The organism is Streptomyces sp. SBT349 (genome assembly GCF_001083795.1).
Taxonomy (GTDB): domain Bacteria; phylum Actinomycetota; class Actinomycetes; order Streptomycetales; family Streptomycetaceae; genus Streptomyces.
This window is the reverse complement of record NZ_LAVK01000002.1, coordinates 1-55,189: the sequence shown is the minus strand read 5'-3', so window position 1 is coordinate 55,189 and position 55,189 is coordinate 1. Positions and strand designations below refer to the sequence as shown.

The 55,189-nt window shown below is 73.0% G+C and carries 51 protein-coding genes, 1 tRNA gene and 2 pseudogenes (1 of these 54 cut by a window edge); 21 read left to right on the top strand and 33 right to left on the bottom strand.

The genetic code is table 11. The features are described 5' to 3' along the window. A protein-coding gene (nagA, locus tag ADY01_RS00590; protein WP_107081592.1) for an N-acetylglucosamine-6-phosphate deacetylase crosses the window boundary here: on the top strand, positions 1–501 show its 3' end. The gene continues 642 nt to the left of window position 1, outside the view; 501 of the gene's 1,143 nt are visible here — the last part of the coding sequence; the start codon falls outside the window, past its left edge; it ends in the stop codon at positions 499–501. After that, entirely contained in the window at positions 498–1,337 is an 840-nt protein-coding gene (locus tag ADY01_RS00585) for a class II fructose-bisphosphate aldolase (RefSeq protein WP_049563970.1), read from the top strand. The genes nagA and ADY01_RS00585 overlap by 4 nt, the downstream gene beginning before the upstream one ends. A 54-nt stretch (positions 1,338–1,391) precedes the next feature. Here ADY01_RS00585 and ADY01_RS00580 read toward each other — a convergent pair whose 3' ends face one another. Then, entirely contained in the window at positions 1,392–2,351 is a 960-nt protein-coding gene (locus ADY01_RS00580; protein ID WP_049563967.1) for a hypothetical protein, read from the bottom strand. A gap of 101 nt (positions 2,352–2,452) precedes the next feature. Continuing rightward, the gene (gene cdgB, locus ADY01_RS00575; protein ID WP_049563965.1) at positions 2,453–4,096 is read right to left on the bottom strand and encodes a diguanylate cyclase CdgB; all 1,644 of its coding nucleotides are present in this window, start codon (positions 4,094–4,096) and stop codon (positions 2,453–2,455) included. A 214-nt stretch (positions 4,097–4,310) separates the two neighbouring features. Between cdgB and ADY01_RS00570 the strand changes: the two genes are divergently transcribed. After that, positions 4,311–4,859: a flavin reductase family protein gene (locus ADY01_RS00570; protein WP_234319970.1), complete on the top strand. Its 549-nt coding sequence runs from the start codon at positions 4,311–4,313 to the stop codon at positions 4,857–4,859. A gap of 8 nt (positions 4,860–4,867) precedes the next feature. On the opposite strand, the gene arfB is transcribed toward ADY01_RS00570, so the two are convergent. After that, entirely contained in the window at positions 4,868–5,299 is a 432-nt protein-coding gene (arfB, locus tag ADY01_RS00565; RefSeq protein WP_199826131.1) for an alternative ribosome rescue aminoacyl-tRNA hydrolase ArfB, read from the bottom strand. A gap of 152 nt (positions 5,300–5,451) precedes the next feature. On the opposite strand from arfB, the gene ADY01_RS00560 reads away from it, so the two are divergent. Next, entirely contained in the window at positions 5,452–6,027 is a 576-nt protein-coding gene (locus tag ADY01_RS00560; protein ID WP_049563961.1) for a TerD family protein, read from the top strand. Between the two features lie 82 nt (positions 6,028–6,109). On the opposite strand, the gene ADY01_RS00555 is transcribed toward ADY01_RS00560, so the two are convergent. Further along, positions 6,110–6,685 (bottom strand): TetR/AcrR family transcriptional regulator, encoded by a 576-nt coding sequence (locus ADY01_RS00555; RefSeq protein ID WP_049563959.1) that lies wholly within the window; start codon positions 6,683–6,685, stop codon positions 6,110–6,112. Between the two features lie 88 nt (positions 6,686–6,773). On the opposite strand from ADY01_RS00555, the gene ADY01_RS00550 reads away from it, so the two are divergent. After that, the gene (locus ADY01_RS00550) at positions 6,774–7,679 is read left to right on the top strand and encodes an SDR family NAD(P)-dependent oxidoreductase (protein WP_049563957.1); all 906 of its coding nucleotides are present in this window, start codon (positions 6,774–6,776) and stop codon (positions 7,677–7,679) included. A 31-nt stretch (positions 7,680–7,710) separates the two neighbouring features. On the opposite strand, the gene ADY01_RS00545 is transcribed toward ADY01_RS00550, so the two are convergent. Together ADY01_RS00545 and ADY01_RS00540 are read right to left on the bottom strand one after the other, a co-directional pair. Continuing rightward, positions 7,711–8,643, bottom strand: coding sequence for an aminoglycoside phosphotransferase family protein (locus tag ADY01_RS00545; protein ID WP_049563955.1), 933 nt, complete (start codon positions 8,641–8,643; stop codon positions 7,711–7,713). 49 nt (positions 8,644–8,692) lie between these two features. Next, positions 8,693–9,358 carry a pentapeptide repeat-containing protein gene (locus tag ADY01_RS00540; protein WP_049563953.1) on the bottom strand — a complete coding sequence of 222 codons (666 nt, stop codon included), beginning with the start codon at positions 9,356–9,358 and terminating at the stop codon, positions 8,693–8,695. A gap of 109 nt (positions 9,359–9,467) precedes the next feature. Between ADY01_RS00540 and ADY01_RS00535 the strand changes: the two genes are divergently transcribed. Continuing rightward, entirely contained in the window at positions 9,468–10,472 is a 1,005-nt protein-coding gene (locus tag ADY01_RS00535; protein WP_049563951.1) for a zinc-binding dehydrogenase, read from the top strand. Positions 10,473–10,514: 42 nt separating this feature from the next. Here ADY01_RS00535 and ADY01_RS00530 read toward each other — a convergent pair whose 3' ends face one another. Together ADY01_RS00530 and ADY01_RS00525 are read right to left on the bottom strand one after the other, a co-directional pair. Next, complete coding sequence (locus tag ADY01_RS00530) at positions 10,515–12,653, bottom strand: alpha-galactosidase (RefSeq protein ID WP_049563949.1); 2,139 nt, start codon at positions 12,651–12,653, stop codon at positions 10,515–10,517. 253 nt (positions 12,654–12,906) lie between these two features. Further along, a tRNA-Thr gene (locus ADY01_RS00525) sits at positions 12,907–12,983 on the bottom strand. A 259-nt stretch (positions 12,984–13,242) separates the two neighbouring features. On the opposite strand from ADY01_RS00525, the gene ADY01_RS00520 reads away from it, so the two are divergent. The 3 genes from ADY01_RS00520 to ADY01_RS00510 all read left to right on the top strand — a co-directional run bounded on the left by ADY01_RS00520 (position 13,243) and on the right by ADY01_RS00510 (position 15,781). Beyond that, complete coding sequence (locus ADY01_RS00520) at positions 13,243–14,385, top strand: ABC transporter ATP-binding protein (protein WP_049563948.1); 1,143 nt, start codon at positions 13,243–13,245, stop codon at positions 14,383–14,385. 202 nt (positions 14,386–14,587) lie between these two features. Next, entirely contained in the window at positions 14,588–14,989 is a 402-nt protein-coding gene (locus tag ADY01_RS00515) for a hypothetical protein (protein WP_049563946.1), read from the top strand. Between the two features lie 42 nt (positions 14,990–15,031). Further along, positions 15,032–15,781, top strand: coding sequence for a nucleotidyltransferase family protein (locus ADY01_RS00510; RefSeq protein WP_049563945.1), 750 nt, complete (start codon positions 15,032–15,034; stop codon positions 15,779–15,781). Here the strand turns inward: ADY01_RS00510 and ADY01_RS00505 are convergent. The 9 genes from ADY01_RS00505 to ADY01_RS00465 all read right to left on the bottom strand — a co-directional run bounded on the left by ADY01_RS00505 (position 15,750) and on the right by ADY01_RS00465 (position 24,396). Next, the gene (locus ADY01_RS00505; protein ID WP_049563944.1) at positions 15,750–16,925 is read right to left on the bottom strand and encodes a CU044_5270 family protein; all 1,176 of its coding nucleotides are present in this window, start codon (positions 16,923–16,925) and stop codon (positions 15,750–15,752) included. The genes ADY01_RS00510 and ADY01_RS00505 overlap by 32 nt on opposite strands. Further along, positions 16,922–17,596, bottom strand: a complete 675-nt coding sequence (locus ADY01_RS00500; protein ID WP_049563943.1) for an RNA polymerase sigma factor — start codon at positions 17,594–17,596, stop codon at positions 16,922–16,924. Before ADY01_RS00500 ends, ADY01_RS00505 begins: the two co-directional genes overlap by 4 nt. 82 nt (positions 17,597–17,678) lie before the next feature. After that, the gene (locus ADY01_RS00495; protein ID WP_049563941.1) at positions 17,679–19,298 is read right to left on the bottom strand and encodes a DoxX family membrane protein; all 1,620 of its coding nucleotides are present in this window, start codon (positions 19,296–19,298) and stop codon (positions 17,679–17,681) included. 83 nt (positions 19,299–19,381) lie between these two features. Continuing rightward, positions 19,382–20,335 (bottom strand): 23S rRNA (guanosine(2251)-2'-O)-methyltransferase RlmB, encoded by a 954-nt coding sequence (gene rlmB / locus ADY01_RS00490; RefSeq protein WP_049563939.1) that lies wholly within the window; start codon positions 20,333–20,335, stop codon positions 19,382–19,384. Positions 20,336–20,354: 19 nt separating this feature from the next. Continuing rightward, positions 20,355–21,746 (bottom strand): cysteine--tRNA ligase, encoded by a 1,392-nt coding sequence (cysS, locus tag ADY01_RS00485; RefSeq protein WP_049563938.1) that lies wholly within the window; start codon positions 21,744–21,746, stop codon positions 20,355–20,357. A 110-nt stretch (positions 21,747–21,856) separates the two neighbouring features. Continuing rightward, positions 21,857–22,267 carry a PPOX class F420-dependent oxidoreductase gene (locus tag ADY01_RS00480; protein ID WP_107081591.1) on the bottom strand — a complete coding sequence of 137 codons (411 nt, stop codon included), beginning with the start codon at positions 22,265–22,267 and terminating at the stop codon, positions 21,857–21,859. Positions 22,268–22,335: 68 nt separating this feature from the next. Further along, positions 22,336–22,830 (bottom strand): 2-C-methyl-D-erythritol 2,4-cyclodiphosphate synthase, encoded by a 495-nt coding sequence (gene ispF, locus ADY01_RS00475; protein ID WP_049563933.1) that lies wholly within the window; start codon positions 22,828–22,830, stop codon positions 22,336–22,338. Continuing rightward, positions 22,820–23,587: a 2-C-methyl-D-erythritol 4-phosphate cytidylyltransferase gene (ispD, locus tag ADY01_RS00470; RefSeq protein WP_049563930.1), complete on the bottom strand. Its 768-nt coding sequence runs from the start codon at positions 23,585–23,587 to the stop codon at positions 22,820–22,822. Before ispD ends, ispF begins: the two co-directional genes overlap by 11 nt. A 326-nt stretch (positions 23,588–23,913) precedes the next feature. Next, positions 23,914–24,396 (bottom strand): CarD family transcriptional regulator, encoded by a 483-nt coding sequence (locus ADY01_RS00465; RefSeq protein ID WP_049563928.1) that lies wholly within the window; start codon positions 24,394–24,396, stop codon positions 23,914–23,916. A 429-nt stretch (positions 24,397–24,825) separates the two neighbouring features. Between ADY01_RS00465 and ADY01_RS00460 the strand changes: the two genes are divergently transcribed. Further along, a complete protein-coding gene (locus tag ADY01_RS00460; protein ID WP_063784074.1) occupies positions 24,826–25,653 on the top strand; it encodes a hypothetical protein in 828 nt (275 codons plus the stop codon). 88 nt (positions 25,654–25,741) lie between these two features. On the opposite strand, the gene ADY01_RS00455 is transcribed toward ADY01_RS00460, so the two are convergent. Together ADY01_RS00455 and ADY01_RS00450 are read right to left on the bottom strand one after the other, a co-directional pair. Beyond that, positions 25,742–26,422, bottom strand: coding sequence for a response regulator transcription factor (locus tag ADY01_RS00455; RefSeq protein ID WP_049563925.1), 681 nt, complete (start codon positions 26,420–26,422; stop codon positions 25,742–25,744). Continuing rightward, positions 26,419–27,729 carry a sensor histidine kinase gene (locus ADY01_RS00450; RefSeq protein ID WP_049563921.1) on the bottom strand — a complete coding sequence of 437 codons (1,311 nt, stop codon included), beginning with the start codon at positions 27,727–27,729 and terminating at the stop codon, positions 26,419–26,421. Before ADY01_RS00450 ends, ADY01_RS00455 begins: the two co-directional genes overlap by 4 nt. 188 nt (positions 27,730–27,917) lie before the next feature. Between ADY01_RS00450 and phoU the strand changes: the two genes are divergently transcribed. Continuing rightward, positions 27,918–28,592 (top strand): phosphate signaling complex protein PhoU, encoded by a 675-nt coding sequence (gene phoU / locus ADY01_RS00445; protein ID WP_049563919.1) that lies wholly within the window; start codon positions 27,918–27,920, stop codon positions 28,590–28,592. A gap of 308 nt (positions 28,593–28,900) precedes the next feature. Here phoU and ADY01_RS00440 read toward each other — a convergent pair whose 3' ends face one another. The 3 genes from ADY01_RS00440 to ADY01_RS00430 all read right to left on the bottom strand — a co-directional run bounded on the left by ADY01_RS00440 (position 28,901) and on the right by ADY01_RS00430 (position 32,932). After that, positions 28,901–30,277: a histidine kinase gene (locus tag ADY01_RS00440; protein ID WP_049563917.1), complete on the bottom strand. Its 1,377-nt coding sequence runs from the start codon at positions 30,275–30,277 to the stop codon at positions 28,901–28,903. Between the two features lie 1,207 nt (positions 30,278–31,484). Then, positions 31,485–32,150, bottom strand: a complete 666-nt coding sequence (locus ADY01_RS00435) for a 2'-5' RNA ligase family protein (RefSeq protein WP_049563915.1) — start codon at positions 32,148–32,150, stop codon at positions 31,485–31,487. After that, a complete protein-coding gene (locus ADY01_RS00430; RefSeq protein ID WP_049563913.1) occupies positions 32,150–32,932 on the bottom strand; it encodes a GntR family transcriptional regulator in 783 nt (260 codons plus the stop codon). Before ADY01_RS00430 ends, ADY01_RS00435 begins: the two co-directional genes overlap by 1 nt. Before the next feature lie 284 nt (positions 32,933–33,216). Here ADY01_RS00430 and ADY01_RS00425 point away from each other — a divergent pair, with 284 nt between their 5' ends. From ADY01_RS00425 to ADY01_RS00400, 6 genes are all read left to right on the top strand, one after another. Then, positions 33,217–33,789, top strand: coding sequence for an RNA polymerase sigma factor (locus tag ADY01_RS00425; RefSeq protein WP_159000873.1), 573 nt, complete (start codon positions 33,217–33,219; stop codon positions 33,787–33,789). After that, on the top strand, positions 33,789–34,010 hold the full coding sequence (locus ADY01_RS00420) for a helix-turn-helix domain-containing protein (RefSeq protein WP_049563909.1): 222 nt from the start codon (positions 33,789–33,791) through the stop codon (positions 34,008–34,010). Before ADY01_RS00425 ends, ADY01_RS00420 begins: the two co-directional genes overlap by 1 nt. After that, complete coding sequence (locus ADY01_RS40130) at positions 34,007–34,405, top strand: HNH endonuclease (protein ID WP_063784073.1); 399 nt, start codon at positions 34,007–34,009, stop codon at positions 34,403–34,405. Before ADY01_RS00420 ends, ADY01_RS40130 begins: the two co-directional genes overlap by 4 nt. Further along, a complete protein-coding gene (locus ADY01_RS41455; protein ID WP_107081590.1) occupies positions 34,405–34,842 on the top strand; it encodes a helix-turn-helix transcriptional regulator in 438 nt (145 codons plus the stop codon). Before ADY01_RS40130 ends, ADY01_RS41455 begins: the two co-directional genes overlap by 1 nt. Next, positions 34,842–36,176, top strand: a complete 1,335-nt coding sequence (locus ADY01_RS00405) for an AAA family ATPase (protein ID WP_053170395.1) — start codon at positions 34,842–34,844, stop codon at positions 36,174–36,176. The genes ADY01_RS41455 and ADY01_RS00405 overlap by 1 nt, the downstream gene beginning before the upstream one ends. Before the next feature lie 188 nt (positions 36,177–36,364). Continuing rightward, entirely contained in the window at positions 36,365–37,603 is a 1,239-nt protein-coding gene (locus ADY01_RS00400) for a tyrosine-type recombinase/integrase (protein ID WP_049563907.1), read from the top strand. An 83-nt stretch (positions 37,604–37,686) separates the two neighbouring features. On the opposite strand, the gene ADY01_RS00395 is transcribed toward ADY01_RS00400, so the two are convergent. Then, positions 37,687–38,445, bottom strand: a complete 759-nt coding sequence (locus ADY01_RS00395; RefSeq protein WP_049563904.1) for a phosphoglyceromutase — start codon at positions 38,443–38,445, stop codon at positions 37,687–37,689. Between the two features lie 73 nt (positions 38,446–38,518). Between ADY01_RS00395 and ADY01_RS00390 the strand changes: the two genes are divergently transcribed. Continuing rightward, positions 38,519–41,182, top strand: a complete 2,664-nt coding sequence (locus tag ADY01_RS00390; RefSeq protein ID WP_053170393.1) for a SpoIIE family protein phosphatase — start codon at positions 38,519–38,521, stop codon at positions 41,180–41,182. Here ADY01_RS00390 and ADY01_RS00385 read toward each other — a convergent pair. Together ADY01_RS00385 and mshA are read right to left on the bottom strand one after the other, a co-directional pair. Next, positions 41,145–41,732, bottom strand: coding sequence for a YbjN domain-containing protein (locus tag ADY01_RS00385; RefSeq protein WP_078899883.1), 588 nt, complete (start codon positions 41,730–41,732; stop codon positions 41,145–41,147). The genes ADY01_RS00390 and ADY01_RS00385 overlap by 38 nt on opposite strands. Beyond that, a pseudogene (gene mshA, locus ADY01_RS00380) lies at positions 41,725–42,999 on the bottom strand (D-inositol-3-phosphate glycosyltransferase); the annotation flags it as partial. The pseudogene mshA and the gene ADY01_RS00385, both read right to left, overlap by 8 nt. A 127-nt stretch (positions 43,000–43,126) precedes the next feature. Here mshA and ADY01_RS00375 point away from each other — a divergent pair. After that, positions 43,127–43,911 (top strand): annotated as a pseudogene (locus ADY01_RS00375) (class I SAM-dependent methyltransferase). Here the strand turns inward: ADY01_RS00375 and ADY01_RS00370 are convergent. The 3 genes from ADY01_RS00370 to mshD all read right to left on the bottom strand — a co-directional run bounded on the left by ADY01_RS00370 (position 43,871) and on the right by mshD (position 47,828). Further along, a complete protein-coding gene (locus ADY01_RS00370; protein WP_234319969.1) occupies positions 43,871–44,374 on the bottom strand; it encodes an NUDIX hydrolase in 504 nt (167 codons plus the stop codon). The pseudogene ADY01_RS00375 and the gene ADY01_RS00370 overlap by 41 nt on opposite strands. Beyond that, complete coding sequence (locus ADY01_RS00365; RefSeq protein WP_078899882.1) at positions 44,358–46,838, bottom strand: RNA degradosome polyphosphate kinase; 2,481 nt, start codon at positions 46,836–46,838, stop codon at positions 44,358–44,360. The genes ADY01_RS00370 and ADY01_RS00365 overlap by 17 nt, the downstream gene beginning before the upstream one ends. Positions 46,839–46,913: 75 nt before the next feature. Continuing rightward, positions 46,914–47,828 (bottom strand): mycothiol synthase, encoded by a 915-nt coding sequence (gene mshD, locus ADY01_RS00360; protein ID WP_049563893.1) that lies wholly within the window; start codon positions 47,826–47,828, stop codon positions 46,914–46,916. A 102-nt stretch (positions 47,829–47,930) separates the two neighbouring features. Here mshD and ADY01_RS00355 point away from each other — a divergent pair, with 102 nt between their 5' ends. Further along, positions 47,931–49,733 carry a bifunctional metallophosphatase/5'-nucleotidase gene (locus ADY01_RS00355; protein ID WP_049563891.1) on the top strand — a complete coding sequence of 601 codons (1,803 nt, stop codon included), beginning with the start codon at positions 47,931–47,933 and terminating at the stop codon, positions 49,731–49,733. A 42-nt stretch (positions 49,734–49,775) separates the two neighbouring features. On the opposite strand, the gene ADY01_RS00350 is transcribed toward ADY01_RS00355, so the two are convergent. Then, positions 49,776–50,534 carry a 4'-phosphopantetheinyl transferase family protein gene (locus tag ADY01_RS00350; protein WP_078899881.1) on the bottom strand — a complete coding sequence of 253 codons (759 nt, stop codon included), beginning with the start codon at positions 50,532–50,534 and terminating at the stop codon, positions 49,776–49,778. After that, positions 50,531–51,379 carry a metallophosphoesterase family protein gene (locus ADY01_RS00345; protein WP_049563889.1) on the bottom strand — a complete coding sequence of 283 codons (849 nt, stop codon included), beginning with the start codon at positions 51,377–51,379 and terminating at the stop codon, positions 50,531–50,533. Before ADY01_RS00345 ends, ADY01_RS00350 begins: the two co-directional genes overlap by 4 nt. Before the next feature lie 87 nt (positions 51,380–51,466). Here ADY01_RS00345 and soxR point away from each other — a divergent pair, with 87 nt between their 5' ends. After that, the gene (gene soxR / locus ADY01_RS00340) at positions 51,467–51,997 is read left to right on the top strand and encodes a redox-sensitive transcriptional activator SoxR (RefSeq protein WP_049563992.1); all 531 of its coding nucleotides are present in this window, start codon (positions 51,467–51,469) and stop codon (positions 51,995–51,997) included. Here soxR and ADY01_RS00335 read toward each other — a convergent pair. Genes ADY01_RS00335 through ADY01_RS00325 form a run of 3 tightly spaced genes read right to left on the bottom strand, consistent with a single transcriptional unit; the run spans position 51,994 to position 55,103 of the window. Further along, positions 51,994–53,472, bottom strand: coding sequence for a sensor histidine kinase (locus tag ADY01_RS00335; protein ID WP_049563887.1), 1,479 nt, complete (start codon positions 53,470–53,472; stop codon positions 51,994–51,996). The genes soxR and ADY01_RS00335 overlap by 4 nt on opposite strands. After that, positions 53,465–54,214: a response regulator transcription factor gene (locus tag ADY01_RS00330; RefSeq protein WP_049563886.1), complete on the bottom strand. Its 750-nt coding sequence runs from the start codon at positions 54,212–54,214 to the stop codon at positions 53,465–53,467. The genes ADY01_RS00335 and ADY01_RS00330 overlap by 8 nt, the downstream gene beginning before the upstream one ends. A gap of 55 nt (positions 54,215–54,269) precedes the next feature. Further along, the gene (locus tag ADY01_RS00325; RefSeq protein ID WP_053170397.1) at positions 54,270–55,103 is read right to left on the bottom strand and encodes a S1C family serine protease; all 834 of its coding nucleotides are present in this window, start codon (positions 55,101–55,103) and stop codon (positions 54,270–54,272) included. Positions 55,104–55,189: the final 86 nt, after the last annotated feature.

Genomic DNA, 55,189 nt, shown 5'->3' with positions numbered 1-55,189 from the left:
AACGCGATGCCGCAGCTCGGCCACCGCGCCCCGGGGCCGGTGGCGGCGCTGCTGGAGGACGAACGGGTCACCGTCGAGCTGGTCAACGACGGCACCCATCTGCACCCGTCCGTGCTGGGGCTCGCGTTCCGGCGGGCGGGCGCGGACCGGGTCGCGTTCATCACGGACGCCATGGGCGCGGCCGGGATGGGCGACGGGCTCTACCCGTTGGGCCCCATGGAGGTCGAGGTGAGGGACGGCGTGGCGCGGCTGACGGAGGGGGGCGCCATCGCGGGCTCGACGCTCACCCTGGACCGGGCGTTCCGGCGGGCGGTCACGGTGGACGGGCTGCGGGTGACCGAGGCGGTGGCGGCGCTGTGCTCGACGCCGGCGCGGCTGCTCGGCCTGGGCGACCGGGTCGGCTCGATCGAGGAGGGCAAGGACGCCGACCTGGTGGTGCTCGACGAGGCGTTCGAGGTGACCGGCGTGCTCCGCAAGGGCGAGTGGCTGGTGCGCCCGTGACGCTTGCGCCCGGCGCGAGGCTGCTGGCCGAGGCGCGCGCCGAGGGGCGCGCGCTGGCGGCGTTCAATGTGATCACCCTCGAACACGCCCAGGCGGTGGCGGCGGGAGCGGCGGCGGCCGGGGCGCCCGCCGTGCTCGCCGTCTCGCAGAACGCGGTGGCCCACCACGGCGGGCGCCTCGCCCCGCTGGCCGCCGCGCTGGTCGCGCTGGCGCGGGAGGCACCCGTTCCGCTGGGGCTGCACCTGGACCATGTGACGGACGAGGCGCTTCTGCACGAGGCTCCGGCGGCGGGCTTCGGCTCGGCCATGTTCGACGGCTCGCGGCTGCCCTACGCGGCCAATGTGGCGGCGACGGCGGAGGCGGCGCGCTTCGGGCACCGCCACGGGCTGCTGGTGGAGGCGGAGCTGGGCCGGATCGGCGGCAAGCCGGGCGACGCGCACGCGCCGGGGGTGCGGACGGATCCGGAGGAGGCGGTGGCGTTCGTCGCCGAGACCGGCGTGGACGCGCTGGCCGTCGCGGTGGGCTCCAGCCACGCGATGACGGAGAGGACCGCGGCGCTCGACCACGCGCTGATAGGCAGGCTGCGGGCGGCCGTCGGGGTCCCGCTGGTGCTGCACGGCTCGTCCGGGGTGCCGGACGGGGAGCTGCGGCGGGGGGTGGCGGCCGGGCTCACCAAGATCAACGTGGGGACGGCGCTCAACGCGGCCATGACCGCCGCCGTCCGCGAACGGCTGGCGGCGGATCCCGGCGGCGCCGACCCCCGGCCGTATCTGGCCGCGGGGCGGGCCGCGATGACGGCCGTGGCCGAGCGTTTCCTGCGGGTGCTCGGCGGCTGACGGCGAGCGCCGACCGGGACCCGGGGGCGGGCCCGAGCAGGGGCCCGGCCGGGGTCACTGGTCGCGGTTCTCGCGGATCTCCAGCTTGTTGATGAGGACGTCGCACTGGGCGGTGCAGGTGAACTGCACCGTGTTCGAACCCTCGGCCAGCTCGACGATGTTGTACGTCTCGAACCAGCTGGACTCCCAGGCGCTCTCGCCGCCGTTGTAGTCCCGCAGCTCGACCGGGTCCTCGCGGGGGGTGTTGTTGACCGAGAACGCCATGGTCTGACCGTCCGCGATCGCGGCGTAGCCGGTGTAGAGGCGGTACTGACCGGGCTCGCCCTCGAAGTCGAACGTCCAGGTGACCGTGGAGTTCTGCGTGCCGCCGACGGCGATGTAGGCGCCGTTCTCCGTCTCGGCGCCGGGGACGTCCGAGGCGAACGTGATGCCGCCGCCCAGTTGCACGTCGGTGATGGTGGCGGCGGGCAGGCCCTCGGGCTCGGTCTGCTCGTCCGTGGGCTCGTCCCCCGGGTCGCCGTTCCCTCCGTCGTCCCCGCTGTCCTCGGTCGCCGACGCCGACGGGTCGCCGCCCGCCTCGGAGCCGTCCTCGCCTCCGCTGCTGAAGATGATCGCCGCGCCGACGCCCACCACCACGGCCAGGACGACGGCGATGGCGCCGATCAGCAGCCCGTTGCGCCGGGGCTCGGAGTCCTGCCGGCGGCGGTCGGGCGGGCCCGAGTACGGCGGGCCGCCCGGCTGGGTCTCGGGCGCCGCGTAGTACGCGTCGGGACTCTGCTGGTGGGGCTGACGGGACGGGTGGCCCTGCTGGGCCTGGTGTGTCTGCGTCTGCGGCTGGCGGTACCCCTGCTGCCCGCCGAACGTCCGCTCCCCCACCGGGCGGACCTGATGGTAGGAGGGCTGCCGCGGGGCCGCTTGCGGCTGCGGCTGCCCGGCCTCCGGTCGATAGAGGTATCCGAACGGGTCGTCGCCCTCGTCGGGCGTGCCCCTGCCGCCGGTGTGCCCCGCGCTCATCGGCTTCCGCTCCTTAGCTACCGCTTCTTTCCCCCACCATGTCTCCGCGCGAGCCTACCCCTTTCGGGGGAAGGCCCCGGACCCTTCGCGCCCCGGCGGTCTCAGCCCACCCGGCGCTTGCCCTGCGACCTGGAGCGCTTCTCGACATACATGCGCTGGTCGGCGGATTCGAGGATCTCCTCGGTCGTCATGCCGCAGGCGGCCCAGCCGATGCCGAAGCTGGCGCCGACCCGGACCGCGCGGCCCTCCACCCTGATGGGGGGGATGATGCCGTTGCGCAGGCGGACCGCCAGGTCGGACGCCTCGGACGGGCCGAGGCCCTCGGCCAGGACGACGAACTCGTCGCCGCCGAGCCGCGCGACGGTGTCGTTGTCCCGGACGCCCTGCTCCAGCCGCCGGGCGACCTCGATGAGGACCGCATCGCCGCAAACATGGCCGAAACGGTCGTTGATTGACTTGAATCCGTCCAGATCGCAGAAGAGAACGGCCAGCCCCTTGCCATCCCCGCCCGGCGCGTCGGGCGCGTGCACGTGCTCGTGGTGATCGTGCAGGCGCCGCCTCGGCGTGCCCAGGCCCTCGAACGCGTCGCCACCCCGCATCCCGTCCCGCATCCCGTGCACGCCCTGCATGCCGTGGACGCCCACGGGTCCCGGCCGGTCGGAGGCCGCGGACCGTTCGCAGATCCGGCCGCCGAGTCTGGCCTTCAGCTCCGCGCTGTTGGGCAGCCCGGTCAGCGAGTCGTGGCTCGCGCGGTGCGCGAGGGCCAGCTCGTGCCGCTTGCGCTCCTCGATGTCCTCGACGTGCGTGAGCTGCACCTGCGGCCCGTCGGCGACGTCGGCGACCACCGAGTTCCGCAGGGAGACCCAGACATAGGAGCCGTCGCGCCTCGCGAGGCGCAGCTCGGCGCGGCCGCCCTCGGCCGAGGTGCGCAGCAGGACGCCGGTGTCCTCCGGGTGGACGAGGTCGGCGAAGCTGTAGCGGCGCAGCACGGCGCCGGGGCGGCCGAGCAGCCGGCACAGCGCGTCGTTGACCTTGATCAGCCGCCCGTTGGTCTCGCCGCCCACCTCGGCGATGGCCATGCCGCTCGGCGCGTACTCGAACGCCTGGCGGAAGCTCTCCTCGCTGGCCCGCAGCGCCTGCTGCTCCCGTTCCAGGCGCACGAGCGCCCGCTGCATGTTGCCGCGCAGGCGGGCGTTGCTGATGGCTATGGCGGCCTGGGAGGCGTAGAGCTGGAGCGCCTCGCATCCCCAGGGCCCGGGGCGGCGGCCGTTGCGCGGGCGGTCCACCTCCAGAACGGCGAGCAGCTCGCCGTCCGAGGCGTGCATCGGCGCGAACAGCCGGTCCATCGGGTGCCACTCGTCGGGGTAACGGGGCGCGGGCCCGGTGATGTGCCACTGCGGCACGTCGTCGTGGTCGAGGACCCAGCCCTCGGTATAGGGGATGAAACGCAGCTCGCCCCAGTGCTCGCCCATGCCCAGGCGCCGCTCCCAGGACTCGCGCGAGCCGGTGCGCCCCGCCAGGGCGGCCTCCGCGTTGTCGTTGCCCGCGACGGCCGCCACCAGCAGATCCCCGTCCGGTCTGACGAGGTTGACGGCGGCGAGCTCGAAGCCGAGCGCGGCGACCGCGCCGTCCGCGATCGTCTGGAGGGTGTCCGCCATGCTGCGAGCGGTGTTCAGCTGAGCGACGACCTGGTGCAGCTCCCGCAGTGAGGCGAGGCGCACATAGGGCTCCGTCTCCGTTTCCATCACTCCCCCGGGCGCGAAATGCACGTGCAGATACACAGGCCACTGAATCACAGGGAGCTGCCCGCTAGGTACACAGGGTCAGCAATTAGTTGCCTTGTGTGATTCATGTCACAGTACGGATGTGCTCGGTCGCGGGATGTAGGACGACCGGGGCCCCCGCTCTGGTTCCCTGGGCCGATGCACCGCACGGGCAACGGGAGTTAGCGTGTGGGCCGTGTCCCTACCTGTGCAGCAGCACCAGCCCGTCCCGCATCCTGAAGGGGTGAGCGAGGAGGAGTTCCGCGGCGCCCTGGCCCGGCTCGCGGCCGGGGTCGTACTGGTGACCGCCCACGACGAGGAGGACGGCCCGCGCGGCGCGGCGGCCGGGATGACGGCGACCGCCTTCCTGTCCGTGTCGCTCGACCCGCCGCTGGTGCTGGTGAGCGTGCGGACCGGCTCGCGGATGGACGAGGTGCTGGAGCGCCAGCCGCTGTGGGCCGCGTCGCTGCTCGGCGAGGAGGGCCGCACGACGGCGGGCCGGTTCGCGATGGCGGGGCGGCTGTCCGACCGGCTCCTGTTCCAGGACCTCCCGCACACCCTCGGCGAGATCACGGGGGCGCCGCTGGTGACCGGCGCGCTGGCGACCGTGGAGTGCAGAACCGAGCAACGGGTCGAGGCCGGGGACCACACGCTGCTGATCGCCCGCGTCCTGGCGGCCACCGTCCCGGCGACCGGCGAGGGACCCCTGCTCTACTACCGCGGCTCCTACCGGCGGCTGGGGTAGCGGGCCCGTCAGTCCCAGCTGTCCCGGCCCGAGCGGCCACGCTTCAGATCGGCGCGGCGGCGCTTGTCGGCGAGGCGGCGCTCCGTGACTCCGCGTGGCGTGCGGCGGGCCTTGCGCGGGCGGGGCGGGGGCGCGGACGCCTCGGCCAGCACCCCGGCCATCCGCCGCGCGGCCGTCTCGCGGTTGCGCCACTGGGAGCGGTGCTCGCTCGCCCGCACCGTCAGCACCCCGTCATGCAGCCGCCCGGCGAGCCGGTCGAGGGCGCGTTCCTTCCACACGTCGGGGAGGGAGCGGGTGGCGGCGAGGTCGAAGCTGACCTCGGCCTGCGTGTCGCTGGTGTTGACGTGCTGGCCGCCGGGGCCGGAGGACCGGGAGAAACGCCAGCGGAGCTCGGCCTCCGGCAGGGAGACCGCGCCGCGAATGACGTAGGGCCCGGACATGCGTTCCATGATCCCCCGCTCGGCCGCATCCCGCACGCTGGTTTTTCGCCCGAACGCGCGTGGAACCCACCTCCCCCCTGACATCGTTGGGGACAGTGAGAGTAACGTCATCGCAAAGGCGACCCTGAGCGACATGGAATAAGGGGATCTACATGGGTGTGAGCCTGTCCAAGGGCGGCAACGTCTCGCTGAGCAAGGAGGCACCGGGCCTGACCGCCGTCACGGTCGGTCTGGGCTGGGACGTTCGCAGCACCACTGGTGCCGACTTCGACCTGGACGCGAGCGCCCTTGGGGTGAACTCGGGTGGCAAGATCGTCTCGGACCAGCACTTCATCTTCTACAACAACCTGAAGACGCCCGACGGCGCCATCGAGCACACCGGGGACAACCTGACGGGTGAGGGCGAGGGCGACGACGAGCAGATCAAGGTCAACCTGGCCGGTCTCCCGGCCGAGGTCGACAAGATCGTCTTCCCGGTCTCGATCCACGACGCCGAGAACCGCGGCCAGAACTTCGGCCAGGTGCGGAACGCGTTCATCCGTGTGCTGAACCAGGCGGGCGGCGCGGAGATCGCCCGCTACGACCTGACCGAGGACGCGTCCACCGAGACGGCGATGGTCTTCGGCGAGCTCTACCGCAGCGGCGCGGAGTGGAAGTTCCGCGCGGTCGGCCAGGGTTACGCCTCGGGTCTGGCCGGCATCGCCCAGGACTTCGGCGTGAACGTCTGACGCGGCCGACTCTCGCCCTCAGGGCCACCCGGGACCTCCCGACGCACGGCGTCGGGGGGTCCCGGCCGTCCTGGGCGGCCGGTCAGCCCGCCTCGGCCACCTCGGCCGCGCCGCGGAGGTGGGCGAGCAGGTCGTCGATGAGGTGCCCCGCGCCGTCCGGCGCGAGGTGCCCGGCGGAGGCGAGGTCGGCGGCCCCGTGCGCGAGCGCGCGCACGAGCGAGGCGAACCGGACCGGGTCGCCCGGGGGCAGCGCGCCGGCGTCCTGGGCGGCGGCGACGACGCCGTTCCACCGGGCCTGCGCCGCCCGCGCGGCGGCGCCCAGCTCCTCCGAGTCGACCGACCACGCGCCGAACACCAGCTTGAAGCGCGCCGGGTGGTGGCGCGCCCAGGCGAGGTAACCGTGCATGGCCGTGCGCAGCTCCTCCTGGGGTGACCGCCGCCTCTCCCCTCTCTCCGTGGGCACCATGACGCGCCGTTCGAGCTCACGCGCGGCCACCGCGGCGAGCAGCGTCTCCTTGCTGGCGAAGTGCCGGTACGGGGCGTTGTGCGACACGCCCACGCGGCGGCCGACCTCGCGCAGCGTCACCGCCTCGACGCCGCCCTCGTCCAGCAGCCCCGCCGCCGCGTCGATCAGCGCCTCTCGCGTGCCCGTTCCCATGCCGCCATCGTAGGTGTGCGGTTGACGTCGTCAACCGCCCCCACCTAGCGTTGACGTCGTCAACCCGGCGCGAGAAGGGCGGCCCTCCATGCACCGGACGAGCACCGCGGTGGTGACGGGAGGGACGGGCGGCATCGGGGAGGCCATCGCGCGCCGCCTGGCGGCGGACGGCAGGACCGTCGTCCTGGTCGGCCGCAGCGACCAGCGGCTCGACGCGGCGCGGCGACGGCTCACCGCGGCGGTCCCGGAGGCGGATCTGCGGTCGGAGCGCGCGGACCTCTCCCTGCTCGCCGACGTCCGCGCCCTGGCCGGGCGCCTGACGGCGCGCCACGCCCCGCCGGACGTCGTGGTCAGCAACGCGGCCGTCATCGCGGAGGTCGGCGACACCACGGCGGAGGGCATCCAGCGGACGCTGGCGACCAACCACCTCGCCCCCTATCTCCTGCTGCGCCTCCTCGCCGGACACCTCGGCGACCGGCCCGCCCGGTTCGTCGTCGTGTGCGGGGCCCCGAGGGCGCTGGCGCGCATGCCGGTCGATCTGGACGACCTGGACTGCGCGACCGGCCGCGGCCTGGGACCCGTCCCGAGCCTCCGGCCGTTCGACTGCTACGGCCGCACCAAGAACATGAACGCGATGTTCGTCAACGGGCTCGCCCGCAGGCTCGACGGCACACGGATCACGGTGAACGGCGTGCACCCCGGCGTCATCAAGGGGACCGGGCTGGTGCGGAGTTCGCGCGGCACGCTGCGGATTCTGGCCGCGGCGCTGAGCCCGTTCCTGCGGGGGCCCGACGCGGGGGCGGACACGCCGGTGTGGCTGGCGTCGTCCCCCGAGGTCGAGGGCGTGACGGGCCGGTTCTTCGTGAGACGCAAGCCGGTCACGATCGCACCGCACCTGACCGATCCCACCCGCTGCGACCGCCTGTGGAACGAGAGCGCCCACCTCGTCGGCCTCTCCCCCTCGATGGCCGCACCCGCCGACGACGAGGGATGAAGGCCGATGCCTCTCGTCGTGTCGGGCGGCGCTACGGGCGCTCCGTGAGCAGCTCCGCCAGGCGGTCCGCGAACGCGGTGAGCCGGTCAAGCCGCGGCCCGTCCCGGGCGACACGGAAGCCATGGCGGCGGCCCCAGAACGCGGCCCGCACGGCGTGGAACTGGGCCCAGCGCAGGGCGCGTTCGCGATCGACCTCCGCGGCCTCGGCGAAGATCTCCACGGCGCGGTGGACGGCCTTGCGCAGGTCGCCCGCTTCGAGGAACGTCAGCGCGCGTGACTTCAGCAGCGTGCCACCGTCGTACGCCGGGTCGCCCGCGTATCCCTTGGGATCGACGGCCAGCCACGGCTCCCGGTCGGCGCGCAGGATGTTCCCCGGGTGGAGGTCGCCGTGGACGAGGGTGTCCGGCTGGGTGCGGCCCAGCTCGCGGACGGTCGCCACGGCGGCCGCCGTCACCCGGCGCGGCAGCGTGTGCGGCAACTCCCCGGCATCCTTGCGGAGCTCCTCCTCCCACACGTCGGCCCGCTCCCGCATCCGGGGCAGACCGGGCGGCGCGGGGACGGCCAGGCGGCGATTGATCCGTCCCGCGACGGCCAGCACCTCGTCGCCGTCCTCGACCTCCGCCAGCGTCGACGTCCGCGCCCGCTCCAGCAGCATCGCGAAGCGCTCGTCGTCGCGCTCGCGCAGCAGGACGGCCCCGCGCCCGCCCCACGCCGCGAACGCGTCCGGCTCGTACACATTGCCCGGGTGCGGGAACGACACCTTCAGCACGGCCGCCTCCTCGTCCCGCCGCCGTACGGGGACGATGATCCCGACACCCCCGTGCATGACCTCCCCGTCAGGCACGCACTGCCAGCGCTCCAGCAACGCGTCCACGATCCCGGGAAGTTCGGCGAGCCACGCCGCCCCAGGCTCTCCTTCACGCCCGACCGTGCTCCGCGCGAACGACTCCGGTACCCCGATCATCCGAGCACCCTACGCGCCGTCGCCCGGCGGAGGCCGGGACGGAAAAGGGTCAATCCTCCACCCGCACCCCCATGCTAGCCGCGAAGTGGGGGGCGAGGTCGAGGAGTTGGGTGGGGGTGATCACCGCGCCCGCCAGGCGGTCGATGCCGCGGGCGAACGACAGGTGCGCGGCGCCGCGGAAGTCGGTGTGCTGGAGGGTCGCCGACGTCAGGTCCGCCTCGCGCAGTTCGCACGCCTCGAACGAGACCCGCTCCAGCCGCGCCCCGCCGAAGTCCGGCTCCACCAGGACGCAGCCGCTGAAGGTGACGTCGGTCAGCCTGGCCTGGCGCAGGTTCAGATAGTCGATCTTGCCGCCCTGGAACCGGACCCGGGTCAGCGCGGCGCCGCCGAGCTGTATGCCGCCCAGGCGGGCGTCCCTGATCTCCACGTCCCGCAGCTGGGCCTCGGACAGCGCCGTCCCGACGCCGCGCACCTCCTCCAGCAGCGTGTCCGCGAGCCTGGCACGTTTCATCCCCGCCTCGTCCAGCACGCACCGCCGCAGCGCGCAGTCCAGGAAGTGCGCCCCCGGCGCCGCCGCGCCGGTCAGGTCGAGCCCGCTGAACTCGACTCCGTCGTAGTCCCCTTCGGGTTCGAGCCGCTCCTCCCCGAAGGGGCTCAGCACCGGCAGCGTGAAGTTCGGTGGTCGCGGCGCCTTCACCGCGTCTCGTTGCGCCATGGCGCCCATCCTGCCGCTCACCACTGACAACGGCGCCTCCCGCTTGACCTCAACCATCCTTGAAGTAACAGGGTGGGCCGCACGCGCCAAACAAGAGAGAGAGACCACCATGCACGCAGTCCGTCTGCACGCGTTCGGCCCGCCGGAGAACCTGCGCTACGAGGAGGCGCCCGACCCCGAGCCCGGCCCCGGGCAGGTGCGGATCGCCGTGGCCGCGGCCGGGGTGCACGTCGTCGACACCGCGTTGCGCGCGGGCCCGCTCGGCGGCCACTTCGGCGTCCCCGAGCTGCCCACCATCCCGGGCCGCGAGGTGGCGGGAACGGTGGACGCCGTCGGCGAGGGCACCGACCCGGCGTGGCTGGGCCGCCGCGTCGTCGCACACCTGGGGATGGTGCCCGGCGGCTACGCCGAGCTGACCGTCACCGGGGCGGAGCGGCTGCACCCGGTGCCGGACGGGCTGCCCGAGGACCGGGCCGTGGCCATGGTCGGCACCGGCCGGATGACGATGGCCGTCCTGCGCTTCGCCGATCCCGCGCCCGGGGACACCGTGCTGGTGCTGGCCGCCGCGGGCGGCATCGGCGCGCTGCTGGTGCAGCACGCCAAGAGCCGCGGCGCGACCGTCATCGGCGCGGCGGGCGGGGCGGCCAAGGTGAGCGCCGTGCGCGACCTCGGCGCGGACCTCGCCGTCGACTACACGCGCGAGGGCTGGGCCGACCGCCTCCGCGCCGCCCACGGGGACCGGCCCGTGACCCTTCTCTACGAGGGCGTCGGCGGCGAGACGGCCCTGACGGCGCTGCGGCTGCTCGCGCCGGGGGGCGTTCACGTCGCGTACGGCTCGTTCTCGGCCGCGCCGGGCGTCGACGCGACGGCCGCGCTGCCCGAACAGGAGGCGGCGGAACGGGAGATCGTCTCGCGGCCGGTGCTCGGGCCGCGCCTGGTCGAGAAGATCGGCGGCTGGGAGAACCTGCGGGTGCTGGAGGTCGAGTCGCTGACCGAGGCGGCGGCGGGCACGCTCGTTCCCCTGGTGCACCACTTCCCGCTCGCCGAGGCGGCCGGGGCCCACCGGGCGATCGAGACCCGGGCCACCATCGGCAAGGTCGTGCTCATTCCCTGAGCGCACTTCCAGCACCGAGAGGCACAGGAAGAAGGGAAACGGTCAGACGCGGACCGCCTCGATCAGTACCAGGCGCTCGGGCCACTGGATCGGGGCGCGCACGCCCACCGTGGCGAGGGCGCGGCCCGGCAGGGTGACGCCCTCGCCCCACCACGGCAGCGTCTCCGCCCGCGACCCCGCGAGCCGGTCGCCGGGCGGGAGCGGCGCCACGCGGTAGGTGGCCTCCGGGTCGAGGCCGGGAAGGGCGACGCGTCCGGGCGGCGAGACGGCGCTCGTCGCCACCTGCACCAGCGCGTAGACGGCGCGCGAGCGGTCCCGCGCCACCACGCCGTGCGTCCAGAGCGCCGTGTCGGGGTGATCGCCGCGGACCACGTCGCCGGTGTGCAGCAGGGGCCGGAGCGTCTTGTACAGCGCGATCCACTCGGCGAGCGCCGCCCGGTCCTCGGCCGTGGCCCGGGTCAGGTCCCACTCGATGCCGAAGTGACCGAAGAGCGCGGTCCCGGCGCGGAAGCCGAGCGCGTGGGTGCGCCCGGTGGTGTGCGCCGTGGGCGCGCCGACGTGCGCCCCCATCAGCTCCGGCGGGAGGAGCAGCCCGGTCCAGCGCTGGATCTGCTGCCGCTCCAGCGCGTCGATGCAGTCGCTGGTCCAGACGCGGTCGGTGCGTTCGAGGATGCCCAGGTCGACGCGGCCGCCGCCGGAGGAGCAGGACTCGATCTCCAGGCGGGGGTGGCGGGAGCGCAGCGTGTCGAGCAGCCGGTAGACGGCCCGCGTCTGGGCGTGCACGCCGGCGCGGCCGGTGGGGCTGTGGCCCGCCTCGACCAGGTCGCGGTTGTGGTCCCACTTGAGATAGGTCAGCTCGTACTCGGTGACGATCGCGTCGAGCCGTTCCAGGATGTAGTCGTACGCGCCCGGGTGGCCGAGGTCGAGGACCTGCTGCTGGCGGGACTCGGGGGGCATCCTGTCGCCGGTCGCCATGATCCACTCGGGGTGGGCGCGCGCCAGGTCGGAGTTGGGGTTGACCATCTCCGGCTCGACCCACAGGCCGAACTCGATGCCGAGGCCCCGCACATGGCGGGTCAGCGGGTGCAGCCCCTCGGGCCAGACGCCCTCGTCCACGTACCAGTCGCCCAGGCCCGCGTGGTCGTCGCGGCGCCCGCGGAACCAGCCGTCGTCCAGCACGAACCGTTCGGCGCCCACCTCGGCGGCGAGATCGGCCAGCTCGGTGAGCTTGCCCAGGTCGTGGTCGAAGTAGACGGCCTCCCAGACGTTGAGCGTGACGGGCCGGGGCGTGCTCGGGTGGCGCTCACGCCCGCGCAGGTGGGTGTGGAAGCGCCCCGCGAGCTCGTCGAGGCCGTTCCGCCCGTAGCTGCCGTACACCCAGGGCGTGGTGTAGGACTCCTCGGCGCCGAGGTCGAGTTCGCCCGCGAGCAGCAGCTCGCCGCCGCCGAGGAGCGAGACGCCCGCGTGGGTGCGTTCGGCCAGGGACCGCTGGTTCCCGCTCCAGGCCACGTGCAGGCCCCAGACCTCGCCCGACCTGAAGCCGAAGCCGCGCTCGCCCGCCACATGGACGGTCGCGGCGTCGGTGCCGGTGCGGCCCTTGCGGTTCTCCCGCAGATGGGTCCCCAGGGTGAACTCGTGGCGCTGCGGGGTGCGTTCACGCAGGTGGCGGCCGGTCATGTCGAGCAGTTCGGTGGCCCGTTCCGGCACGGGCAGGGTGAGCAGCACGCCGGAGAGCGTGAACGGCGCGGCGTCGGCGGCGGCCCTGCTGCTGACCGTGGCGCGCTGGCGCACCAGCCCGGAGTCGGTCAGCTCGACCTCGACGCGCAGTTCGAGCTCGGCGCGCACGTCCTCGGCGATCACGGTGAGGGAGCGGGCGGCGGTCTGGAGGGAGGTGACGGCGAAGGCCGTGGAGAAGTCGGCGCCGGCCCGGTGACCGCTCAGCCCCGGGGTGCCGAGCCACCCGGCCGAGTGCTCGGGCAGCAGGGCGGCGGGAACGACGGTGCCGACGTTGTTCGAGGCTATCTGCGGCACCTCGGCGCGGGCGAGCGCGGCGAGGGCGTCCCGCGACAGCTCGCCCAGGTCCTCCCCCCAGTGCACGACCCAGGGCAGCCCGCTTCCGGTGCAGTCCAGCACGAGGCTGGTGCCCGCGGAACGGAGGTGGACGTAGGTCCCGTCACGCATGTGAGATCCCCTGATCGATCCTGTTGAGACATGTGCGATATTTCTATGGTTGTGCCACCTGACCCGTCAAGGGAGCAGGGGGCGCGTGCGCCGGGCGTGACCAGCCCCGGGCCGGGTGGGCCTGATCAGGGGCTCGGCCCGGCCACCGCCCGGCCCCCGGGCGCCGGTGTGCGAGCCGTGAGCCGCTGAAGGAGGGCCGCCCGGGTGAGCCGTCGTTCCGCGCCCGCCGTACTGGTCACGGGCGGTGAAGGTCTGGAGCCGCCTGTCGGATTCGAACCGACGACCTGCTGTTTACAAGACAGCTGCTCTGGCCAACTGAGCTAAGGCGGCACGCTCGCACGGCCATGACCGGCGGCAACGGCTGATCCAGCCTACACGGACGCGAACAGCCGGTCGGCCCGTGCGCGAGGCCGTCCCCGTCGCCCGCACGCCAGGACCGTTGATCATGCGATGACTATTTTTGCGCACCGGCTACTGACTTTCCCACCCGTTTCGAGTTAGGTTCACTCAGCGTCCATTTACATGGCCGTCACACCTTCCTACTCGGATCGTCCGGCACGTTCCTGCCGGTAGAAGGAGACAAAGAGACATGGCTACGGTCACGTACGAAAAGGCGACCCGGGTCTACCCCGGCTCCGAGGTCCCCGCCGTCGACCAGCTCGACATCCAGATCGAGGACGGCGAGTTCCTCGTCCTCGTCGGCCCCTCCGGCTGCGGCAAGTCCACCTCCCTGCGGATGCTCGCGGGTCTCGAGGACGTCAACGGAGGCTCGATCCACATCGGTGACCGCGACGTCACCCACCTGCCGCCGAAGGACCGGGACATCGCGATGGTGTTCCAGAACTACGCGCTGTACCCGCACATGACCGTGGCGCAGAACATGGGCTTCGCCCTCAAGATCGCCGGCGTGAACAAGACCGACATCCGCACCAAGGTCGAAGAGGCCGCCAAGATCCTCGACCTCACCGAGTACCTGGACCGCAAGCCGAAGGCGCTCTCCGGTGGTCAGCGCCAGCGTGTCGCGATGGGCCGCGCCATCGTGCGTGAGCCGCAGGTGTTCCTCATGGACGAGCCGCTGTCGAACCTGGACGCCAAGCTCCGCGTCCAGACCCGTACCCAGATCGCGGGTCTCCAGCGCCGCCTGGGCGTCACCACCGTCTACGTCACCCACGACCAGGTCGAGGCCATGACCATGGGCGACCGGGTCGCGGTGCTCAAGGACGGCCTGCTCCAGCAGGTCGACACCCCGCGGAACATGTACGACCAGCCCGCCAACCTCTTCGTCGCCGGCTTCATCGGCTCCCCCGCGATGAACCTGGTGGAGGTGCCGATCACCGACGGCGGCGTGAAGTTCGGCAACAGCGTCGTCCCGATCGAGCGCGCCGCCCTCACCGAGGCGCAGGGCAAGGGCGACACCACCGTGGTCGTCGGCTGCCGCCCCGAGCACTTCGCCGTGGTCACCGGCGACGGCGACAACGGCGCCGCCTCCGGCCTCGCCAAGGCGGACGAGAAGAAGGAAGCCGGCCTGGCCGTCACCGTCAACGTGGTGGAGGAGACCGGCGCCGACGCGTACGTGTACGGCACCGCGGAGTTCGGCGGCGAGGTCAGGGACCTGGTCATCCGCGTCGACAGCCGCGACGTGCCCGAGAAGGGCGCCAAGGTCAACGTCGTGCCGCGGCCGGGCGAGACCCACGTCTTCGCCACCGGCTCCGGTGAGCGCCTGAGCGACTGACGCGTTCACCGACGCCGTTCGTCACACCCGTGAAAGGGCCGTGTTTCCGCACACAGTGCGGAAACACGGCCCTTTGCGCGTCAACACCCGCGCCGGAATTCCCGGTCCCTTGTCACTCGTGAGAGTGGCGAAATGTCACCAAATCACTACTCGCCGCTACGATTCACCAAGCCCGTCACCCGTCTTGCGAGGAAGAGCTCCAGTGAATCAGGCACTCCGACACATCGGCAGAAGTCTCGCCATCGCCCTCCCTGTCGTCCTGGTGCTCTCCGGGACACTCGCCGTCACCCGCGTCCCCTGGGTCTCCGCGCCCTCCGAGACCCAGATGCTGACCGCCTCCGCCGAGCGGGAGCAGAAGGCGCCGGAGGACGTGCTCACCGACCGGCTGGTCACCACGCTGCGCCAGGAGGACCCGAGCGCCGCCCTGACCGGCCTCCAGGAGGCCGTCGACGCGGACCCCTCCCTCGCGCCGCACTGCGCGGGCATCGCGCAGGCGCTCGGCGAGGCCGCGGTGGAGAAGTACGGCAGCGCCCAACGGGCCCAGCAGCACGCCCGTCCCGTCTGTGACACCGCCTACGCGGCGGGCGTCGCCGCCGCCGGCTGAGGCCCGCCCACCGGCTGAGGGCCGACCGCATAGGCTGCGGGCATGACACATGCCGCCCTCGACGTCCCGCAGCCCACGCAGGCCGTTGTCCTGGCCGGAGGCCAGGGCTCGCGCCTGCGGCCGTACACGGACGACCGGCCCAAGCCGATGGTGGAGATCCCCGGCACCGGCGTCCCGATCATCGGCCACCAGCTGACGTGGCTCGCCGCCGAGGGCGTCACCGACGCCGTCGTCTCCTGCGGGCACCTCGCCGAGGTGCTCCAGGACTGGCTGGCGACGGCCGAGGTGCCGCTGCGGGTCACCACCGTGGTCGAGAGCGAGCCGCTGGGCCGCGGCGGCGGCCTGAAGTACGCCGCCGCCGCGCTGCCGCGCCCGCACGAGCCGTGGTTCGCCACCAACGGCGACATCTGGACCCGCTTCTCGCTGAGCGAGATGGCCGAGTTCCACGCCGAGCGCGACGCGTTGGCCACGCTGGCGCTGGCCCGCCCGCGCATCCCCTGGGGCGTGGTGGAGACCGACGAGTTCGGCCATGTCCTCGACTTCATCGAGGCCCCGCCCTCCCCCTACCTGATCAACGCCGGCGTGTACGTCTTCGCCGCCGAGTTCACCAAGCTGCTGCCCGACCGCGGCGACCACGAGCGGACCACGTTCCCCCGGCTCGCGAGGGAACGCAGGCTGGCCGGATTCCCGCTGCCGCAGGGCGCGTACTGGCGGGCCATCGACACCGCCAAGGACCTCACCCAGGCGGCGAAGGACCTGGCTACTCCGTCCCGGCGCCCGTCTCAGGGCTGACGTCGGACACGTCGGACACGTCGGAGACGTCGGAGACGGAGCGCCCGGTGACCGCGGAGTCCGTGAACACCGTGTCCACCGGGTGGAAGTGCCCGTCCTCGACCTGCGTGATGCGGGTCCCCAGGTACTGGCCGGTGCCCTCCTCGAAGACATAGGTCGTCTCGTGGCCGAGGTGGCTGCCGAACCGGGTGATGCCGATGCCCTCCCGGCCCGAGGCGTCCGTCGCCGCGCCCACGGAGACGCCCGGGATCAGGTCCCAGGTCAGGAAGAGCTCCTCCGCCACCTCGGGCGGCAGGAGCACGTCCTCGAACATGCCGCCGACCGTCTCGAACGCCCACTGGTCGGCCTGGTCGCCCGAGTCGGCCGAGCCGTTCTCCTCGTAGATCTTCTCCAGGAACTCCGCCGGGTCCTCGGGGATCCCCAGCATGTAGTCGAACGTGGGCTGCTGGAGGTTGGCGGGGAACTCGCCGCCGATGCCCGGGTAGTAGTCCTCGCCGACGCTCCCGTTCGGGTCCTCCTCCTCGCTCCCGACCTCGCCCAGGAAGCAGCGGTCGGGGTTCTCGTCGGCGTTCCCCTCGCCGGGGTTCTCCGCGCCGGGGTCGACGGTGCACGGCTCGCCGGCGTACGGGATCTCGACGGGGATGCCGTCGGGGGCGGTCGAGGAGTTCCAGTACCAGCCCTCGCTGCCGTCCGCCGAGAGCCACAGCCTGGTCTCGTACGGGCCCCGCTCGGAGCGTTCCACGTTGTCCCCGTTGTTCGGCCGGCCGCCCCAGTCGTGGACCACCACGCTCTCCGTCAGGAACCACTGGTCGGGGCCGATCTCGACCTCGGGTCCCGCCGCCGCGGCGGCGGCGAGCTGGGACAGGGTCGAGCCGCCCGAGGCCGGTCCCCCTTCCCCGTCCCCCTCGGCGCCCACCACCGTGGCGGCGACGACGACCGCGGCCGTGGCCACCGGCACGGCGATCAGTACCAACCTCCGGCGCCCCCACCGGCGTTCGGGGGCGTTCTCTGTCTCGCGCATCAGATGCTCCTCAAGCAGCAGACGGCGGTCGTCGGCCAGGCGCGGTGCGGCGGGCGGCGGCAGCAGCCGGGCCAGCTCCTCCCGGTCGGGACCCTCGCCCCGGCTCCACGGGAAACGGTTCATGGGTGCCTCTCCACGCTCTGCGCGCGCTCCGCGTTCGGCGCGCTCCGTCCTCTCGACCGAACCGCCGGGCGTCGGCGGTCGCTTGGTGCTTGTCCACGCCCGGGTGGCGGTTCCCCGCTCGTCGCCACGCCCGCCGCCCCGCTCAGCTCCTCGTCCGTGAGCCGGCGCAGGCGCGCCCTGGCGCGGAAGAGGCGCGAACGGACCGTGCCCACACGCACGCCGAGGGCCTCGGCCGCCTCCGCGTAGCCGAGCCCGGACCAGACGCAGAGCATGAACACCTCGCGGTCGCCGTCCCGCAGGCGCCCCAACGCGGCCTTGGCGGCGGCGAGTTGCTCCGCGTCGGCCATGCGCCCGACCACCTCGTCGGCGAAGTCGGGCAGGGGCTCCCTCGCCGGAACGCGCGCCATGGCGCGTTCATGGCGGCGCTTGGCACGCGAGGTGTTGCGGAGCACGTTGACGGCGATCCCCATGAGCCACGGGCGCGGGGTCTCCCCCTCGTCCCGCAGCCGCTCGCGCAGCCGCCACGCCTCCAGGAAGGTCAGGGACACCACGTCCTCGGCCAGCCCCGGATCCCCGGTCGCACGGACCGCGTACCCGTAGACGAGCTGCGCGTAGGAGGTGAACAGCGACCGGAACGCCTCGGGGTCGCCAACGCGCACGCGGGCGTGCATGGATTCGTTCACCCAATGAATTGTCCGGAGCGGCCAGGGAGTTCCCGTGGCGTCCGTCACACGCTACGCACCGAGAAGCTCGCTAGCCGAGCAGCCCGCCGATAGGGCTGAGGCTGCTCCCGTCCCCCCCTTCGTCCACGGGCGGGCTCTCCTGCACGGGCTCGCCGCCGTCGCCGGCGCCGGGCGACGAGGGGGAGGGGACCCCCTCGGGGACCAACGGGTCGGGCGCGGACGGCTGTTCCTGCCGCGGGGCGGGCACGGTCTGCTCCGCGCTCGGCCCTTCCTCCGAGGGCGGACCGTCCGTCGCGCCGCCCCGGCCCGGCCCGGACGCGTCCCCCGGCGCGGCGTCCTCCTCGCGCCGCTCCCCCGGCGTCGCCGACTCCTCGGCCGCGGCGCCGCTCTTCTCCTCGCGCCGCTCGTCCTCGGCGCGGTCCTCCTCGGTCGTCTCCTCGGGCAACGGCTCGCCGGGCAGGTGGTTGCGCGGGGGCTCACCGGGGCCGGGCAGCGTGGGGAAACGGTCGGAGCGCACGGCGCTGCCGAGCATCGAGCCGATGAGCAGGGCGAGCCCGATCAGCAGCGTCGCCAGGGCCGCGCCCCGGCGCAGCACCCGGTGGCGCAGGTCGGCGAGCGGCGCGCGCGGACCCAGCCTGCGCCATGCCTCACCCGCGAGCCTGGCGTCCAGCGAGTAGACGGGCGCGCCCGCGATCAGCAGCGGGGACCAGGCGGCGGCGAGGAAGATGTCGGGCGCGTCGTAGGCGGGCCCGTTCTTCCAGCCGACGGTCACCAGCAGGGCCAGCGAGAGCGCCGCGCCGAGCCCGGCTGCGACCCGCTGCCACAGGCCGAAGACGGTCAGCACGCCGACGATGAGCTGCGTGAACGCCACGGTCAGCCCGGCGCCCACCGGGTGGGAGAGCGCCCACTCGTGGAGCGGGGCCGCCGCCGACCACGGTTCGAGGGCGCCGAGCCAGGCGTTGAGCGAGCCGCGCTCGCCGCCGTCGAAGTAGACCGGGTTGGTGAGCTTGCCCATGCCCGCGTAGATCGCCATGAAGCCGAGCAGCAGGCGCAGCGGCAGCAGCACCACGCCCAGGCTGAGGTGGCGCCCCGGATGGTACGCCTGGCGCGCGTCGGCCCGGTGCGACCGTTCGCCCGCGTGCGCGCCGGAGCGGGTCCCCCGGTCCGCGCCGGGGCCCACGCCGGGGTCCGCGCCCGGGTCCATGGCGAGATCCGCGGCGTCCTCGGCGGCGTCCGGGTCCGAGGGCTCGCCGAGGGCGGGTCCGCGCGTCCCCGCGCCCCCGCCGCCCGTCACCAGCAGCCGCGTCGACTCGGACGGCTGCGGGTGGCGGGGGCCGACCAGGGAGGCGGGGCGCGCGCCGGTGGCCACGCGCGGGAGCACCTGGGTCGCGGCGCCGTCGACGGCGTGCCCGGCCTCGCGCACCGCGCGCAGCAGGCCGCTCGCGCCCGCGTCCCCCGGCGCGCTGCGCCCGGTCCACACCAGCGGGCGGCGGCGGCCCGCCGCGGGGATCCGGGGCACCGGCGCCGTGTCGGGCACCGCGATGCTCACCGGGGGCGGCGTCGCGAGCTGTACCCGGAAACTGGCGTGGTTGACGACGACCTGGGCCGGGTCGGACGGCACCTTGACCGTGCTGAGCACCGGCTCGTCCAGCGTGGGGCCGCCGCGGGGTGTTCTGGTGTCCACACTCATCTAACCGAGTGACAGACGCTTAAGACACTGCCTTGACCGAAGTCTGTCCGCGACCCTTCAAACCCCCCGGCACGCACGCCCGTTCAGGCGCGGCGGCGTGCGACCTCGTAGAGCACGATCCCGGCGGCGACCCCCGCGTTCAGGCTCTCCGCGCCGCCCGGCATCGGGATGCGGGCGCGGATGTCGCACGTCTCCCCGACCAGCCGGGACAGGCCCTTGCCCTCGCTGCCGACCACGACGACCACGGGCCCGCCGAGCGCGTCCACGTCACCGAGGTCGGCCTCGCCGTCCGCGGCCAGGCCGACCACGGTCAACCCGGCCTTCTGGTACGCCTTCAGCGTGCGGGTGAGGTTGGTGGCGCGGGCGACCGGGGTGCGCGCCGCGGTGCCCGCCGAGGTCTTCCACGCGCCGGCGGTCATGCCCGCGGCCCGCCGCTCGGGCACGACGACGCCGTGCCCGGCGAACGCGGTGAGCGAGCGGACCACGGCCCCCAGGTTCCTCGGGTCGGTGACCCCGTCCAGCGCCACGATCAACGGGTCCTCGTCCGCGTCGAAGGCGGCGGCGGTCAGGTCGTCGGGGTGGGCGTACTCGTAGGGCGGGACCTGGAGCGCGAGGCCCTGGTGGTTAAGCCCGCCGGTGATCCGGTCCAGCTCGGCCCGGGGCGCCTCCAGGAGGTGGACGTCGCCGCGTTCCATGGCGAGCTTGACGGCGTCGGTGACGCGGTCGTCGCTGTCGAGGAACTGCTGCACATACAGCGTGCCCGCGGGAACGCCACCGCGCAGGGCCTCGACCACCGGGTTCCGGCCGACGACGAGCTCGGAGGGCGAGGTGCCCGAGCGGCGGGCCTGGGCCTTGCGCCCGGCCTCCTTGCGCGCCTTGAGGTCGGCGGCGCGCTTCTTGGCGTGGCCGGTGCGCGCCTCGGCGGGCGGCGTGGGCCCCTTGCCGCGCAGCCCGCGGCGCCGCTGGCCGCCACTGCCGATCTGCGGGCCCTTCTTCTGGGTCGTGCGTCGGTTGCGGCGTTCGCTGTTGCCTGCCATGGGTGTGGTCCGGTCCTTCTCAGCTCAGTTCCCAACGGGGACCGTCGGGGGTGTCCTCGATCACCAGGCCGGCGGACTGGAGTTCGTCACGGATGGCGTCGGCGGTGCCGTAGTCCTTGCGCTCGCGCGCCACCTGGCGCTGCCTCAGCACCAGGCCGACCAGGGAGTCGACGGCGCCCGCGAGCTGCTCGCCCCTGCCGCCCGCCGCGGCCCAGGGCCGGTCCAGCGGGTCGAGGCCGAGGACGCCGAGCATGGCGCGGACCTGGGAGGCCAGCACGACCACGGACTCCTTGTCTCCCTCGGCCAGCGCGGCGTTGCCCTGGCGGACGGCGTTGTGCAGGATGGCGAGCGCGCCCGGGACGCCGAGGTCCTCGTCCATGGCGGCGGCGAAGTCGCCCGGCACCTCGGCGGCCGGGAGGATCTGGCCCGCCTGGTCGAGGGCCCTGTGCAGGAAGCCCTCGACGCGGGTGAACGCGGCGTCGGCCTCGGCCAGGGCCTCCTCGCTGTACTCGACCATGGAGCGGTAGTGCGGGGTGCCCAGGTAGTACCGCAGGACGATGGGGCGCCAGCGCTTGGTCATCTCGGTGACGAGCACCGAGTTCCCCAGGGACTTGCTCATCTTCTCGCCGCTCATGGTGACCCACGCGTTGTGGGTCCAGTACCGCGCGAAGCTGTCCCCCGCCGCCTTGGCCTGGGCGATCTCGTTCTCGTGGTGGGGGAAGACCAGGTCGAGCCCGCCCCCGTGGATGTCGAACGCCTCGCCCAGGTACTTGTGGGCCATGGCGGAGCACTCCAGGTGCCAGCCGGGGCGGCCGGGGCCCCAGGGCGTCTCCCAGCTGGGCTCGCCGGGCCTGGCCGCCTTCCACAGCGCGAAGTCGCGCGGGTCGCGCTTGCCCGACTCGCCCTCGCCGCACGGCTGGAGCATCTGGTCCAGGTCCTGGTTGGACAGCTCCAGGTAGGCGGGGAAGGTGCGCACGTCGAAGTAGACGCTGCCCTCGGCCGCGTAGGCGTGGCCACGGTCGACGAGGGTGCGGATCATCGCGACCATCTCCGGCACATGGCCGGTCGCGCGCGGCTGGTAGGTGGGCGGGAGGCAGCCGAGGGCGGCGTAGGCGTCGTCGAACTTGCGCTCGTTCTCGTAGCCGATGGCCCACCACGGGCGGCCCTGCTCGGCGCTCTTGGCGAGGATCTTGTCGTCGATGTCCGTCACGTTCCGGATGAAGACGACATCGAAGCCGCGGTAGGTGAACCAGCGGCGCATGATGTCGAAGTTCAGTCCTGAGCGGACATGTCCGATGTGTGGCGCGGCCTGGACCGTGGCGCCACAGAGGTAGATCGAGACGCAGCCCGGCGCGAGCGGGACGAAGTCACGGATCTGCCGGGCGCTGGTGTCGTACAGGCGAAGGCTCACACGTCAAGAGTAGTGGGCGGGGGGCCTCCCCCGCGCCGACGGGCGCGGGGAAGGGAACGGTCCAGAACGGCACCTCCGGGGCCGCGGGAACGGCCCGGTGGGGCCCGGCGTCAGACGATGCCCTGGCCCACGATCCGGTCGGCCCTCACGCGCACGACGACGCGGGGGGCGTCCTGCGCGCTCGCGGGGTTGAACTCGGCGTATTTCTTTCCCACGTACTTGAGGGCGAGGGCGTCGATCAGCTCCTGGCCGCCCTCGGTGGTCAGCTCGGCCGTGCCGTAGACCGTGGCGTAGCTGTAGGGCGCCTCGGCGGGAACGACCTGGACGCTGACGCGCGGGTCCCGGCGCAGGTTCCGCTCCTTGCTGCGGCCGACCGTGGTGGAGATCAGCAGGTCGTCGCCGTCCCGCGTGACCCAGACCGGGGTCAGCTGGGGACTGCCGTCCCGCTGGATGGTGGCGATGGTGACGAAGACCTTCTCGTCGAGCGCCGCCTTGAGGCCCTCGGGGAGCGTGACTGCCACGGTGACACCTTCCTCGTCGCGTTGAGTCGTTGCATCGCGCACCATGTCCGTACCCCCGCCGGACCGTGTCACCCGCCAGGGGCGCGCGGCACGACGAGCGCCGTCGCGACGGCGGCCAGGCCGTCGCCGCGCCCGGTGAGGCCCAGGCCGTCGGTCGTGGTGCCGGAGACGGAGACGGGCACTCCGCCGAGGGCGGCCGACAGCACCTTCTGAGCCTCGTCGCGGCGCTTGCCGACGCGGGGCCTGACGCCGATGACCTGGATGGCGACATTGCCGATCTCGAAGCCGGCGGCGCGCACGATCCTGGCGGCCTCGCCGAGCAGGGCGGCGCCCGAGGCGCCCGACCACTCGGGGCGGTCGGTGCCGAAGTGCTCGCCGAGGTCGCCGGTGGCCGAGGCGGAGAACAGCGCGTCGCAGGCGGCGTGCGCCGCGACGTCGCCGTCGGAGTGCCCGGCGAGGCCGTACTCGGCCTCCGGCCAGTGCAGCCCGGCGCACCACAGCGCGCGCCCGCGCTCGAAGGCGTGCACGTCGGTGCCGATGCCCACCCGCACGTCAGAACCCATCGTTCAGTCTCCTTCTGGCGAGCACGGCCTCGGCGAGGACCAGGTCGAGCGGGCGGGTCACCTTGAACGCCTCCTCGTGCCCCAGGACGAGCACCACCGGGACGCCGAGCCGCTCGACCAGGCCCGCGTCGTCGGTCGCGGCGGCCTCGGCGACGCCGGCGAGCCGGTCGTGCGCCTTGACGAGCGTGGCGCGTTCGAAGCCCTGGGGCGTCTGAACCGCGCGCAGGAGCGAACGGTCCGGGGTCGCGACCACCGGCTCCGGCGCGCCGACGGCGCTCGGCGGGGCGACCTCCTTGACCGTGTCGGTCAGCGGGAGGGCGGGAACGACGGCGGGCGCGCCGGCGCGGACGGCGGCGGCGACCGCGTCCACGGTATCGACGGGGACCAGCGGGCGGGCCGCGTCGTGGACGAGCACCACCTCGATGTCCTCGGGCAGCACGTCGAGGCCGCTTCGGACGGACTCCTGGCGCGTCGCCCCACCGGGGACGACGAGCTGGTCGACGCCCGAGGGCGGCGGGTGCTCGTCGAGCAGCGAGCGAACGGCCTCGACCTCGGCGGAGGGGGCGACGACGACGACGAGGACGACCGCCCTGGCGCGCGCCATCGCGCGCACCGCGTGGACGAGCATCGGCGTGCCGCCGAGCGGACGGAGGGCCTTGGGGATACCGGGACCGAGCCGCTGCCCACTGCCGGCCGCGGGAATCACGGCCGCCGTGCGGGGCAGCCGCCCGCGGGATTCATGTGTGGTGTCAGTCATTTGGTGACGGGTGCAGGTTTGTTTGCAGGGTGGTGTTGGGTATGGCCTGAGCGTGCCGGGCACCACACGACCGGACCCTTCCGTGACAGGCCGGTCGAGGGAGCTTCACGGGCCCGGCACATCTCTTGAAGAACGATCCGTACATGCGGCAGCGCCCGTACGGCATAGGGGAATGCCTCCGGGCGCTGCGGCACACCGTCGCAGGCGTGGGATCGATCGATGGCTGTTCAGAGTGACCGAGGGCCCAGCGGATTCCGAGAGCTCAGCAGACCGGGAACCGCCGATCGAGAGCTGATGTCATGCGCGAAGTGAGCGGGTGGCGGCCCTCAGGAGGCGAGCACCTCGTCGAGCAGCGATTCGGCTTTGTCCTCGTTGGTGGCCTCGGCGAGAGCGAGCTCGCTCACCAGGATCTGCCGCGCCTTGGCGAGCATGCGCTTCTCACCGGCGGAGAGGCCGCGCTCGCGCTCACGGCGCCACAGGTCGCGGACGACCTCGGCGACCTTGATGACGTCGCCGGACGCCAGCTTCTCCAGGTTCGCCTTGTACCGGCGGGACCAGTTGGTGGGCTCTTCGGCGTACGGCGCGCGGAGCACCTCGAAGACCCGGTCCAGCCCGTCCTGCCCGACCACGTCGCGGACACCGACCAGCTCGGCATTTTCCGCCGGGACACGCACTTCCAGGTCACCCTGGGCGACCTTCAGCACCAAGTAGGTCTTGTCCACGCCTTTAATCTGGCGAGTTTCGATGGCCTCGATCAGCGCGGCCCCGTGATGGGGATAGACCACGGTGTCGCCAACCTTGAACGTCATGTGACAGGTACCCCTTCCGTGGCTCTCCATGCTAACACGGGAGGAGCCCCCTTTGAATGACGTTTTCCCAGGTCAGGACACATCTCGGGGGTTGACAAGCGCACCGGTGGCGTGCTGCGGCGGCCGTGGGGCGGCGGGTATCCGCAGGTGAGAGCCGAGTTTGCCGGGCGGGGCAGTTCGTCGATCTACGTCCGAAAGAAGACAAGAAAGTTCGGTCGACCCTGGAAAGGTGTCCGATTTGTCCGAGTTGGCGGAAAGCCCTCGTCCGGGGCCCGGAGGGCCGGGGAATTGATCAGCGGAAAGCGTCCCGGCAGCAATTCACTCCGGTTCACCCGCGTTCACTTCAGGGGTCGGGCGGTCCACCCCGAATGCCCTTCGGTACCCTGTGCCCGATAGATCAACAGGACTGTCCGAGGAGATGCCTCCGCCGTGAGCAGCAGCCTTCGTCGCGGCGTGGCCGCCGCCTTCTTCGCGTTCTCGCTCGCCACGCTGACGGCGTGCGGCGCCGGCCATGGCGCCGAGACCGGCAAGACCAGGCCGGACAACGCGTCCGCGCAGGTCGACGAGATCAAGGTGCAGAACGTCAACGTCGTCCTCCCCGAGGGGAACGAGGGGCCGGGCGGCATCAGCGCCCGGCTGTTCAACGACGGTGCCGAGGACCAGACGCTGGAGGCGGTCGCGCTGCCGGACGCCGGCCAGCAGGCCGAGCTGATCCCGGCGGAGGGCGGCGGGCCGATCGTCGTGCCCGCCCGCGGCTCGATCGCCCTGGGCGGCGAGGGCAACGTGTCGGCGTTCCTGGAGGACCCGGCGGCGGGCGACGTCGTGCTGGGCAACGCGCAGCGGGTCGTCTTCCTCCTGAGCGAGACCGGCGAGATCTCCCTCTCGGCCCGCGTGGTGGAGGACGACGAGGCGTTCGGCCACTTCGCCGACTGGGGGCCGTCGGCCCCGCCCGAGCCCGAGCCCTCCGAGGACCCGGCCGACGAGGGAACCGACGAGACGGACGGGACGGGCCTGCCGGGCGACGACGCCTCGGGGGAGGACCAGGAGAGCCCGGACGCGCCGGCCGACGGCACGACGGGCGAGCCGGGTGACGGGACGGACGGCACCGAGGACACCGAGGGCACCGAGGGGGAGCCGGCGGACGGCTCCACGGGTGAGGAGAGCGGCGACGGCCTGCAGAGCGAGGACGGCACGGTCGGAGACGACGGCACCGTGGACGACGGGACCGCCGACGACGGGGTCGTCGGCGAGGACTGAGCGCGCGGCGTCACCGCGCGTCGGAACGGCCGGAGGGCGAGCCCTCCGGCCGTTGGCGTTCCGTGGCCCGCCCGTGGGCCGCGCGCCCTTACGGCTCGAACTTGTAGCCGAGGCCGCGCACGGTGACCAGGTACCTGGGGGCACCCGGGTCCGGCTCGATCTTGGCCCTCAGCCGCTTCACGTGGACGTCCAGGGTCTTGGTGTCCCCGACGTAGTCCGCGCCCCAGACCCGGTCGATCAGCTGCATGCGGGTGAGCACGCGCCCCGCGTTGCGCAGGAGCATGGCCAGCAGGTCGAACTCCTTGAGCGGCAGGTCGACCTTGCGGCCCGAGACGGTGACCACGTGGCGGTCGACGTCCATCCGCACCGGGCCGGCCTCCAGGGCGGCGGGGCTCTCCTCCTCGGACTCGCCGCGGCGGCGCAGCACCGCGCGGATGCGGGCGACCAGCTCCCGTGAGGAGAAGGGCTTGGTCACATAGTCGTCGGCCCCTATTTCCAGGCCGACGACCTTGTCGATTTCGCTGTCCTTGGCGGTCACCATGATGACCGGGACATTGGACCGGCCCCGCAGCTGGCGGCAGACCTCGGTGCCGGGCAGCCCCGGCAGCATGAGGTCGAGCAGAACGAGGTCGGCGCCGTTGCGCTCGAACTCGTCCAGGCCCTCGGGCCCTGTGGCCGCCGTGGCGACCTCGAAGCCCTCCTTGCGGAGCATGTATGACAGAGCGTCGCTGAACGACTCCTCGTCCTCGACGACGAGCACTCGGGTCACGGGAGGACCTCCCGGGCAGATTCGTTGGTGCGGGTGGAGTGTGGCTCCGGTCCGGCGACGGCTTCCGGGCTGTCGGGGAACTCGGCCGGTTCGTGCAGGGTGCCACTGAGTCCGTCGCGGTGGCGGCGGGCTGCGAGATGGCGGTCCCGCGCGCTGCCGGGTTCCGGCAGTCGCAGGGTAAAGGTGGAGCCCTGGCCTTCGGCGCTCCAGACCTGGACCTCCCCGCCGTGCGAGGCGGCCACGTGTTTGACGATCGCCAGGCCGAGGCCCGTCCCGCCGGTCGCGCGGGAGCGGGCCGGGTCGACGCGGTAGAAACGTTCGAAGACGCGCTCCCGGTCGGTCTCGGGGATGCCGATGCCCTGGTCGGTCACGGCGATCTCGATCAGCTCGGTGCCCTGGGCGCGCAGGCGGGAGCCCGCGATGGCGACCCGGGTGTGGGGCGGGCTGTAGTTGACCGCGTTCTCCACCAGGTTGCCCAGGGCGGCGGCGAGCTGCGCCCGGTTCCCCCAGACGGACAGCTCGTCGACGCCGCCCGAGGCGACGGTGATGTGCTTGCTGTCCGCCTGCTGGCTGCATCGGTCGAGGGCCTCGCTGACCAGCTCGCCCACCGGGACCATCTCGGCGTTGGACAGCATGTCGTTGTCCTGGACGCGGGAGAGGTCGATGAGCTCCTGGATGAGGTTGGTGAGGCGGGCGGCCTCGTTCTGCATGCGGCCCGCGAAGCGGGTGACCGCCTCGGGGTCGTCCGCGGCGTCGAGCACGGCCTCGGAGAGCAGGGAGAGCGCGCCGGCCGGGGTCTTGAGCTCGTGGCTGACGTTGGCCACGAAGTCGCGGCGGACGGCGTCGATGCGGCGGGCCTCGGTCAGGTCCTCGACCAGCAGCAGGACCAGGCGGGAGCCGAGCGGCGCGGCGCGCGCCGAGACGGCGAGCACGTCGGCGCGGCCCAGCGTTCGTCCGCGGCGCGGCAGGTCGAGCTCCATCTCCCGGATCTCCCCGTCCCTCCGGGTGTCGCGCGCCATCTTGAGCATCGGCTCGACGGCGATGCGTCCGCCGCGTACCAGGCCGAGAGCGTACGCGGCGGAGCTGGCCTTGACCACACCGTCGCTCTCGTCGAGGACGACGGCCGAGGAGCGCAGCACGGAGAGAACGGTGTCGACGCCGGAGGGAAGTCTGGCCTCCATGGCGGGGGCGGCCCCGCCGGGACGCGTTCGCTCGCGCTCGCTGAGCCGGAATGCCAGCATGGCGATGACACCGGTGCACAGACCGGCTATCGCCGCCACTGCGGCGACCGCCGCGTTCACGTCCATATCCTCAGGTTAGGCGGGGGTGGCAAGGGGGCCACAGATGTGACCGAAGATGCTCGTCGGGGCGCCCGCGAGAGTTCACCTTGGCGACAGCGATGATTCACTTGACGGGGCGGATCCGGCCGTCTTCGGGGCAGAGCTTGGGACGATACAGACGGGTACCGGCAGGCGAGCAGGCAGGAAGGACACTCATGCGTGACGCGTATCACGAAGAGCTCGACGCGATCAGCGACAACCTGGTGGAGATGGCGCGTTTCGTCGGATCGGCCATCGGGCGGGCGACGACGGCCATGCTGGACGCGGATCTGAAGCTCGCGGAGAGCGTGATAGCCGCCGACGAGAAGGTCGACGAGATGCAGCGGGCGCTGGAGGCGTCCGCGGTCGCGCTCCTCGCGCGCCAGCAGCCGGTGGCGACCGACCTCAGGATCGTGGTGATGTCGCTGCGGATGAGCGCCGACCTGGAGCGGTGCGGCGACCTGGCGCAGCACGTGGCGAAGGTGGCGAGGCTGCGCTTCCCCGACTCGGCGGTGCCGCACGACCTGACGGCGACCATCCTGGAGATGGGGCAGCTGGCGCAGCGGCTGATGGCGAAGGCGACCGAGGTGCTGATCACCAAGGACGTCGAGCTGGCGATGCAGCTGGAGCAGGACGACGACGAGATGGACTCGCTGCACCGGACGCTCTTCAGCCACCTGCTGGACGAGCGCTGGCACCACGGGATAGAGACGGCGGTCGATGTGACGCTGCTCGGCCGCTACTACGAGCGGTTCGCCGATCACGCGGTGTCGATCGCCCGCCGGGTCGTCTATCTGGTCACCGGGGAGCACGCGGACGAGTTCAGCCCGGAGCCGGAGGCCACCGTCTGAGGGTTTTCACCTCCGCGCGCCGGTTGTGCGCCGTTGACGGCCGGGGGTGAGCGGGGCGTCCAATGTGGGTGGAGGACTTCCGCTGCCGAGGAGAGGGATCCATGGCTGCCTCATCCGCCTCATCCGCCTCACCCGCCCCGAATTCCGTGCCCGCCCCCACGACCCCGCGGGAGCGCAGGCCGCTTCCGCTGCTCGCCGCCTGCGGCTGCGGCTCGGGCTGCAGCTGCGGCTGCCAGTCCGGCTCGGCCTGCCAGTGCGGGGGGAGCTGCGGCTGACACGCCCGCGCACGCCCGGGGTCCCGTCCCGCCTCACGGCTCGGCGGGGCCCCAGGGCAGTTCGGCGACCAGGTGGAACGCGGTGCCGGTGACGCCGTGGCTCAGGGATCCGCCGTCGAGCGCGGCGCGTTCCTCCAGACCGGCCAGGCCCGCCCCGGCGCCCGGTATCTCCCCGGCGCCGCCGGGGACCACGCCCGGGGCCAGCTCGTTGCGCACGGCCACGGTCAGCCCGTGGCCGGGGGCGCCGGTGACGCTCACGGTGACGGGGCGGCCCGGGGCGTGCTTGCGGGCGTTGGTCAGGCCCTCCTGGACCACCCGGTAGGCGGTGCGCCGCACCTGTCCGCGCAGGCCCTCCACGGCCGCCTCGTCGTAGCCGGTGCTCAGGGTCACGCGCTGGCCCGCGCCGGTGGCGTCCGCCACCAGGCGCCCGATGTCCGAGATCTCCGGCTGCGGCCCGCCGTCCGTCGCCCCGGTGCCGCGCAGCACGGTCAGCACGTCCCGCAGCTCCTCCAGCGCCTGGTGCGCGGTGTCCCTGATGAGCTGGGCGCTGTCGCTGATCTCGGAGGCCGACAGCGGGGTCGCGGGCGCCGAGGCGCGCGTGCGGTACGCGAGCGCGCCGGCGTGGACGGAGAGCAGGGACATGCGGTGCGCGAGCACGTCGTGCATCTCGCGCGCGATGGCCTCCCGCTCGGTCCTGCGGGCGTCGGCGAGCCGCCGCGCGTGCTCGGCGCGCTCGCGCCGGGCGTCCTCGCGCAGCCGGATCACCAGCTGGCGGCGCAGCCGGAGACCCGCGCCCCAGGAGAAGAAGAACAGGTAGTGGGCGACGACGAACGCGACCGAGGCCCAGCCGCCCTCGTGCGGGACGCCGTAGAGCAGCATGTAGGGCAGGGCGGCGGTGACGTGGGCGGCGAGCACCGCGGCGCCGGTGCGCCAGGAGGTGCGCAGGCCCAGGTTGAGGATGACGACGGTGAGGGCGCCGAAGACCGCGGAGGTCAGGGCGCCGACCGGGACCAGCGCGACGGCCAGCAGCAGCGGGAAGCGGCGGCGCCACCAGAGGGCGAGGCAGCCGAGCGCGCCGAGGGGCGCGTCGATCGCCGTCATCCAGGCGGGAAGGTAGTCCCGGTCGGGCAGGGTCGCGACCATCAGGAGCCACATCCCGGCGGCCCACAGGAAGAGCAGGACGTCGACGGTCCAGTCCCGGCCGGTGCGGCGGTGCGCCCGCCCGCGTGCGGGCGCGGGCTCGGGGCCGCGCGCGGGCGCGGCCTCCGGCGCGGGGGACCCCTCGGGCGCCGGGGAGGTGGCCGGGCCGCCGGGCGGGCGGCGGGCCAGCTCCTCCCCGAGCCCCTCCCTGAGCTCGCCGGGCAGCAGCCAGCGCTGCTCCCAGATCTCGCGAGCCCCCGTGTCGGTCATGCCGACGAGCCTACGACCCGTGCCGCGCCCGCCGCCGGGTATTTACTTCTTGCCCTGGGTCTGGTAGGCGGCCTCAGCCACCAGCGGGAACGCTGCACTGGCCAACGCGGCGGCGGGTTGTCGGGGGCCTTGGTGGTTGTTGTTGGTCGTCGCTGGTCAGCCTCGCGCGGCCCACAGGCGGCCCGGGTGCCTGCTAACGCTAGCGTTAGCGGCTGTGCTAGCAACCGAAACCACCTCTGGCCAGCCTGTTAGCCGATAGTGGGCCGACGTGCGGGGTCCCTGGAACGGGCTTGAGGCGGCCTGGGGGGTGCGGCGCGGGCCGCTATCAAGCTAGAGCTAGAAGGAGCGCCCTGCGGCGCACGGCCTTTGGCAGGGCCGCGAGCGGCCCGCCGGGTGCTGAGGCGTCCGGCATCGGTGGTCGGCCGTGTGCGGGCCCGCTGTGCGTGAAGAGCAGCTACGTGGGGAGGGGGCGGGTGGCCTCTTCGGGTCTGCCCTGTGCAGCTGTCAGGGTCTTCCGGCGCCGGTGACGGAGCGTGGTGTACGAGGGGGACGGCTCCCGGAACTCGCCGCACAAACCGCAATATACGCGTAAACCGCTGACCTGCGATGATGCACCCCCCGGGGTCACCGCAGAAAGACTCGGCAAATCCGCAGAAATAGCCGAGCGACCAGGCATTGGCGTTTCGTAACCACGCATACGCGTTGAGTTGTCAACCTTGGTTACTGACGGCTACCAGCGGAAGGGCGGGGGCCCGGTCGGTAAGGTCGGTAAGTCCCCTGACCTGCGGAAACCCCCAGTCGGTAAGGGGGTCGGTAAGTCCTCCACCTCGCTGCCAGAGCCCCGAAGAGGCCACCCGCCCCCCTCCCCACGTAGCTGCTCTTCACGCACAGCGGGCCCGCACACGGCCGACCACCGATGCCGGACGCCTCAGCACCCGGCGGGCCGCTCGCGGCCCTGCCAAAGGCCGTGCGCCGCAGGCGCCCATATCACTCTCTGTGCATGAACTCTCAGCCGTTAACGGCTGCTAGACCTAGCACTCCTCACCGCTAGGTCTAGCAGCCCTCCTAGCGCCCAATCTGCCGCCTGATCTTTGATCTAGCCCCTAGCGCTTCACCTGCGGAAACCCCCTGATCCGCCGGAATCCGGGGTTTGACACCCCCGCGCTAGTTGCTAGGCCACCCAGGGGGGTCACTGTGAGTTAATGCCCTACTCGGAGACTTGGCGTGCCCCGATGGGGACTTGTTCCACCATCTCCCACTCATAGACCCGATGATCACGATGGATCACGATCAACGACGCCGCAGGCACGGTCACCAGGGCCGGTTCTGGTTCCATCCTCGCTACCGCAGCAACGAGAGGAGCCGCTTCCTGGTCGCGATTGCTGTAGGCCACGCTCACGTGCGGCCGGTACCGGTCAGCGTTCTCCGGAATCCTGTCCATCCCCCACACGTCGCCGATCCCTCTCCGGACGGCGCCACGTACAGCTCGCACGGCTTCCTCCTCGACTGGAGGAAGCACGAGGGCTTCATCGGCGACAGTGACCCACTTGAAGCCGAGTGCCAGCGTCGGCAAGTCCGCCAGGCGTCGGCGGACTGCCTTCGAGATGCGACCTACTTCAGCCGGATCGACCTCTTCCGTGAATCCAACGCCCTGCATGGTCAGGTGTAGCCACGTCGGCGGGATCGGGTCCAGCCCAACGAACGTGCTGAGCCGCCGCTGGTAGCCGCTAACCAGGCGATGCAATCCGTTCTGCCCCTCGAAAGTCAGGTGCCAGGTGTAGGCGCGCTGCCCCACGTGCCAACCGGGGCGCCACCACCAGTGGTCACGCAGGGCGGAGGCGTGGTGCCCCGGCGGGAGATCAGCAAAGCTCATCAGATCTCCGATGGGGAGTCAGGTTCGGCGGCATGCGGCTCCACCTCGTACTCATCCACGATCACGACCCGGTCGGCTGGCCATGTCGATTCCGAGACCTCCAAGACTCTGCCGTCTTCGCCACGCGCAGTGTGGACGACGTTCATGACGGGCGCGCCTGTGGACAGTTGGAGCGCGGCGGCTTCATCCGGTGTCGGCATCCTGCATCGCCACAGGTCCTTTGCCGTGGCGTAGCGCTGACCGGCGGCATCTTCCACGCACAGGAAGAGCGCCTTTGGGACCACCGAGGGTTCCTCCATGAAGGTGCCACCGGCGATCTCTACCGGGATGTAGCTTGCGCCCACCTCTTCCGGTCGCCCGGTCTCCTTGTCGAACAAGTGGCGCCGCCTCACGACCACCTCAGTGCCCGTGGGCACGTCCATGACCTCAGCGATGTGAGCTGGGACAGGCGCCCTCCCTGCGAAGTCGATTTCGTGACGCAGGTCGGGCGTGAGTAGCTGCTGATCCCCCCGTGCACGACCGTAGCGGTGCCGTGATCGGCGTTGGTGCGGTCGCCCCTTCCTGACGAACGTCCCTCGGCCTTGCTGTGAGTCGATGAGCCCTTCAGCCCGCAGGACCGCGAGACCCTGCCTCACTGTGGGGGGGCTCACGGCGAAACGCTTGGCGATGTCTGTCTCCGCAGGCAGGCGCCCGCTCGGGTCGAACTTCCCCTGTTGGATCTCTCGGCGCAGCGCATTGGCTACGCGGTGGTACTTCGCCTGCCCGGCGATTGCCTCAGTCACGTTGGTCCTCCTACTGCCCCACAGGATGCCGCTTGGGCGCGACCGAGTCCACAGAAGATCAATAACTTTTCTCTTCAGGTCCTATTGAGGAATCGCCCACCCTAGGTCTAGTGTCTCTCCCAGCAAGTCCTAATGAGGACCTGAACTTAGGTTCTCTAGGGGACTTCGACCCATGACAAAGGGCGCGGTGCTGCCTGCCAGCTGATCACCGCGCCCTAGGGCCCTTCGAGAGGGGTAGTTCCATGATGCCTGAGGTTGTGGTTGAGCGGTCGACTGAGTTGCTGGTGGATCGGGAGCGGTGGGGGCGGGTCTTCGAGCAGTACCACCCGTTCGTGCTGCGGTACATCCAGCGGCGGGTGCCGAACCGGGCGCTGGCCGAGGACTTGGCCAGTGAGACGTTCCTCGCGCTGGGGACCTCGCTGCGCAAGGCCGACCCGGCGGACGACGACCGGCTGCACGGTTTCCTGGCCCTCCAGGCGAGGTGGACGATTGGCGCCCACCTGTCGCGGGCCCGCAACCAGCGGGAGTTGGCCACCGAGGAGTTCCGCACCGAGAGCCGCACGGCGTTCGGGCTGGCCCCGGACGCGCCCGACGCGGTGGTCCCGGCGGTGGTGGACGTGCGCCGCGCGCTGAAGACGCTGCCGCTTCTGGAACGCGACGCGCTGACCCTGCACCTCTTCCGCGAGATGACGACCCGGGAGATCGCCCTGCGCCTTCAGGTGCCCGTCCCGTGCGTGCGGCAGGCCCTCACCCGCGCCCTCCGCGCCGTCCGCAGGCACCTTGAGCGCCGCCCCACGCCCCACTACACGACGCTGCCCACCACCGTCCGCAAGACCTCCCTGAAGAAGGCCGCGTGATGACCGCCGTCGAACAGGAGTTGCGTGCGCTGCGCGTCAAGGACATCGCCCGTGCGCTGGGCAAGGACTCCTCCGTCATCTACCGGGAGATCCAGGCGGGCCGCCTGTACGCCTACCGGGTCGGCACCGGACGCGGCACCATCCGTATCCCCCGCGCGGCGTTCCGCGCCTACCTCGACGCCCGGGGCATCCCCGCCAGTGAGCTGGAGGTGCCGCTGTGAGCACCCAGGACCCCAGGAAGCAGCTGAACGGCCCGAGGAAGCGTGCCCGCAAGCAGGCGGTGGCCGCGAGGGACGGCGCACGCTGCACCTACTGCCGCATCCCCTTCACCGACCTGCGCCAGGCCACGCTGGACCACGTAGCGCCTCTCTCCCTCCTGCGCACGTGGGCCGCCGCGAACCTGGTCCTGGCCTGCCACAGCTGCAACCAGGCCAAGGCCGACCGCCTGCCCCTGCTCCTCGCCCTGACGCTGCTCGCCACGGTCGGCCACCCCACCCGGGTGGCCGACCCGGCCGAGGCCGACACGGGGATGGTGCAGCTGCTCGCCCGCCTCGCCCACATCCGGCAGACGGCCGACCGCGCCACCTGGCGCGGCATGTGGGAGGTGGCCGCGTGATGACACGGCTGGACGCAACACCCATCGCGCGGAACGAAAACCGGAACGAAAACCGGGACGAAAACCGGGCTGCCGGATCGGCCGACCGGATCGGCGCCCCGCCCCCCGATCGTCGGCCGACCGGCACGCGCCAGGGATCGGGACACGGATCGGCCGATGGTCGGCCGATCCGATCGGCCCCGGGATCGGGCAGGCGATCGGCCGATCCGGACAGCCCCGCGCCGCTGCACACGCTGCGGGGCGCTCTGCCCGATCGGTACCTCACCCCCGAAGACCTCGTCGCCCTCTTCCAGCTGGAGAGCGTGCAGACCGTCTACGCCTGGCGCAAGAACGGCACCGGCCCGCCCGCCTTCCGCATCGGCAAGCACCTGCGCTACGACCCGGCGGCTGTGGCCGCCTGGATCGCCACCCGCACCAGCGGCAAGGAGGCCGCGTGATGCCCCACCACCCGATCCCGCCCGACGACACACGCGGCACGTGGGCCCACGACCCGGCGGTCGGTGACGCCCCCGACTTCCCCGCCCGCCGGATCAAGCTCACCCCCGCAAGCTCCATCGATCCCGAACCGGTGATCTGGGCCTGGGAGCCCGAGCCCGGGGCCGGGCGCATCCCCGCCGGCGCCCTGACCCTCGCCGCCGGGCGGGAAGGCACCGGCAAGTCCAGCTTCGGCATCTGGCTGGCCGCCCGCCTCTCACGCGGGCAGCTCCCCGGCACCTTCCACCACCAGCCCCGCACCGTCTTCTACGCGGCCGTCGAAGACTCATGGTCCCGCACCCTCGTACCCCGCCTCATCGCCGCAGGGGCCGACCTCGAACGCGTCTACCGCGTCGACGTCGATGACGTGCTCCGCGGCGAGACCATGCTCTCCCTGCCCCTGGACACCGGCCCCCTCGAACACGCCGTGGCGGAACACCACGTAGCCGCGCTCATCATCGACCCCCTCATGTCCACCCTCGGGCAGCACACCGACGCCCACCGCACCCAGGACGTACGCCGCGCCCTGGAACCCGTGGTGCGCATGGCCGAACGCACCACCGCCCTCACCCTGGGCATCGCCCACTTCAACAAGACCACCGGAACCGACGCCTCCCAGCTCATCTCAGGATCAGGCGCCTTCAAAGACCTCGCACGCGCCATCCTCGCCTTCGCCCACGACCGCGAAACCGGCGAACAGGTCATGACCCAGACCAAGAACAGCCTGGGCAAACTCGACCTGCCCTCGCTGTCCTACCGCATCGAGGGACACGACGTGCCCGCCGCAGGCGGCACCGCCAACGTCGGCCGCCTGGCCTTCACCGGCATCACCACCCGCAGCGTCGAGGACACCCTCACCGCCACCGCCGACCCGGAGGAAGCCGGGGAGCGCGCTGAGGCCGTTGACTGGCTTCTCGGCTACCTCACCGACCACGGGGGCGAGGCGCCCCGGGGCGAGGTGATGAAGGCGGCCAAGGCCCTCAGCTTCTCCGAGGCGACCATCAAGAGAGCCAAGACCAAGGCCAGGGTCGTGCACACGGAGCGTAAGGGCTTCGGGGGCGGCAGCCTGTGGATTCACCCCGATTCGGCGCAGTCAGCTCACAGTCAGCTCAGTCAGCTCACCTCCCAGAGCCCTGAGCCGACTGAGCTGACTGAGGAATCGGTGAGCCGACTGGACCGACCGGCATCACCCAACGTAACCACCGGCCCGGGGCGCTGCACCGCGTGCGGCGGACCCATGACCGCCGTCGAACCGGGCCAGACCACCCACCCCGGATGCACCCAGGACGCCCCCTGACCTACCCCCGCCAGGGTGCTACCGGTAGCGGCCACCCCTGCTACCGGTAGCACCCCCGCTAGCGCCCCGCAACGCACCTGATCAGCGCGATAGTGCATAGCACCCCCGCCACCGGCACCGCCAGAACGGCCCACCACGGGCCGTTCCGGCACCCGCCGCAACTGCTACCCGCAGGGAGCACACCCTCCATGGCAGGGCACATCCAAGACCGCTGGTTCAAAGAGACCACCGGCCCGGACGGCAAGACCGTCCGCGTCAAGACCGACCGACACGGCACCGGCCTGCGCTACCGCGCCCGGTACACCGGCCCTGACGGCACCGAGAAGTCCAAGAGCTTCCCCGACCGGCAGCGCCGTGCCGCGGAACAGTGGCTCATCCACACCCGCGCCGACATGGAACGCGGCCAGTACATCGACCCCAAGCACGCCCGGACCACCTTCCAGCAATACGCCGAGAAGTGGCTAGCCACGCAGGGCGGGGACCCGAACACGCGGGCGTCTATGGAGTCGCAGATGCGGTTGCACGCCTTCCCGTACATCGGGACGCGCCCCCTCGGGTCCTTCCAGCCGGAGCACGTCCGGGACTGGCTGAGTCAGCTCGCGGCCGGCGGGGTGGTCGGCTCGTACGCCCGGGTCATCTACTCCAACGTCCGGGGCTGCCTGAGTGCGGCCGTGGACGATGGCTACCTGCCCCGCAACCCGTGCGCCGCCCGATCGGTCCGACCGCCGACCGTCGATGCCAGACGCGTGGTCCCCTGGCTGCCTGAGCGCCTCCTCGCCGTGCGGGCGGCCCTTCCCGAGCGGTACCGCGTCACCGTGGACGTGGGGGGTGGCTGCGGGCTACGGCAGGGGGAGATTCTGGGCCTGGCTGAGGATGCCGTGGACCTCGACGCTGGCACGCTGCACGTGGTGCGACAGCTCAAGCTCAGCCGCAGTAAGCCGGTGTTTGCGCCGCCCAAGGGTGGGAAGCTCCGCGAGGTCCCGCTTCCGGGGCCCGTCGCGGACGCACTGAGGGCGCACATGAAGGCGTTCCCGCCCGTTGAGGTGACCCTGCCATGGAAGACGACTGGCGGGCCGCTGGTGACCAAGCGGCTCATCGTGACCCGGCCGTCGGGGGGACAGGTCTGGCGAGGCGAGTTCAACACGCGGAGCTGGAAGCCCGCTCTGGCCGCGGCTGGCATCATCCCTCACCCGGAGAAGGGCGAGGAGTACGCCGCCGCTCGCGAGCACGGCATGCATGCGCTCAGGCACTTCTACGCCTCGGTCCTGCTCGATGCCGGTGAGAGCATCAAGGCCGTGGCCGAGTACCTGGGGCACTCCGACCCCGGGTTGACGCTCCGCGTGTACGCGCACCTCATGCCAAGCAGCCAGGAACGCACTCGAAAGGCCGTGGCGAAGGTCTTCGGGGAGGTTTTGCGCGAGCACTGACGGCCCACAGACGGCCCCGGGTGCCGGGAGTGCCCTCTACTGGCGGGAAAGCCGCAGGTAGAGGGCACTTTCTGTCTGGTCGCCTACTTCTTGCCCTGGTTCTTCACGGCTTCGATCGCGGCCTCGGCGGCCTCGGGGTCGAGGTAGGTGCCGCCGGGGACGACCGGCCGGTAGTCGGTGTCGAGCTCGTAGAGCAGCGGGATGCCGGTGGGGATGTTGAGGCCCACGATGTCGGCGTCCGAGACGCCGTCCAGGTGCTTGACCAGCGCGCGCAGGCTGTTGCCGTGGGCGGTGATCAGCACGGTGCGGCCCGCGTTCAGGTCGGGGACGATGCCGTCGTACCAGTACGGCAGCATCCGGACCACGACGTCCTTCAGGCACTCGGTGCGCGGGCGGACCTCGCTGGGGATGGCCGCGTAGCGCGGGTCGTCGCTCTGCGACCACGCGGCGCCGTCCGCGAGCTCCGGCGGCGGGATGTCGTAGGAACGGCGCCACTTCATGAACTGCTCCTCGCCGAACTCGGCGAGCGTGGCGGCCTTGTCCTTGCCCTGGAGCGCGCCGTAGTGCCGCTCGTTCAGCCGCCAGGTGCGGCGCACCGGGACCCAGGCGCGGTCGGCGGCGTCGAGCGCGAGGTTCGCGGTGCGGATGGCGCGCTTGAGCGTGGAGGTGTGCAGCACATCGGGGAGCAGGCCGGCGTCCTTCAGCAGCTCGCCGCCGCGGACCGCCTCCTTCTCACCCTTGTCGGTCAGGTTGACGTCCACCCAGCCGGTGAAGAGATTCTTCGCGTTCCACTCGCTTTCGCCGTGGCGAAGCAGAATGAGCTTGTTCGGTGCGTCGGCCATGTCCCGAGACTAGACGAGCCCTTGCGCGCGGGCGGATGCGGCCTGGAGTTGGCTGAGGGTACAAAGTGGAGGAATGAGGGCATTCTCCCGCGCCAGGCAGAGGCTTCGGCGTTCGCTGCTGAACGTGCGCAGCGTCGTGGGCCAGATGTTCATCATCCAGGTGGTGCTCGTTCTGCTGCTGCTCTCCGCCGCGCTCACCACGCTCTACCTCCAGGCGCGGCAGGACAAGACGCAGGCGGCGTTCGAACGCGGGCTGGGGGTGGCCTCGGCCATGGCGCAGGCTCCCGGCACGAGAAACGCGCTGCGCTCCTCCGACCCGACCAGGATCCTCCAGCCGCGGGCCGAGGCGATCAGGAAGCAGACGGGCGTCGACTTCGTGGTCGTGCTGGACCGCGAGGGCATCCGCTTCACCCACCCCAAACCCGACCGCATCGGCAAGCACTTCGTGGGCAAGCTGGAGCCGGCCCGGCACGGGAAGGTGGTGCGGGAGTCCCTCGAAGGGACCATCGGCCCGCTGCACCAGGTCGTGGTGCCCGTCGAGGACGACAACGGCCGCGTCGTCGGCATGGTCTCCTCCGGCGTCACCGTCAGGTCGATCAACATGATGCTCGGCAACGAACTGCGCCTCCTGCTGCTGGTGGCCGCCGCGATCTTCATCCTGTCCACCGGCGCCACCGCACTGGTCAGCCGGCGGCTGCTGCGCCAGACCCGGGGCATGGGCCCGGCCGAGATCACCCGCATGTACGAGCACCACGACGCGGTGTTGCACGCGGTCCGCGAGGGGGTGGTCATCCTGGACGCCCGGCGCAAGCTGCTGCTCGCCAACGAGGAGGCCACGCGGCTGCTCGGGCTGCCGGACGACGCGGTAGGGCGCAACGTCTCCGGCCTCGGGCTCGACCAGACGACCGAGGCGCTGCTGTCCTCCGACGAGGAGGTCACCGACCAGGTCCACATGGCGGGCGGCCGGCTCCTCACCGTCAACCACCGCCTGACGGTCCAGCCCAGCGGGGAGCACAGCAGCGTCACCACGCTGCGGGACACCACCGAGTTGCGGGCGCTGAGCGGGCGGGCGGAGGCGGCGCAGAAGCGGCTGTCGCTGCTGTACGCCGCCAGCGTGGGGATCGGGACCACGCTGGAGATCGTGCGCACGGCCGAGGAGCTGACCGAGGTGGCCGCCGCCGACTTCGCGGACTTCATCACCGTCGACCTGGCCGAGCCGGTGTTCCGCGGCGAGGAGAGCGCCGGCACGGAGGACCGCATGCGCCGCGCCGCCACCGGCGGGGTGAGCCACGACCACCCGCTGCGCGGGCCGCACTCCACGCTGCGCCTCAACGCCGACGTGCCGCAGGTGCGGGCGCTGGCCGCCGGGCACGCCGTCACCGAGAACGACCTGCGGGGGACGGACTGGTGGCAGGCCGGGGACGAGGAGTACGCCCGGCGGGTGATCGACTACGGGATCCACTCGGTCATCTGCGCCCCGCTGCACGCGCGCGGCGTGGTCCTGGGGGTGGCCGCGTTCTGGCGGGCCGGGACGCGGGAGCCGTTCGACGCCGAGGACCTGTCGCTGGCCGAGGAGCTGGCGGCGCGCACCGCGGTCTGCGTCGACAACGCGCGCCGCTACGCCCGTGAGCACGAGATGGCGGCGACGCTCCAGCGCAGCCTGCTGCCGCGCGGGCTGCCGGAGCAGAGCGCGGTGGTGGCGGCGTACCGGTACCAGCCGGCCGAGGCCGTGGGCGGCGACTTCTTCGACGTCATCCCGCTCTCGGGGGCGCGCGTCGCGCTGGTGGTCGGGGACGTGGTCGGGCACGGCCTGCACGCCGCCGCGACGATGGGCCGGCTGCGGACGGCCGTGCACAACTTCGCCGCGCTGGACCTGCCCCCGGACGAACTGCTGGGCCGCCTCGGCGAGCTGGCCGACCGCGACGACCCCGAGGACGGCGAGGCGGACGGCATCGGCGCGGTCACGGGCGCCACCTGTCTGTACGCCGTCTACGACTCGGTCGAGGGGGTGTGCAGCATGGCCACCGCCGGACACCTGCCGCCCGCGGTGGTGCACCCCGACGGCACGGTCGAGTACCCCCGGCTGCCGACGCAGCCGCCGCTGGGCGTGGGGGGCACGCCGTTCGAGGTGGCCGAGCTGCGGCTGGCCGAGGGCAGCCGCCTCGTGCTGTACACGGACGGCCTGATCGAGCGCCGCGACCGGGACATCGACGTGGGGCTCGGGCTGCTGGCCGACGCGCTGCGGGCGAGCCCCGGGGAGCCGGAGGCGGCGTGCGACGCGGTGCTGGAGGCGCTGCTCCCCGAGGCCCCGACCGACGACGTGGCGATCCTCATCGCCCGCACGCGCGTGCTGGCCCCCGCGCAGGTGGCGACGTTCGACGTCCCGTTCACGCCCGCCGCGGTGGCCGACGTGCGGGCGGCGGCGAGCCGCCAGCTCGGGGAGTGGCGCCTGACGGAGATCGCGTTCATCACCGAGCTGCTCCTGACCGAGCTGATCACCAACGCCATGCGGCACGGCACCGGCCCCATCCGGGTCAGGCTGCTCCGCGACCGGACGCTGATCTGCGAGGTCTCCGACGGCAGCAGCACCTCGCCGCACCTGAGGAACGCCGCGGCGACGGACGAGGGCGGGCGCGGCCTGTTCCTGATCGCGCAGTACGCCGACCGCTGGGGCACCCGTTACACCCAGGAGGGCAAGGTCATCTGGGCCGAGCAGCGCCTGCCCCGCGGCGGCTGAGGGCGGCCGAGGGCAGCCGAGGGCACGCGAAGACGGGGCGGGGTGGGGCGGGGGGCGGGCGCCGCGGCCCCCCGGGGGCGGGGGGGGGGGGGGAGGGGGGGGGGCGGGGGGGCAGGCCGCGGGAGGTGCGCCAGGCGTGTTCCCTCCTGATCGCCCCGGCGAAGCCCAGTTCCAGCAGGGTGTTGAACGAGCTGTCCGCCGCGTCGAGCACCGCGCCCAGCAGGCGGTCGATCTCCTCGGGGGTGACCGCGGCGGGAGGGAGGCGGCCGACCAGGTAGACGTCGCCCAGGGCGTCCACGGCGAACGCGACCCCGTGCAGCCGCGGATTGCGTTCGAGGAGCCAGCGGTGCACGGCCCCGTGGTTCTCGTCGGGGCGGCGGATCACGAAGGCGTTGACCGACAGCGAGTGGCGTCCGACGACCAGGGAGCAGGTGGTGGACAGCTTGCGGGTGCCCGGCAGCGTCACCACGTAGCGCCCGTCACCCGGCGACTCCCACTCCACGCCCAGCTCGCCCAGCGCTTCCTCGATCACCCGCCGCGGATCAGCCATGGCCAGAGCGTAGCCCCCCGCGGGTGAAGCGGCGGGCCTCGACCACGGCCCGGTAGACGTCGAGGGTGTCCGCCGCCGTGGCGTCCCAGCCGAAGCGGCGGGCGTGGCGGGCGGCGGCGGCGCCCAGGCGCTCCGAGAGCGCGGGGTGGTCGGCGAAGCGGCGCAGGGCGCGGGCGTAGTGCACCGGGTCGTGCCCGTCGATGAGGAAGCCGGTGTGCCCGTCGCGCACCACCACCGGCAGGCCGCCGACCGCGGCGGCCACCACGGGCGTTCCGCACGCCTGCGCCTCGGCCGCGACCAGGCCGAACGACTCGCTGTAGGACGGCATCACCAGCACGTTCGCCGCCCGGTACCAGTCGGCGAGGTCTCCCTGCGAGACCGGCGGGTGGAAGTGCACCAGGTCGGCGATGCCCAGCCGGGCGGCGAGCTTCTGCATCCGCTCGGGCCTGGCCAGGCCGCTGCCGCTGGGGCCGCCGACGACCGGGACCACCAGGCGCGAACGGAGCGAGGGGTCGGCGTCCAGCAGCTCGCGGACGGCGTGCAGCAGGATGTCGGGCGCCTTCAGCGGCTGGATGCGCCCCGCGAAGAGGGGGACGAACGCGCCGGGCGGCAGCCCCAGCCTGGCCCGCGCCGCGGCCCGCCCGTCGCCCGGGGTGAAACGGTCCAGGTTCACCCCCGGGTGCACCACCGCGGTGCGCGGCGGGTCGGCCGCGTAGTGCGTGACCAGCTCGGCCGCCTCCTCGGTGGTGTTGGCGATCAGCCGGTCGGCGGCGCGGACGATCTGCGTCTCCCCGATCACCCGGGCGGCGGGCTCGGGGGTGTCGCCCGCGGCGAGGGCCGCGTTCTTCACCTTGGCCATCGTGTGCATCGCGTGCACGAGCGGCACGCCCCAGCGCTGCGAGGCCAGCCAGCCGACGTGCCCGGAGAGCCAGTAGTGCGAGTGGACCAGGTCGAAGTAGCCGGGCCGGTGCCCCGCCCAGATCTGCATCACGCCGTGGGTGAACGCGCAGAGCTGCGCGGGCAGTTCCTCCTTGTTCAGGCCCTCGTAGGGGCCCGCGTCCACGTGCCGCACCAGGACGCCGGGGCCGAGCTCGGCCACCGGCTCGGCGGCGCCCGAGGTGGCGCGGGTGAAGATCTCCACCTCGATGCCCAGCGCTGCGAGCTGCCGTGACAGCTCCACGATGTACACGTTCATCCCGCCGGCGTCGCCGGTGCCCGGCTGATCCAGCGGGGAGGTGTGCACACTGAGCATCGCGACCCGGCGGATGTGGGGCACCACGCCTCCTGACGGCTTCTCGCTCGGCTTCCGGTCCTACGTCCTGTCGTGCAACCGCGCACCAGCCGTCCGTGTTCCCCTTCGGGAGGCTTGTTTACCCTCGTCTACCCTCACCCGTATGGCGGAGGGGAGGGTGACCCGGGGAACCACGGGAACGAACCGGCTGCGGCGCATGGACCGCTGGATCGCCGCCGTGCACGCGCGGGCCTGCGCCGCGCGGCGGGCCCGCCGCTGGCCGTGGACCTGGGGTACGGGGCCGCGCCCTGGACCGCCGTCGAGCTGCTGGCGCGGCTGCGCCGGATACGGGCCGACGCGCGGGTGACGGGCGTGGAGATCGACCAGGCGCGGGTCGCCGCCGCCCTCCCCTACGAGCGTCCCGGGCTGAGCTTCCGGCGCGGCGGCTTCGAGGTGCCGCTGCCTGGCGGGGAGCGTCCGCTGCTGATACGGGCGGCCAATGTGCTGCGCCAGTACGCGGAGCACGAGGTGGACGGCGCGTGGGAGCGGCTGTGCGCCCGGCTCGCGCCCGGGGGGCTCCTGGTCGAGGGCACGTGCGACGAGGCGGGCCGCCGCCACGTGTGGGTGGCGCTGGGTCCCGGCGGCCCCCTCACCGTCACCTTCGCCGCCCGCCTCGCCTCGCTGGCCACCCCCTCCGACCTGGCCGAACGGCTGCCCAAGGCGCTGATCCACCGCAACGTGCCGGGCGAGCCGGTGCACGCGTTCCTCAGCGACTTCGACCGCGCGTGGGCCGCCGCCGCGCCCTACGGCCCGCTCGGCGCCCGCCAGCGGTGGGTCCACGCGGTGCGGGCCCTGGCCGCCGACTGGCCGGTCGCCGACGGCCCCGGGCGCTGGCGGCAGGGCGAGGTCACACTCCGGTGGAGCGCTGTGGCACCCCGCCGAGGCTGAGCCCCAGCGCGGCCAGCGCCGCGTCCAGCAGCTTGCGGTTGGCGGGGTGGGAGAGCCTGCCGCGCGCCCTTCCCGGCGGCAGCCACAGGACCTCGTCGACCTCCGCGTTCGTCTCGAACCGGCCGCCGACCGCCTCGGCCACCCAGTAGACGACCTCCTTCGGCCGCCCCCTGGCGACATACCGCGCGGTGGGGAGCGGGGGGCCGAGCACGCAGTCGATGCCCGTCTCCTCCTTGACCTCCCGGCGCGCCGCGTCCGCCGCCGACTCGCCCGGCTTCAGCTTGCCCTTGGGGTGCGACCAGTCGTCGTACCGGGGCCGGTGCACCAGGGCCACCTCGATCCCGCCCCCCGTTCCTCCCGACGCGCCCGGCGCCCGCGCCGGGGCGCGCCACAGCACACACCCCGCGGCCCGCACCAGGTCAGGCCGCCCGGGCCCCGCGGGGCCCTCAGGCCCCGGGGCCACGGCGCTTCCTGCGGGCGTCGATCAGCGCCTCCTGCAGGTTGCGCAGGCGCCCGCCCTCGGCGTCGCGCGCGTGGCGGGTCCAGCGGCCGTCGGAGCCGAGGTGCCAGGACTCGGTGGAGTCGGCGGTGCCGGTGGCCAGCAGCCGGTTGAGCGAGGAGCGGTGCCCGGGGTCGGTGACGCGCACCAGCACCTCGATGCGGCGGTCGAGGTTGCGGTGCATGAGGTCGGCGGAGCCGAGCCACACCTCGCCCTCCCCGCCGTTGGCGAAGGCGTAGACACGGGAGTGCTCCAGGAAACGCCCCAGGACGCTGCGGACCCGGATGTTCTCGGAGAGCCCCGGCACCCCCGGGCGCAGGGCGCAGATCCCGCGCGCCCAGATGTCCACGGGCACGCCGGCGCGCGAGGCGCGGTAGAGGGCGTCGATCACCCGCTCGTCCACGATGGAGTTGGCCTTGATCCGCACCCAGGCGGGGCGGCCCTCCTGGTGGTGCTCGACCTCCCGGCGGATCCGGGCCACCAGCCCGTCGCGCAGCGAGCGCGGCGCCACCAGCAGGCGGCGGTAGCTGTCCCGGCGCGAGTACCCGGAGAGCCGGTTGAACAGGTCGGACAGGTCCGCGCCCACCTCGTTGTCCGCGGTCAGAAGGCCCAGGTCCTCGTAGCGCCTGGCCGTCTTCGGGTGGTAGTTCCCGGTGCCGACGTGCGCGTAGCGCCGCAGTTCCTCCCCCTCCTGGCGGACGACGAGGGAGAGCTTGCAGTGGGTCTTCAGCCCGACCAGGCCGTAGACGACGTGGCAGCCGGACTCCTCCAGCTTCCTGGCCCACTTGATGTTCGCGTGCTCGTCGAACCGGGCCTTGATCTCCACCAGCACGAGCACCTGCTTGCCCGACTCGGCGGCGTCGATCAGCGCGTCCACGATCGGGGAGTCGCCGGAGGTGCGGTAGAGCGTCTGCTTGATGGCCAGCACGTCGGGGTCGGCCGCGGCCTGTTCGAGGAACGCCTGGACCGAGGTGGAGAACGAGTCGTACGGGTGGTGCAGCAGCACGTCGCGGGTGCGCAGCGCCGCGAAGATGTCGGGCGGGGAGGCGGACTCCACCTCGGCCAGGTCGCGGTGGGTGCCCGCGACGAACTTCGGGTACTTCAGGTCCGGCCGGTCCAGCGCGGCGATGGAGCTCAGCCCGGTGAGGTCCAGCGGCCCCGGCAGCGCGAAGACCTCCTCGCGGCTGGTCTTCAGCTCCCGCACCAGCCGGTCGAGCACCTCCGGGTCGATGGACTCCTCGACCTCCAGGCGCACCGGCGGCCCGAAGCGGCGGCGCAGCAGCTCCTTCTCCAGGGCCTGGAGCAGGTTCTCCGCGTCGTCCTCCTCGACCTCCAGGTCCTCGTTCCGGGTGACGCGGAAGACGTAGTGGCCCAGGACCTCCATGCCGCGGAAGAGCTCTTCCAGGTGGGCGGCGATGACGTCCTCGACCGGCACATAGCGCTGCGGCGAGGCTTCGAGGAAGCGGGAGAGCAGCGGCGGCACCTTGACGCGGGCGAAGTGCTCGTTGCCGCTGGCCGGGTTCCGCACGCGGACGGCCAGGTTGAGCGAGAGCCCCGATATGTAGGGGAACGGGTGGGCCGGGTCGACGGCCAGCGGGGTCAGGACCGGGAAGATCTTCTTGCGGAAGAGGGAGAAGAGCCGGGTCTGCTCCTGCTCGGTCAGGTCGGGCCAGCGCAGCAGGTGGATGCCCGCGGCGGCGAGCTGGGGGGCCACCGTCCGCTGGTAGCAGGCCGCGTGCCGCGTCATCTGCTCCCTGGCCCGCGCCCAGATGGTCTCCAGCACCTCGTGGGGGGTCTGCCCGGTGACGGAGCGGTTCGCCACGCCGGTGGCGATGCGCCGCTTGAGCCCGGCGACGCGCACCATGAAGAACTCGTCCAGGTTGCTCGCGAAGATCGACAGGAAGTTGGCCCGTTCGAGCAGCGGCGTCTCGGGGTCCTCGGCCAGTTCGAGGACCCGTTCGTTGAAGGCGAGCCAGCTCCGCTCCCGGTCCAGGAAGCGGTCGCCCGGCAGCTCGGCGGGGAACGGCCCGGCCCCGCCCGCGGCGGCTTCCCCGGTCTCCTCGGTCTCCTCGATCTCGCCCGGCTCGATGGCGCTCCGGGGGGCCTCCTCGGGCGCGGTGCGCGCGCTCGGATCCGCGGGCTGCGGCACGGTGTACGGGCGGTCCTGGCGGATGCTCGTCTCCTGGCTCATGCCTCCATTCTCACGCCATCCGGACGAACGGGGCACATCAGTGAGGTGAACGGGGGCATCGGACCGTATGCCGTCGGCGCCGTACCGCCGGTACCGGCCGGCCCAGCGGCGGACCGTGCCCGGCGAGACCCCGAACCGCTCCGCGGCCCGCCGCGCGGACCAGCCGTCCTCCACGACGGCACGGGCGAGCCGCAGCCGGTCGGCCTCGGACAGCGGGGGGCGCCTGCCGTGGTTCATGCAACGGACAGTACCCGCGGGGCGGCGCGCCCACCGGCCGGGGGCGAGCGCTCCCCCGTCCGGGTCATCCCCGGGTCACCTCTCCGTCCGGTACATCAGGTCCGCCTCGAACGTGCGGAAGCCGAGGCTCTCGTACACCCGGACGGCCGGCGCGTTGTCGGCGTCGACGTAGAGCATCGCCGTGTCCAGCGCGGGGTCGGCGGCCAGGTGGCGCAGGCCGACGGTGGTCAGCGCCCGCCCGAGGCCCAGGCCCTGGGCCTCGGGCGCCACCCCCACGACGTACACCTCGCCCAGACCCTCGGCGGCGTGCGTCTTGGTCCAGTGGAACCCGAGGATCGCGCCCTCCCCCGGCTCGCCCGCCGCCCGCACGGCCAGGAAGAACCCGGCCGGGTCGAACCACGGTTCGGCCTCACGCGCGGCCAGGTCCCGCCGGGTCAGCGCACCCTGCTCGGGGTGGTGCGCGAAGGCCGCCGCGTTCACCGCGAGCCACGCCTCCTCGTCCCGCCCGGGGACGAACGTCCTGAGCTCCACGCCCGCCGGCAGCCCGGGGTCGGGGAGGCTCAGCCCGCCCAACGGGCGCCGCAGCTGCCGCAGTTCACGGAAGAGCGTCAGCCCGAGCTGGCGCGCCAGGTGCCGCGCCGCCGGGTGGCCGCCGTGCGCCCACAGCCGCAGCCGGTGCCCCGACTCGGCGAGCAGCGCCTCACCCAGGGCCCGCCCGTACCGCTGCCCGCGGTGGGCCGGGTGGACGACGAGCTCGCCCGAGGGCGCCTCCACCGGGTCCGTTCCGTCGAGTTGGGCGTAGCCGACGAGCCCGGTCCCGCTCCGCAGCAGCAGGTGTTCGACGCCCGTCCGCGCGCCGCCGCGCAGGAGCAGCATGCCCTGCTCGGACACCGCGTGGCGGCCGTCCACCGCCGCCGCGGCGGCGATCAGGCCGCCGATCTCGCGCTGTTCGTCCTCGGTCACCCGGTCCACCACCACGACATCGCTCATAACGCGAAGGTACCCAGCGTTTTTCTCCTTGTTACACAGCCCCTCCTGACGGCTACGCGCGTAACCCATAGGGTGCGGGCGGACCGAAGGGATGAACCGCTCATGCACGCACGGATGTACAGGCTCACCGCGGGGGCAGCGATGCTCGCGGCCGTCGGGGCGCTCGCCGTCGCCCTGCCCGCCGCGCAGGCGGCGCCCGACGAGAACGGCGGCGACGGGCGCGGCGGCTGGGTGCCGGTGGACGGGATGACCGTCGACCTCCAGGTGCTGGCCATCAACGACCTGCACGGCGCGCTGGAACCGCCGACCGGGTCGAACGGGGAGCTCCTCCACGAGCACGAGGACGGGACCACCGAGACCATCACCGCCGGGGGCGTGGAGTACCTGGCCACCGGGCTGCGCGACGCCCGCGAGGGCGCGGGCCGCTCGGTCACCGTGGCGGCGGGCGACCTGATCGGCGCGACGCCGCTGATGTCGGGGCTGTTCCACGACGAGCCGACCATCGAGGCGCTCAACCGGCTGGAGATGGATGTCGCCGGGGTGGGCAACCACGAGTTCGACGAGGGCTGGGAGGAGCTGGTCAGGCTCCAGGAGGGCGGCTGCCACCCGGAGGACGGCTGCTACGTCGAGGGCCGCGAGTTCGGCGGCTCGGACTTCCCCTACCTCGCGGCGAACGTGGTCGACGAGGACACCGGCGAGCCGATCCTCGCGCCCTACTCCATCCAGAACCTGAACGGCGTCCGGGTCGGCTTCATCGGCGTCACCCTGGAGGGCACGGCCGACATCGTCACCCAGGAGGGCATCGAGGGCCTGGAGTTCCTGGACGAGGCCGAGACCATCAACCGTTACACCGCCGAGCTGGAGCGGCGCGGCGTGAACGCGGTCGTCGCGCTCGTCCACGAGGGCGGCTACCCGGCCTCCGCCGCGTACAACGCGGACTGCGACGCCGAGGGCGGTGGCATCTCGGGGCCGATCGACGAGATCGCCGCCGCGACCGACGCGGGCGTGGACGCCCTGGTCACCGGGCACACCCACCAGCCCTACGTCTGCACGGTCCCGGACCCGGAGGGCAACGACCGGCTGGTCACCTCGGCCGCCTCCAACGGCCGCCTCTTCACCGAGCTGAACATGACGTTCGACCGCCGCACCCAGGACATCGTGCGCACCTCGGTCGAGGGCACCAACCGGGTGGTGGACCGGGAGCGGGAGCCGGCCGCCGACCTCACCGAGCTGATCGGCTTCTGGAACGAGCTCGCGGCGCCGGTGGCCAACGCGCCGATCGGCTGGATCTCCGAGGACATCGCGGGCCGGGACGCCGGCACCGCCGAGTTCCCGCTGGGCGACCTGGTCGCCGACGCGCAGCTGGCGCACGCCACCGAGCTGGACGCCGAGGCGGATCTCGCCCTGATGAACCCGGGCGGCATCCGCGCCGACCTCACGTACGCGGCCTCGGGCGAGGAGGGCGACGGCGTGGTCACCTATGGCGAGGGCTTCACGGTCCAGCCGTTCTCCAACACGGTGAACCTGGTCGACCTCACCGGCGAGCAGCTGCTCACCGTGCTCCGGGAGCAGGTCAGCGGGGTCAACGAGGCGTCCCCGAAGGTGCTCCAGCCGTCCGCCGGGCTGGCCTACACCCTGGACCTGACCCGTGCGGGCGCGGAGCGGATCGTGGCCGACACCGTCACCGTGGGCGGCGAGCCGCTGGACCCGGCGGCCACCTACCGGGTCGCGGTCAACTCGTTCCTCGCGGGCGGCGGCGACGGCTTCCCGACGCTGGCCGAGGGCGGCAACCCGCTGGTCGGCGAGGACGACATGGCCGTCCTCGCGGAGTACCTGACGGCCGGCTCCAGCGAGGCCGAGCCCCTGGCGCCCCCCGCCGCGGACCGCATCACCGTGGTCGAGTAGGGCGTCCGGGGCGCGGGTGGCGGACCGTCCCCGCCGAACGTTCTAGGGCGTGACGCCCTCGCGGCGCCCGGAGGAGTCCTCCTCCGGGCGCCGCGGCGTCCCGGGGGGCGCGGGCGGCGGGCCCGCGGAGATCGCGGTGACCACCAGGCCGTCGCGGACCACGAAGCGCCCGGAGAACGCCGGCAGCCGCACGCCGTCGACCACGGGGCCCTCCACCAGCAGCCTGGCGGTGAACACGCCCGCCTCCGGGTCGATGTCGAGGGCCGCCTCCTCGAAGTCCAGCCACCTGCGCGTCAGCGGGAACCACGTCTTGTAGACGCTCTCCTTGGCGCTGAAGATCAGCCGGTCCCAGCAGACCCCGGGCCGCCGGGCCGCGAGCCCTGGCAGCGCCGCGCGCTCGGCGGGCAGCGTCACCATGTCCCGCACGCCCTCGCTCGGCAGCGGCTCGTTGGGCTCGGCGTCGATCCCCACGCTCGCCAGGTCGCCCGCCCGCGCCACCGCGGCGCCGCGGTAGCCGAGGCAGTGCGTCATGCTCCCGACGAACCCGGGGGGCCAGCCCGGCGCGCCGCGCTCGCCCGGCAGCAGCGGCGCCCTCGGGCCGCCGAGCTCGGCCAGGGCGTCGCGCGCGCAGTTCCTGACGGTGGTGAACTCGTTGCGCCGCTTGGCCACGGCGTTGGCGACGTGGGCCTCCTCCTCGGGGAAGAGGCCGGTGGGCGTCCCGGAGTCCCCGAACGTCTCGGCCACCGCGACCGGAGCGGGCAGCAGCAGGCGCAGCGGCCCGCCGCTCACCGGCGCGCTCACCGCCCCACCGCCGTCTTCCCGGCCGGGAGCACCGGCACCAGCCGCCCCGGGTCCTTCTGGTACGCCTTCCACTCGCGGGGATAGCCGAGGGACACCTCGTGGTGCGGCACCCCGTCGTGGTGGATCAGCCGGTGGATGTGCAGATGGCCGTAGACGACGCTCGCCGCGTTGAACCGCTTCGGCCAGTCGTCCGTGGCCTCGGTGCCGCACCACAGCGCGAACTCGGGGTACCGCAGCACCCTCGTGGGCTCGCGGACCAGCGGGTAGTGGTTGACCAGCACGGTCGGCAGCCCCTCGGGCAGCTCGGCCTCCAGCCGGGCCCGCGTCGAGGCGACCCGCGCGGCGCACCACGCGTCGGCGCTCGGGTACGGCTCCGGCTTCAGCAGGAACTCGTCGGTGCAGATCACCCCCGCCTCCTCGGCCACCTCCAGCGCCTCGCGCTTGCCGCGGGTCCCCGGGGGGCGGAAGGAGTAGTCGTAGAGGAGGAACAGCGGCACGATCACGGCCGGTCCGCCCTCGCCCTCCCAGACCGGGTACGGGTCCTCGGGCGTCACGACGCCGAGGCGGCGGCAGAGCTCGACCAGCCAGCGGTACCTGGCCTCGCCCTTGAGCTGCACCGGGTCGTCGGGCGGCGTCCACAGCTCGTGGTTCCCCGGGACCCAGACCACCCGGGCGAAGCGGTCGGCGAGCAGCGTCAGCGCCCACTCGATGTCGGTGCTCAGCTCCCCCACGTCCCCCGCGACCAGCAGCCAGTCCTCGTCGTCCGCCGGCCGCAGCCGCTCCACCATGTCGCGGTTCTCCTCGTACCGCACATGCAGATCGCTGATGGCCACCAGCTTCCCCATGCGCCAACTCCCCTCGGTAGCCGGGACCGGCGGCCACCTTACCCCATGGACCTCAAGAAGCCTTTAAGTCTCGCTAGGATGGTCGGCATGGCTCCGCAGATCGTCAAAGAACTCACCATCGGACAGCTGTCCCAACGCAGCGGTGTGGCCACCTCCGCGCTCCGCTTCTACGAGGAACAGGGCCTGATCAGCAGCCGCCGCACCTCGGGCAACCAGCGCCGGTACCCGCGGGACATGCTGCGCCGGGTGGCGTTCATCCGGGTCTCGCAGAACGTGGGCATGCCGCTGAGCGCGATCCGCAGGGCGCTCGCCCGGCTGCCCGAGGGCCGCACGCCGAACCGGGAGGACTGGGCCGAGGTCTCCGGGTTCTGGCGGGCCGACCTCGACGCGCGAATCCGCCAGCTGACGCGCCTGAGGGACGACCTCACGGACTGCATCGGCTGCGGCTGCCTGTCGCTGGAGAGCTGCATGCTCGCCAACCCGTACGACATCTGCGGCGAGCAGGGCTGCGGCCCGCGCCGCCTGATGGACGACGGGAACGCCCCCGGCGACGCGTCCTGCGGCCCCTCGTCCTGCGCCGACCCGACCCCCGCCACGGCGTCCGCCTCGTCCGCCTAGTAGGGCACGTCGCCGGGAGACACCTCCGGGGGCACCTCCGGGGGCGGGACCGGCGCGCCCGGCAGGGCGAGCAGCGCCTCGGTGCCGCCGCCCGCGGCCGGGCGCAGCTCGACGGCGCCGCCCGCCTCGCGCACGGTCCTGGCCACGATCGACAGGCCGAGCCCGGAACCCGGCAGGCCGCGCGCGGCCGGGGCACGCCAGAAGCGTTCGAACACATGCGGCAGCTCGTCCGGCGGGATGCCCGGCCCGTGGTCCCTGATCCGCAGCACGCCGTCCCGCAGCCCGACCTCGACGCCGCGCGGGTCGGCGGCGCCGAACTTCAGGGCGTTGTCCAGCAGGTTCACCACCACGCGCTCCAGCGCCGCCGGCTCGGCCCGCACGTACCACGGGTGCAGCTCGCTCGCGATCGGCAGGCCCCCGGCGCGCAGCCTGGCCCGGCTCACCGCCCGGCCCGCCGCCTCGTGCAGCGCCACCACCTCGCGCCGCCCGCCGCCGGCCGCCGCCTCGGGGCGGGACAGCTCCTGGAGGTCGCCGATCAGCGCGGCCAGCTCGCCCAGCTGCGCGGTCACCGAGGCGAGCAGCCGCCGCCTGTCCTCCTCTGGCAGCGGGCGGCCCGCCTCCTCGCTGCGCACCAGCAGCTCCACATTGGTCCGCAGCGAGGTCAGCGGGGTGCGCAGCTCGTGCCCCGCGTCGGCGATGAGCTGCCGCTGGAGCTCGCGCGAGGAGGCCAGGGCCTCGGTCATGGAGTTGAACGAACGCGACAGGCGCGCGATCTCGTCGTCCCCCGTCACGGGGATGCGGACGGTCAGGTCCTCGGTGCGGGCGATGTGCTCGGCCGCGTGCGTGAGCCGGTCCACGGGCCGCAGCCCGGTGCGGGCCAGCCCGACGCCGATGCCCGCCGCGCCCACCGCGCCCGCCGCCGCGACCAGGGCGAGGACGAACGCCAGCGACCGCAGCGGCTCGTCGACCTCGGTCATCGGGCGGGCCACGGAGACGGCGCCGCCGTTGCCCGCGAGACGCCCCTCCAGGGGCCGGGTCATCACGCGGTAGGTGGTGCCGTCGGACGCCTCCGCGTCGTGCAGGCTCTCGCCGAGGCGCCGCTGCGCCACCGCGATGTCCGAGTCGGTCACCTCCAGCGTGACCTGGCCCGCGAGGACGCACCGGTTCCCCTGGCTGTCGACGACCTGGATCGTGGAGTCGACCAGCTCGGGCACGGCGTCGGCGCCCGCGGGGGGGTCCTGGCACCCCTCCCAGCTCCGCTGCGCGAGCACGGCCTGCACGCCCGCCGGGTCGGCGCGCGTCTCGCGCAGCGCGTCGTCCAGGGAGGAGCGCAGCTGCCCGCGGACCAGGAACCAGGCCGCGCCGGCGCACACGGCCACCGCGAGCGCCACCGCGAGCGCCGTGAGCAGCGCGAGGCGGGAGCGCAGCGGCAGTCCGGCGAGCCGCCCACCCGGCCGCCGCGAGGCGTCAGCCACGGAGGACGTAGCCGACGCCCCGGACGGTGTGCACGAGACGCGGCTCGCCGCCCGCCTCGGTCTTCCGGCGCAGGTACATGATGTAGACGTCCAGGGAGTTGGAGGCGGGCTCGTGGTCGAAGCCCCAGACGGTGCGCAGGATCTGCTCCCGCGTGAGCACCTGCCTGGGGTGGGTCAGGAACAGTTCGAGCAGGGTGAACTCCGTCCTGGTCAGCTCCACCGCGCGGTCGCCGCGGGCCACCTCCCGGGTGGCGGGGTCCATCCGCAGGTCGGCGAAGGCCAGCCGCCCGGCCGGTCCCGCGCCGCCGCCCTCCCGGCCGCCGCCCCCGCCCCCGGCGGCTGCTCCGGCGTACGCGCCCCGGCGCAGCAGCGCGCGGAGCCGGGCGAGCAGCTCGTCCAGTTCGAACGGTTTGACCAGGTAGTCGTCGGCGCCCGCGTCGAGGCCGCTGACCCGGTCGCCCACGGTGTCGCGGGCGGTGAGCATGAGGATCGGCACCCTGTTCCCCGCGGCGCGCAGCCGCCGGGCCGCGGTGAGGCCGTCCATCCGCGGCATCAGCACGTCGAGGACGACGGCGTCCGGCGCCTCCCCCGGCGCCGACGCGTTCAGCCGGGCCAGCGCCTCGGCGCCGTCGGCCGCGGTCTCGGTGCGGTACCCCTCGAAGGCGAGGCTCCGCTCCAGCGCCTCCCGCACCGCGGGCTCGTCGTCCACGATCAGCACGCGGGGTCCCGCACCGTCTGCCATGCGGCCAGTGTGGCATCAGGCGGCGGGGCGCCGGCCGGCGTGGCGGGAGGCCGTGTCACACCGGGGTCCCGAGGGCGTCCAGGACCTCCCGCACGGTGTCGCTCGGAATGGCGAAGCCGAGGCCCGCGCTGCCCGCGTCGGCCGAGGTGCTGTACATGGCGGAGTTGATGCCGATGATCTCGCCGGCCATGTTGACCAGGGCGCCGCCGGAGTTGCCGTGGTTGAGGGAGGCGTCCGTCTGGATGGCCTGGTAGGTGGTGGTCGAGGAGCCGAGGTCGCCGTTGTAGCTGCCGCCGTCGTAGGAGAACGGCCACTGGTTGCCGCCGCCCGGCTGCCCCGGGACGCCCGTCTCCGGCTTGCTGACGGTCACCTCGCGATCGAGCGCGGAGACGATGCCGCTGGTCACGGTGCCGGTCAGGCCCTCGGGGGAGCCGATCGCCACGACCTCGTCGCCCACCGCGACGTCATCCGAGTCCCCGAGCGTGGCCGGGGTCAGCCCCTCGACGCCCTGGGCCTGGAGCACCGCGAGGTCGGTGTCCGGGTCGGTGCCGGTGACCTCGGCGGTGGCGGTGGAGCCGTCGTGGAACGTGACCTCCGCGGTGTCCGACCCCGCGACCACGTGGTTGTTGGTGAGGATCCGGCCGTCCTCGGTGAGGACGACGCCGGAGCCGCCCGCGGTGCCGGTGGAGATCTCCACCACGCTGGGCGTCACGGCCTCGGCGACCGAGGCGACGGTGCCGTCCGTGCCGTCGGAGACGGTGGTGACCCCCGTGCCCCCGGAGCCCGAGGCGACGGCGGCCGGGTCGGAGTCCAGCAGGACGGCCGTGGTGCCGCCCGCGACCGCGGCCACGACGGCGACCGCGGCGATGAGGCCGACGGACCCGGACACCGACCTCGCGGTGCTCCAGGCCCAGGGCGTCGAGGGGCTGACCCCGGCCACGCTCGGGGACTCGGATGACGTCGCGGTGGGCGACG

Bases quoted from the DNA above. Each gene is read 5' to 3' on its own strand.
- ADY01_RS00580 (WP_049563967.1), bottom strand. From the start codon at position 2,351: ATGAGCGCGGGGCACACCGGCGGCAGGGGCACGCCCGACGAGGGCGAC.
- cdgB (WP_049563965.1), bottom strand. From the start codon at position 4,096: ATGGAAACGGAGACGGAGCCCTATGTGCGCCTCGCCTCACTGCGGGAG.
- arfB (WP_199826131.1), bottom strand. From the start codon at position 5,299: ATGTCCGGGCCCTACGTCATTCGCGGCGCGGTCTCCCTGCCGGAGGCC.
- ADY01_RS00560 (WP_049563961.1), top strand. From the start codon at position 5,452: ATGGGTGTGAGCCTGTCCAAGGGCGGCAACGTCTCGCTGAGCAAGGAG.
- ADY01_RS00555 (WP_049563959.1), bottom strand. From the start codon at position 6,685: ATGGGAACGGGCACGCGAGAGGCGCTGATCGACGCGGCGGCGGGGCTG.
- ADY01_RS00550 (WP_049563957.1), top strand. From the start codon at position 6,774: ATGCACCGGACGAGCACCGCGGTGGTGACGGGAGGGACGGGCGGCATC.
- ADY01_RS00545 (WP_049563955.1), bottom strand. From the start codon at position 8,643: ATGATCGGGGTACCGGAGTCGTTCGCGCGGAGCACGGTCGGGCGTGAA.
- ADY01_RS00540 (WP_049563953.1), bottom strand. From the start codon at position 9,358: ATGGCGCAACGAGACGCGGTGAAGGCGCCGCGACCACCGAACTTCACG.
- ADY01_RS00535 (WP_049563951.1), top strand. From the start codon at position 9,468: ATGCACGCAGTCCGTCTGCACGCGTTCGGCCCGCCGGAGAACCTGCGC.
- ADY01_RS00530 (WP_049563949.1), bottom strand. From the start codon at position 12,653: ATGCGTGACGGGACCTACGTCCACCTCCGTTCCGCGGGCACCAGCCTC.
- ADY01_RS00520 (WP_049563948.1), top strand. From the start codon at position 13,243: ATGGCTACGGTCACGTACGAAAAGGCGACCCGGGTCTACCCCGGCTCC.
- ADY01_RS00510 (WP_049563945.1), top strand. From the start codon at position 15,032: ATGACACATGCCGCCCTCGACGTCCCGCAGCCCACGCAGGCCGTTGTC.
- ADY01_RS00505 (WP_049563944.1), bottom strand. From the start codon at position 16,925: ATGAACCGTTTCCCGTGGAGCCGGGGCGAGGGTCCCGACCGGGAGGAG.
- ADY01_RS00500 (WP_049563943.1), bottom strand. From the start codon at position 17,596: ATGCACGCCCGCGTGCGCGTTGGCGACCCCGAGGCGTTCCGGTCGCTG.
- ADY01_RS00495 (WP_049563941.1), bottom strand. From the start codon at position 19,298: ATGAGTGTGGACACCAGAACACCCCGCGGCGGCCCCACGCTGGACGAG.
- rlmB (WP_049563939.1), bottom strand. From the start codon at position 20,335: ATGGCAGGCAACAGCGAACGCCGCAACCGACGCACGACCCAGAAGAAG.
- ispF (WP_049563933.1), bottom strand. From the start codon at position 22,830: ATGGGTTCTGACGTGCGGGTGGGCATCGGCACCGACGTGCACGCCTTC.
- ispD (WP_049563930.1), bottom strand. From the start codon at position 23,587: ATGACTGACACCACACATGAATCCCGCGGGCGGCTGCCCCGCACGGCG.
- ADY01_RS00465 (WP_049563928.1), bottom strand. From the start codon at position 24,396: ATGACGTTCAAGGTTGGCGACACCGTGGTCTATCCCCATCACGGGGCC.
- ADY01_RS00450 (WP_049563921.1), bottom strand. From the start codon at position 27,729: ATGGACGTGAACGCGGCGGTCGCCGCAGTGGCGGCGATAGCCGGTCTG.
- phoU (WP_049563919.1), top strand. From the start codon at position 27,918: ATGCGTGACGCGTATCACGAAGAGCTCGACGCGATCAGCGACAACCTG.
- ADY01_RS00440 (WP_049563917.1), bottom strand. From the start codon at position 30,277: ATGACCGACACGGGGGCTCGCGAGATCTGGGAGCAGCGCTGGCTGCTG.
- ADY01_RS00435 (WP_049563915.1), bottom strand. From the start codon at position 32,150: ATGAGCTTTGCTGATCTCCCGCCGGGGCACCACGCCTCCGCCCTGCGT.
- ADY01_RS00420 (WP_049563909.1), top strand. From the start codon at position 33,789: ATGACCGCCGTCGAACAGGAGTTGCGTGCGCTGCGCGTCAAGGACATC.
- ADY01_RS41455 (WP_107081590.1), top strand. From the start codon at position 34,405: ATGACACGGCTGGACGCAACACCCATCGCGCGGAACGAAAACCGGAAC.
- ADY01_RS00405 (WP_053170395.1), top strand. From the start codon at position 34,842: ATGCCCCACCACCCGATCCCGCCCGACGACACACGCGGCACGTGGGCC.
- ADY01_RS00400 (WP_049563907.1), top strand. From the start codon at position 36,365: ATGGCAGGGCACATCCAAGACCGCTGGTTCAAAGAGACCACCGGCCCG.
- ADY01_RS00395 (WP_049563904.1), bottom strand. From the start codon at position 38,445: ATGGCCGACGCACCGAACAAGCTCATTCTGCTTCGCCACGGCGAAAGC.
- ADY01_RS00390 (WP_053170393.1), top strand. From the start codon at position 38,519: ATGAGGGCATTCTCCCGCGCCAGGCAGAGGCTTCGGCGTTCGCTGCTG.
- ADY01_RS00385 (WP_078899883.1), bottom strand. From the start codon at position 41,732: ATGGCTGATCCGCGGCGGGTGATCGAGGAAGCGCTGGGCGAGCTGGGC.
- ADY01_RS00365 (WP_078899882.1), bottom strand. From the start codon at position 46,838: ATGAACCACGGCAGGCGCCCCCCGCTGTCCGAGGCCGACCGGCTGCGG.
- mshD (WP_049563893.1), bottom strand. From the start codon at position 47,828: ATGAGCGATGTCGTGGTGGTGGACCGGGTGACCGAGGACGAACAGCGC.
- ADY01_RS00355 (WP_049563891.1), top strand. From the start codon at position 47,931: ATGCACGCACGGATGTACAGGCTCACCGCGGGGGCAGCGATGCTCGCG.
- ADY01_RS00345 (WP_049563889.1), bottom strand. From the start codon at position 51,379: ATGGGGAAGCTGGTGGCCATCAGCGATCTGCATGTGCGGTACGAGGAG.
- soxR (WP_049563992.1), top strand. From the start codon at position 51,467: ATGGCTCCGCAGATCGTCAAAGAACTCACCATCGGACAGCTGTCCCAA.
- ADY01_RS00330 (WP_049563886.1), bottom strand. From the start codon at position 54,214: ATGGCAGACGGTGCGGGACCCCGCGTGCTGATCGTGGACGACGAGCCC.